Genomic DNA, 57,671 nt, shown 5'->3' with positions numbered 1-57,671 from the left:
AACCTATTGACAAGCGATTTGCCACTTCGGGAAGCTGTCGAGCCAGCCAGACATGCACTTCTGCGGCCCGTCTCCAGCGGGCCGCAGAAGCAGTTTCGCTTGTGTCACCGGCGTCGGTGTCGACGCTGTCGCGGTTCGCGTTTCTCCCTCGTTCTCACAACGGAGGTCTCGTGCGCACTCGATCACGCCTGCTCGCTCTGGCAGGTGCAGTCCTGCTCGGTACAGCAGCAACCCTGACCGTTCCCGGCACGGCATCCGCGGCGAACCTGGTCAACAACTCCGGCTTCGAATCCGCAACGCTGTCGGGCTGGTCCTGCAGCGGCGGCCTCGGCTCCGTGGTCTCCAGTCCGGTGCACAGCGGCAGCAAGGCGCTGGCCGGGGCCGCCGGCGACAGCGACAACGCCAAGTGCACCCAGACCGTCGCCGTCCAGCCCAACACCACCTACACACTGTCCGGTTGGGTACGGGGCAGCTACGTCTACCTCGGTGTCACAGGCGGCAGCTCCACCTGGACCACGTCGACGTCCGGCTACGCCCAGCTCTCGCTCTCCTTCACCACCGGTGCGTCGCAGACCAGCGCCGAGATCTACCTCAACGGCTGGTACGGACAGGGCACTTACTACGCCGACGACATCAGCCTGGACGGACCGGGAGGCAGCACCGACACCCAGGCCCCCACCGCTCCCAGCGGCCTACAGTCCACCGGCAAGACCTCCTCCAGTGCCACCCTTTCCTGGGCCGCCTCCACCGACAACGTCGGTGTCACCGGGTACGACATCTACCAGGGCAGCACCAAGGTCAGCACAGCCACCGGAACCAGCGCAACCGTGAGCGGTCTGGCCGCGAGCACGACGTACTCGTTCACCGTCAAGTCGCGCGACGCGGCCGGCAACGTCTCGGCCGCGTCCAACGCGGTGAGCGTCACCACCAGTTCCGGAGGCAGCGGCGGGACGGGCTTCAAGCAGGCCGCCCCCTACCTCTACCTCGGCTGGGGCAACCCGCCGGCTCCGGGTACGGTGATGAACGCCACCGGCGTCAAGTGGTTCACCATGGCCTTCATCCTGTCCTCCGGTGGCTGCAATCCGGCCTGGGACGGCCAGCGCGCGCTGACCGGCGGTGTCGACCAGTCGGCCATCGCCGCCATCCGGGCGGCCGGCGGTGACATCGTCCCGTCCTTCGGCGGCTGGCAGGGCAACAAGCTCGGCCCGAGCTGCTCCACCCCGGCGGCGCTGGCCGGCGCCTACCAGCAGGTGATCGACGCGTACGGGCTGAAGGCGATCGACATCGACATCGAGAACACCGACGAGTTCGAGAACGCCGTTGTGCAGGACCGCATTCTCGGCGCTCTGAAGATCGTCAAGCAGAACAACCCCGGCCTGAAGACCATCGTCACCTTCGGCACCACGACCACCGGACCGAACAGCTACGGCAACCGTCTCATCGATCAGTCCAAGGTGCTGGGCGCGGACATCGACGTCTTCACCATCATGCCCTTCGACTTCGGCAACGCATCAACCGACATGTACGCCGGCACTGTCAGCGCGACCGAGGGCCTCAAGGCCAAGCTGAAGTCCACCTTCGGCTGGGACGACGCCACCGCTTACGCCCACATCGGCATCTCCGGCATGAACGGTGTCAGCGACAACCAGGAGACCACCACCGTCCAGAACTGGACCGACATCCGCAACTGGGCCAACTCGCACCATATAGCGCGCCTCGCCTTCTGGTCCGTCAACCGCGACCACGGCTGCCCGGGCGGCGGCCTGCAGGAGACCTGCTCGGGCATCGCCCAGAGCGACTGGCAGTTCACCTCCATCACCGCCGGCTTCACCGGCTGACCGGAGATCCAACAGCCGGTGGGATACCCGGACTTCGGGTGCCCCACCGGCATGTCGGTCGGCAGGTCGGTTGTGGGTCCGCGCACCTGCGGCCGGACTCCGCCACCTCGCCGCGCAGCGTGGACCGGCGCTTCACCGCTCCGCACCCGGGCTGGTGTCGGCGGCTACGTGCTGCTCCGCGGGTCCGTTCGCGCCAGAACGTCGTGTACGGCATCCGTGGGCACGCCGGAGCCGGCCCGGCCGGCCGCTCGTACCCTCGTGCCGCCGTCGACGAGCAGGTCCGTGCCGGTGACCCAGTCCGCCTCGTCGGAGACCAGCCACAGCACTGCGCGTGCCACGTCCTCCGGCTCGCCGATCCGGGCCAGCGGCAGACTCTGGGCGATCCTCTCCTCGGCCCGTTCCCACACGAATCGCGCCATCTCGGTGCGCACCAGCCCCGGCGAGACAGCGTTCACCCGCACGCCCGGCGCCAGCTCACCGGCGAGCTGGCGGGTCAGGTGCAGCAGGGCCGCCTTGCTCGTGCCGTACGCGCCGACGTGCGGCCCCACGCCGTATGTGCCCTCGGTGCAGATGTTGACGACTGCGCCGCCGTGCTCGCGCATCCATGCCCGCCAGGCGAGCTGGATCAGGCGCAGCGGCGCCTCCACGTTCACGGCAAAGGCGTCGCGCCAGACCTCGGGCTCGGCCTCCATCAGCGGGCCGAACGGGGCATTGGTCCCGGCGTTGTTGACGAGGATGTCGAGCCGGCCGAACTCCCGCACCGCAAGATCCGTGCACGCCGCCAGGTGTGCGGGATCCGCGACCGAGCCGGCGCAGCCCACCGCCCTGACGCCGGTGGCGGCGAGCCGGTCCACGGCCGCGTCCACTCCCGCGGGATCGCGAGCGGTGATGCAGACCATCGCTCCCGCCTCGCCCAGGGCCTGCGCCGCGGCGAGGCCGATCCCCCGGGAGGCGCCGGTGACCAGAGCCGCCCTGCCGTCGAGTACCGGTGATGACGTCATCTCCGTACCGTCTCATGACGGATCGTCAAAAAGGCGTGTACGCAGGCGCGGACTGTTCAATCTCAGGACCACCGTGCACAGCCGACGACACGTCGATTCGGCCCTACTGGGGGCGCAGGCCGTCGAACGTGATGTTCAGATGGCGGGGGCCACGCAGGACCGCGTTCTGCCGGTAAGGGGGCGGGTCCTCCACCAGGCGAGGGTTGTCGAGCCTGCGGGCCAGCTCGGTCAGGGCGAACTGCGCCTCCAGCCGCGCGAGCGGTGCGCCGAAGCAACTGTGGATGCCGCTGCCGAAGCCGAGGTGCTGGATGTCCTTGCGGTCCGGGTCGAACCGCTCGGGGTCCTCGAAGCGCTCCGGGTCCCGGTTTCCGGCGGCCAGGACGAGCCAGATCGACGAACCCTTCGGAATGGTGACCCCGCGGACCTCGATGTCCGCGATGCACGTGCGATGCGGCACGAACTGCACCGGCGGCTCGTAACGCAGCAGTTCCTCGACAATGTTGACGGCGAGGCGCGGGTCGTCCCGCAGCCGCTGCAGTGCCTCCGGGTGGCGCAGCAGGGTGAGCATCCCGTTGGTGATCAGGTTGACCGTCGTCTCATGGCCGGCGATCAGCAGCAGGACAGCGGTGCTGAGCACCTCCATCGTCGTCATCGGACCGTCCGGTCCATGGCTGGTCACCAGCTCGGACAGCATGTCGTCACCGGGTGCCTTGCGGCGCTCCTCGACCAGCCCGGCCAGATACATGCCCAGTTGCATCCTGGCCTCGTGCGTGACGCGGTTCCGCTCGGTGAGGTCGTCGCCGGGAACCGGGTCCAGGCCGGCGGCGATGGTGTCGGCCCACGAGTGGAAGCGCGCCTCGTCCTCCCGCGGCACCCCGAGCAACCGGCAGATCACGGTCACGGGAAAGGGATACGAGAACTGGTCGACCACATCGATCCGGTCCGTGTCCCCGAAGCCGGCGACCAGGTCCGAGACGATCCCGGCGAGCTCGCCGCGCATGTCGTGGACACGTCTGGGGCTGTGCGGCGGGCCGAACGGACGGTTGGCCATCCGACGCAGCCGGTCGTGCTCCGGAGGGTCGAGCCGCAGGAAGCTGGGCGGCAGAGCCGTCTCCTCCTCCTGCCCGGTCACCTCGTCGCCGCCGTGGGTGGTGAGGTTGGAGGCGTCGGAGCTGATCCGCGGGTCGTGGAGCAGACTCTGGATGTCCCAGTACGTGCTGACGACGAACGGGCCGCCGTCCTCTTCCTGGAACACCGGGGACCTGCGGAGTTCCGCGTACAGCGGATACGGGTCGGCACGGTTGGCGTAATCGGTGATCTGGCGCAGGAGCGGGGCTTGCGTCATGGCGGGTCCTTGGGGCGTGGGAGCAGAAGGGGCCGTTTCGGCGTCGGGCAGCGGGATGTCGGGCCCCGCCGGTGGTCAGGAGCGGGCCGGCTTGAAGACCAGCCGTCGGTCGGCCGGCGAGTAGCCGCTGAGGGTGACGGTCGGCCCGTGGGTGGGCAGCGAGGGGTCCGGGAAGTCGGCCGGGACGGGCTGCCTGCCCTCGGGCCGGCGGTCCACGGTCAGGAACGCCGGGGGGAACGGTGCGGCCGTCTCGATCAGCCCCTGGTAGAACTGCAGCCACCGTGAATTGTCGAAGGTGACCGCACCGATGACGCGGCCCTGATAGCCGTACGCACCGGTGAAACGGCGCTCGGCGAGCGCCCCCTGCGCAATGAGGATCTCCTCGCCCATGGACGGGACGCCGACCGACTTGATGTTCACCCCGAACTGGGACGACCAGAAGGCCGGTACCCACATGTGCGGGCGGCGGTCCGTGCTGGAGCTGATCATGTTGTGCGCCGCCACCTCGGCCTGTGTGACGGCGTTGCCCCAGTGTTCGAGGGAGAGGAACTGATAGCCGAAGAGCGGATGTGGGGATCGCGCCACATCACCGGCGACGAAGATGTCGTCGGTCACGATGCCCCGGTAGTCGAAGGCCCGGCACCCCGCGTCGCAGGCGATCCCGCGGGGTCCCGCGCCGAGTCCGGATCCGGCCAGCCATTCGGTGTTGCGGGTCGCGCCGAGCGAGACGACGACCACGTCCGTCCCGACGGTGCTGCCGTCGGACAGATGAGCGGCGCGCACCCGACCCACCGAGTCGCCCTCGAGGCCGGTGACCATGACGCCGGTGCGCAGGTCCACCCCGTTCTCGCGGTGCAGCTCCGCGGCGACCGCGCCGACCACCCCTCCCAGCGCACCCACCAGGGGCGCGTCGGCGCGCTCCGCCACCGTGACCGGGAGATCACGCGCGCGGCAGGCGGACGCGATCTCCGAGCCGGTGAAACCGGCGCCGATCACGAACACCCTGCGGGGCGAGGCCATCAGCCGGCGCTGCAGCCCGGCCGCGTCGTCGCGAGTCCGCAGGACGAAGACGCCGTCCAGCTCGGCCTCCGCCTGGCGCGGCCACGGCCTGGCCCGTACACCGGTCGCGATGAGCAGCCGGTCGTACTCCACCTCGTCGCCGTCGGCCAGCAGCACCCGCTTCGCCGCCATGTCCAGCCCGGTCGCCGCGACACCGAGCCGCCACTTCGCTTCCACCGATCGGCGCCGGGGCAGCTCGGTATGGGCCGGCGACGCCTTGCCCAGCAGCACGGACTTGGAGAGCGGCGGCCGGTCGTACGGCTCGTACGGCTCGTCACCGATCATCGTGAGCGACCCCTCGAAGCCCTCGTCGCGGAGCGTCTCGGCCGCCCGCAGGCCGGCCAGCGAGGCGCCCACGATCACGATCCGGCCCTCGCGCCTGAGCCACGCCAGGAATGCGTCAGCGGCCATGGGACTCCTCCTCGCCCGGCGCGGCCGTCATCTCTCCCGGTGTGTCCAGTGCGTCGGCCAGAATGGCCTGGACGGGGCATGCCGCGACGGCGCGCGCCACGTTCTCGCGCTGCTCCTCGTCTGCCCGTGGGTTGTACGTGAGCGCCTCTTCGCCGTGCATCGCGAAGACATCGGGCGCGAGGAACGCGCATTGCGCGTATCCCTGACACTTGTTGAGATCGACGACAATCCTCATCGACGCTCCGCCCCTTCCGGCAGCCTGGTCCGGCGCCGTCCGCTGTTTCTCGGCGGCGGGACGGCGGGTCTTCTCCCCCACGCCAGCATCGAAGGACCGGTGGGTTCGGTGCTCGCCCAGGAGAGCCGAAGGAGTGAGAGTGCCCGGAACTGCGGGGCCGCAGCGGCGGTCAGGCCGCCTTCGCCCCATCGGGCCCGGGGACGCGGCTGACCACGAGAATGTAGATACTGACGATCAGTGACCAGAACGGGAAGACGAGCTCGGACCAGGCGACGGCGGCCGCCACGAAAAGCAGCGTCAGGGCGACGAGGAGACCCAGCAGGGTGAGCCACCGGGAGAAGATCCCGAGGCGGTACCCCAAGGTCGACGTCGTGAGCGTGAACACCGCGGCCATCCGCATCGCGTAGTCCGTCAGCAGCGTGTACGCGAAGTGGCGGCCGAAGTCCCAGGACGGCAGCCCCGGGTCGTTCCCGGACGGAGCCCCGACGGACAGCACGCCCCCTGCGGCCGCGGCCGCCGCGAACATCGAAGCCACGAAGATCAGACCGCTGCCCAGGAAGACGGTGGCGATGAACTTGTCCTCCGCGTCCCCGACGTGCGCGCGCAGCACGCCCACGAACCACAGAAAGAAAATGCCCGCGAAGGGGACGAGCGCGAGCGCCGTCTTCACGGCGTTCCGGCGCGAGGAGTCGTCGAACCCCCGGGCTGTGACCGCGTCGGCCCCTTCGGGGATCGCCAGCCGGATCAGGATGATGGCGGCCGCGAGCAGCACCGCGAAGACGACCCCGGCCAGTCCCGCCGCCCGCGGAGTCTGCAGCGCGTGCCCCTTGGTCCTCCGTGTCGCCATGAGCGCTCGCTTCCTCTCACAGGGGGCCCTGGGACCAGCAAGCAGCCGGCTGTGCGGTGGCGCCACCGGGAGACGGCCGAACGGCAGTCCGTCGTACCCGTCGAGACAGCGAGGAGCGGTGCGGGAGATGTGTACGGGCCGGTCGTCCGGGACACTTCCCCGGCCGGCGCCGGCCATGACCAGGCACTCGTGCGGGCCCACGGAACGTCCCCGGCCTCGCTCGTCGCCGTGCGCGTGCTTGCCGGGTGCGTGGGCCCGGCTCGGGCCCGGCACCGCGGCACTCACCGCCTTCGCTGTTCCCCGCGACCCGGACGTGGGCATCGAGCGCCCCTGCCTCAGCCGGCGGCCGGCCACGGTGTGACCACCGGGCGGAGAGACTGAGGCGTGGCCGCCCCGTCTGCTGTTGCCCGGGGGCCCGGGGCATTTCTGGCTGCTCGCTCGCCCGGCTCGCCTGACGCCCGCATCCTGCTCAGCAACTGGGTGACCGTGAGCGGTGTGCCCAGTATCGCGCGGGCCGGACGGCGCCGACGGAGCTGCTGACGTGAGGTGTGGCAGCTCTCGGCGGGGGCGGGCACGTACCTCTGCTGCCGGCGCCCGATGTCGCGGGCCAGAGCATCGCGGAGCAGGGGCAGGTGTGCGGACACCGCTGCGAGGCAGTCGTGTTCGTCCCGGCAGGCGGGGCAGGTGGTCAGGTGGGCGCAGACCCGAGCGGCTTCCTCGGGCGCGAGGGCGTTGAGTGCGTATCCGGCGAGCAGCTCACGGATGGTGCGGCATTCCTGGGGCGAGGTGAACATGATGGTTCCTCTCCGTGCTGGGAGGGTCCGCGCGGTCGGCGCGGCCACGGGGGTTCAGGCGCGGGCGTCATCCTGGTATCGCTCGGTGACGTCCACGGCGGTGCCTGTTCTGCGGTGCTGTCCTTGGGGGCGCCTTCGATGTGCGCACGAGCCCGATGGGGTTCGGCTACCGGCTCGTGCCCTGGCGAGGAACAGCGATGGTGATCCGGAAGGTTCAGCCATGGACCGGGGATTACGGTGGGCGGGCTCCGTCCGCAGCGGGTCGATCAGGTCGCTGGTCCCGCAACGGCCCTTGTCCGGGCCGGTGGCGCTGTTCGGTCAGGCGTCGCGTCGCTTGAGGAGCCAGGCGGCGATGCCCAGGAGGGCTGCTGCGTAGCCCGCGAACAGTGACAGACCTGTCCAGGGGGCCATCGCGGGATCGGGGACGACCGAGAGCACGGCTTGTCCGGCGTTGCTGGGCAGGTACGGGTCGATGTGCTGAGCCCAGTCGGCCGGAAGCAGGGCTCCCAGTCCGGGCAGGACGAGCAGGATGCCCACCAGCGTGGCAATGGCACCCGCAGAGCTGCGGATGATGGCGCCCAGGGCGACGCCGAGCAGTCCGACGACGGTGAGGTAGAGGGCGGTACCGAAGACCACACGGGTGACCCCGGGGTCGGAGAGATCCATGGACAGGTGAGGGTGAGCGGAGGACAGGACCGCCTGGCCGCCGAAGAAGGCGGCGAAAGAGGCCGCGGTCATCAGGACGAGAACGACGCCGGTGAAGACGGCTGCCTTGGCCGCCAGCATGGGCAGCCGCCTGGGGACGGCCGTGAGGGTGGCTCGGATCATTCCGGTGGAGTACTCGCCCGTGAACATCAGGACGCCGAGGACACCGACGGCCAACTGTGCGGGCCGGTACATGCTCAGGCTGACCTCGGCCCCGTTGAAGTGCGCCAGGTCCCGCGCGTTGAGGTCGCCTGCCCGAAGGTGAGTGACCAGCAAGCCCAACCCGACCATCGCGGCCACGGCGGTCAGCAAGGTGATCGACGTGGAGCGCACGGTGCGCAACTTGATCCATTCGGACCTGAGCACCCGGAGCAGGGTCACCTTGCCAGGGCGCACGGTCGAGCCGAGCGGGCGCGTGAGGATCGTGGTCATGACGCGCTCCTTGCTGCGACCGTTTCACCGGCGGTGGTGGAGCGGTACTCGACCGCGTCCCGGGTCAGTTCCATGAATGCCTCCTCCAGGGAGATCCGCTGGGGAGAGAGTTCGAGCAGGGTGAGCCCGTGGTCGGCGGCCGTACAGCCGATCTGGTCACTCGTCAGGCCCACTACATCCAAGGTGTACGGCGCGCAGGTGGTGAGGGTGACGTCCGGACCCGCCAGCAGATCTTTCAAGCGGTCGATGTCCGGGCAGCGCACGCGCACCACGGTGCGGGCCGCGCTACGGGTGAATCCCTCGACCGAGGTGTCGGCGATGAGCCGGCCGCGGCCGATGACGACAAGATGTTCGGCGGTGAGTGCCATCTCACTCATCAGATGCGATGAGACGAACACCGTTCGCCCCTCCCCCGCCAGGCTCTTGAGAAGATTCCGGATCCACCGGATGCCCTCCGGATCGAGGCCGTTGACCGGCTCGTCGAGGATGACGGTGGCGGGGTCGCCGAGAAGCGCGCTGGCGATGCCGAGGCGCTGGCCCATGCCCAGGGAGAAGCCGCCGGCCCTTTTCCCGGCGACCTCGCGCAGGCCGACGAGGTCGATGACCTCGTTCACGCGCCGGCGGGGGATGCCAGTAGTGGCGGCCAGGGCCAGCAGGTGGTGGTAGGCGGTGCGGCCGGTGTGGGTGGCGCGGGCCTCCAGCATCGCCCCGACCTCGTGCAGGGGCGCTTCGTGGTGTGCGTAAGGGCGGCCGTTGACGGTGACATGCCCGGCGGTGGGGGCGTCCAGGCCGAGGATCAGCCGCATGGTGGTGGATTTGCCGGCCCCGTTGGGACCGAGGAACCCCGTCACGATGCCGGGGCGGACCGTGAAGGACAAATCCTCGACGGCAGTCTTGCTGCCGTACCTCTTGGTAAGGCAGTGGGCTTCGATCATTGCGAAACCTCCGTTCACCACCTCACTCTCGCCCGTGACCGGCCCCTCGCACATCGTCCCCGTGCAGCGATTCCCGGCTACCACGTCCGCGGTACTGGGCACATCGGCCTACGGCTGGGACAGAACGCCGCACGTACCCGCGCCGGCGACTACACGGGTGTCGACGGACCGCTCGGCTCCATCGCCGGGCTCACCAGGCCGCACTGGTAGGCGATGACCACGAGCTGGGCCCGGTCACGAGCGTCCAGCTTGGTCATGGCCCGGTTGACGTGGGTCTTGGCGGTCAGCGGGCTGATGAACAGGCGATCGGCGATCTCGTCGTTCGACAACCCCAGTGCGACAAGTGCCAGGACATCGCGTTCCCGTGGCGTCAGGCCCGCCAGCCGCTCGTGCATGACTGCCGGGCACGCTTCCGGCTGCGTCAGAAACCGTGTGATCAGCGCTCGGGCGGCCGACGGGCACAGCAGGGCCTCCCCGCCGGCGACCGTACGCACGGCGTCGAGAAGCTCCTCGGGCCGCGCGCCCTTGCCGAGAAAGCCACTCGCACCCGCACGCAGCGCCTCGGCGACGTACTCGTCGTCCTCGAAGGTGGTCAGGATGAGGACCTTGACCCCCGCGAGGTCCTCCGACTCGCTGATCAGCCGCGTCGCGGCGAGGCCGTCCATCTCGGGCATGCGGATGTCCATCAGGAGCACATCGGGGTGCTGCGCATGCGCCAGCTCCACCGCCTCGCATCCGTTGGACGCCTCGCCCACGGTCTCCATGTCGTCCGCAGAATCGAACAGCATCCTGAAGGTGCCCCGTAGCAGGGCCTGGTCATCGGCTAGCAGTACGCGGGTCGTCATACCCATCTCTCCTCGGCAGTCCGTCCGCTGCCGGACCGCCCGCCGCCGTGCCGGCTCGCAGGGGCAGATCGGCAGTCACAGCGAAGCCGCCCTGCGGGCGGGCTCCCGCGTACAGCGTGCCCCCGACGATGGCGGCACGCTCGCGCATCCCGATCAGCCCGTGGCCGGTCCCCTGGCGGGGTCGGTGGTGGTGCGGGCCGACGCATCCGTCGTCCTCGACAGTGATCGTCAGCCATTCGGGGCGGTAATGCAGGAACAATCGGGCGTGGTCCGCGCCGGCGTGCTTGTGCACATTGGTCAGGGCCTCCTGCACGATGCGGTACGCGGCCAGGTCCACCGCCGGCGCCAGCGGTTCGCTGATACCGCGCTGGCTGTGCCTGACAGCCAGTCCGGCACCTTCGAACGACGCGAGCAGGTCCGGCAGCTGGGTCAGGCCCGGCATCGGATCGCGTGGCGCCGCCGGATCACCGGTCTGACGCAACAGGCCTACGGTCGCACGCAGTTCATCCAGTGCCGACCGGCTGGTGTCCCGGATGGTCTCCAGGGCGGCGAGTGTCTGCTCCGGCTGCCGCTCCGCGAGATGGACGGCGACACCGGCCTGCGCGTTGATCAGGGCGATGTGGTGCGCGACGACGTCGTGCAGTTCGCGCGCGATCCGGACCCGCTCGGCCGCCACCCGCTGCTGCGCCTCCTGCTCACGGGTCCGCTCCGCGTGCTCCGCCCGTTCCTCCACGGCCGCCACATAGGCGTGGCGTGACCGCACTGCGTCGCCGATGGCGGCCGCCAGAGCCGTCCATGCCAGCATCACCGCCTTCTCCGGCTCCAGCCATGATCCCGGGGTGAACAGCAGGGCCGTGCCCACCAGGACGGCAGCCGTGGCCGCCGCCGTGGTCCAGGTGGTGCGCCGGTCGGTCCGCACGGCAACCGTGTAGAGGGACACCACGACCGGGCTGGACACCAGCGGGCTCTCCCGGAACCCGAGCACCTGAAAAGCCACCCCGCAGCCGACCGCGACAGCCAGTACGCCGAACGGGTGGCGACGTCGCCACATCAATGCCGCGCAGCCGACCGCCGCCAGCACCACGCCCGGCCACCGGAACGAGATCCGGTGCTCGTCCGGCACCACAGCAGAAGCCACAACCGACAGCCCGAACAGCACGGCCGACACCAGCGCGTCCACCGCGCCGGGCCGGGCTCGCGCCTCCCGCCTCCAACCGTTGATCACTGCCATCTCACCACCGTAAACGCGGTGGCCGGGCCGGGCAGTGCGGCAGCGCCGCCCCTGAGCACACTGCCCGATCCGCGGTGGACGATGTGTGGGCGAGCCATGGAACGGCCCGGCCTTCGGCTGGGGGGCCGCGAGGATCGGCGCAGGCGTGTTCCGCAGGGTCGCCGACGCCGCTTCGGACGCCTGTCGCGAGAAGAGCGCCGCCGGCCGCTGACCGAAGCACCGGATGACAGCGGGACGCCCGCCGGCGAACCGGCGGCAGAGCACTCGCCCTCTGCCGCCGTTCCCATCGGAGGTCAGCAGGAGTGCGTCAGCCGTGGTAGGTGATGTAGCCGTTACGGTCGCGGTCGTTGCCGGTCCTGGTGTAGGAGTGGACGTCCGCCCGGCTTCCTGACGGCTTGTACAGGTAGATGGTGTCCTTGTCGTTGTTCCAGATGAAGTTGCAGTTCTGGCGGTAGACGACGTTCTTGGCGTCGGAGTCGGTGCCGTGGCCGCCCCGCAGCTTCACGTAGTCGCCGGGCTGGAGGTAGTGGCTGGCCGAGAAGATGAAGCGATTGCCGGTGGCGTCCTTGACGACGTAGCCCTTGAGATTGATGGTCGCCGTCGACGAGTAGTTCTTGATCGTCAGGTACTCGTCCTTGCTGTTCCCGGTGGAGCACTTGTTGGAGTCCGTGCCGGGCGCGTCGTACTGGACACCCTTGACCTTCAGCGCCGACGAGTACTCGGCCGCCTGTGCCGGAGCTGCGGCAACGACCGCGACGGTCGCGACAGCGACAACAGTGGATATGACATGGCGTATGCGCATGAGGAATCCCCCCTGTGGTGCGGATAGAGCGCCTGGAGCATACACAATCCGTGATGATGAGGTGTCTAAAAGGTGATGAATGTGTGAAGGCAGTCATGCAGTACATGTCCGGGGTCACTCAAATGCACGGCACAGCTGGCGAGTTGGCAGACCTGGCGGACCACGTCGGACGAGTGAACCCGCCGAGCAGGACCTCTCCCGACTCCGCGTCCGTCGCCCGGGATTCTCGCCATGCCGCCCGGCATGGCCGCAGTGGGTGCCCGGCGGAAGACCCGCATCCGCGGCATCCTGCTGAGCGGCGCCACCACTTCGTCAGACGCACAACTCGCGCGCGACCAGCCTGAGCTGCGCACCGAACTGCGGCGAGGCGGCCGCCGACGCGAACCGGCCGGCCGGTCGAGGCGAGCAATGCGGATTCAGGGCTGCCCCGTGGGACGTACACTCCACCCATGGGCGACACACATGCAGTGAGGGAGTGCCTGCGACAGGCCCCTCACGTGCTGGGCCCAGTCGCGCCCAAGGCGCTCTGCCGTGCGCTGCACGGTCACGGCTAGCCAGGCGCTCACGGTCTTCACGGTTTCAGTGCCGATCGTCTGATCCGCGCCTTCTCCCATCGCTTCCGCTCCGCCCATGGAGCGCTTCTCCACCCCCTTCTCCACCTCCTTCGCTGTGCGTTCCGCAGCACCCCACACTCGCGCAGCTCCTCGGCGTGCCGTCGGCATCCCCTTCGGCGACGGCCGAAGAGGCGTGTCGCATTTTCGAGAGGACCCTGTATGAAGTTGAGGGAGTTGCTGGCCGGTCACGATCACGAGGTCCTCCTCGGCGATCCGGACACGAGGATCAGCGCAGGAGCCTGTTTCGACGCCCATCGCGTTTCACCGGGTTCGCTGTTCATCGCCGTGCCCGGCCATCGGGAAGGGGGTCCCGAGGCCGTCGGCTCGGCACTGGCACGTGGCGCTGTGGCGGTGCTCGTCGACAGGGCAGCGCCCGATATCCCAGCGGCAGTACGGGCATCGGCAGGCGATGCATGCGTCGTCCGAGTGCCGGACACCCGGGTGGCAGCGGCGGTCGTCACCTCGCGCTACTACGGCGAACCCGGTCAGGACATGGACATGGTGGCCGTGACCGGTACCAACGGGAAGACCTCGGTGTCCTACATGGTCGAGTCCGTCCTGAGGATCGCCGAAGGCGCGAAGGTGGGCGTGATCGGGACATCGGGCAGCCGCATCGGCGACGAACTGATCCCGATGCCGCGCTCGGTGTTGACCACACCGGAATCGCCGGACTTCCAGTACCTGTTGGGACACATGCGCGACCACGAGGTGGGCACCGTCGTCCTGGAGGCCACCTCGATGGGCCTGCTGAACCACCGGGTGGACCGTGCATTCATCGACGTGGGGATCTTCACCAACCTCACGCAGGACCACCTGGACGACCACGGCACCATGGAGAACTACCGCGACGCCAAACTCCGCCTCTTCCAGGGGCTTTGCCGGCTCGCAGTGGTCAACGCCGACGACTCCGTGGGGGCCGGGATCGGGCGGATCATGCCGGGATCGGTCACCACGTACGGCATCGACGCGGCGGCCGACTACCGGGCGACGGACCTGAGCATGACCGCCTTCGGTACGCGCTTCACCCTCCACCACGCGGGGAACAAGTACCCCGCGGCGATCCCGGTGCCCGGCCGGTTCTCGGTGGCCAATGCGCTGGCCGCCGTGGCGGCCTGCCACCTCCTGGGGCACGACCTGGCGGGTCTGGTTGCCGCACTCGACCGGATGCCCCCGGTCCCCGGGCGGCTCGAACGCTTCGAGACCCCCCACGGTTCGTCCGTGATCGTGGACTACGCCCACTCTCCCGACTCGCTGGACAAGGTGCTCTCCGCCATCCGGGACTTCGCGCCGGGCCGGGTCATCACCGTGTTCGGCTGCGGGGGCGACCGGGACGCCACCAAGCGCGCGCAGATGGGCGAGATCGCCGGGACCCACTCCGATCTGTGTGTCCTCACCTCGGACAACCCACGGAACGAGGACCCCGAGGCGATCATGGACCAGATCACTCCGGGGCTCACGGCCACCGGCACCCGGTTCGAGAGGTTCGCAGACCGCCGTCGGGCGATCGCCTTCGCCCTGTCCGCCGCCGGTCCGGATGACATCGTCCTGGTTGCGGGGAAGGGCAGTGAGCCGTACCAGATCGTCGGCGAACAGCTGATTCCGTTCAGCGACATGTCCACGGTGCGCGAACTCGCAGCCGCGCAGGGGTAACGGGCGGCCGTCTCCGGTCGCCCTCGCTCACACGATGCGGCTGCTGAGGTGGTGCCGAGAGACGGGGCGGAGGGGTTGTGCGCCGGGACGCTCCCGGATTCCGGCGCTCTCAGCCGGCGCCGCCGGAGGCGAAGGTGACAGGCAGACGCTCGGGACCGCGCAGCCCGCCCGGCCGCCAGCGCAGTTCGCCCGGCGGCACGGCCAGCGCGAGGTCCGGGAGGCGGCGCAGGGCGGTTCCGATGGCGATCTGACCCTCCAGTCTGGCCAGCGGTGCCCCCAGGCAGTAGTGGATGCCGTGGCCGAACGCAAGGTGGGCCGTGTCCCGCCGGGTGATGTCCAGCCGGTCCGGATCGGAGAACCGTGCCGGGTCGCGGTCCGCGATGGCGGAGGCGATCAGCACGGTCGCACCGCACGGGATGTTCACGCCCGCGATCTCGACGTCCTCGCGCGCGAACCGGGCGATGCCGGGGTTGACCGGCCCGTCGTAGCGCAGGAACTCCTCGACCGCGCCCGGCAGCAACGCCGGATCGTCCCGCAGCATCTCGAGCTGACGGGGGTTGGCGAGCAGCGCCGCGATGCCGCCGCCGATCAGGTTGACGGTGGTGATGTATCCCGCCACCAGCAGCAGGAACGACATGGCGATCAGCTCGTCCTCGTTCAGCTGCTGCTCCTCGTCCGTGGCGGTGATCAGCGCGCTGAGCAGATCGTCCCCGGGCCGGGCCCGTTTGGTTTCCAGGAGCTTGGTCAGGTACGAGTGCATCCGCTGCCACGACTCGTCCACGAGTGCCGGGTCCGGAAGTTCCGCCCCTCTCAGGAGCATGTCGTCCGTCCACCGCTGGAAGTCGTACCGGTCCTCCACCGGCACGCCGAGCAGTTCGCTGATCACGGTGACCGGCAGCGGAAGCGCGAAGTCCGCGACGAGTTCGGCCCGGCCGGCCGGCGCGACCGCGTCGAGCAGCCGGTCGCTGATCTCCTGGATACGGGGCCGCAGCTCGGCCACCCGGCGCGCCGTGAACGCCCTGGAGACCAGACGGCGCAGGCGGGTGTGGTCGGGCGGGTCGGAGCGGAGCATGTTGCTGATCATCGACTCGCGTTCCGTCACGGGCAGCTGCCGCAGCAGCCGGGGATCCGAGGCGTCGCGGACGTCGCTGCTCAACCGGGGGTCCGCCAGGGCCGCGAGACCGTCGTCGTACCGCGTGACCAGCCACGCCTCCAGACCGCCGGCGATCACGGCACGGCGTACCGGGCCCTCCTCGCGCAGCTGCCGGAAGAGCGGGAAGGGATCCGCGACGAAGGACGGGTCGGCATAGGGCAGAAGGACCGGCTGCTGGCTCATGATGCCTCCAGGGATGCGTTGCGACCCATTGGTGCGGACTTGTCGGAACTGAGGGTATATCTTCCGATATGACTGACCCGGGGATTTCACCGAAGGAAGCGGTTGCGATGGAGCGGACCACGTGCTGCGTCGTGGGCGGTGGCCCCGCCGGTATGGTCCTCGGGCTGTTGCTGGCCCGGGCGGGGGTGGCGGTCACGGTCCTGGAGAAGCACGGCGACTTCCTGCGCGACTTCCGCGGTGACACCGTGCATCCGTCCACCCTGGCGCTGCTGGAGGACCTGGGGCTGGCCGAGCGATTCGGCCGGCTGCCGCAGCGGCGGGTGACGACAGTCCAGCTGCCGCTCGGCCCGGACCGTTCACTGGTCACCGTCGGAAACATCGGCGCGCTGCGGGGCAAGTACAACTACATCGCGATGGTGCCCCAGTGGGATCTGCTCAACCTTCTCGTGGACGAGGCCGGGCGGGAGCCGTCCTTCTCCGTGCGGATGAACACCGAGGCGACCGCCTTCCTCATGGAACGCACGGAGGTCCCCGCCGGTCGAGCGAAGCCGAGAGCTCGCGGCAGGGTCACGGGGGTCCGGTACCGCACATCCGACGGCCGTACCGGTGAGCTGCAGGCCACCCTCACCGTGGCCTGCGACGGCCGGTCCTCACTGGCCAGGGCGTTGCCCGAACTGGGACTGCGGGAGTTCACCTGCCCGATGGACGCCTGGTGGTTCCGGCTGCCGCGGCGGGACGACGACCCGCACGGGCTCGTGGGAGGCGTCGGCGACCGGTTCTTCAGCGCCATGATCGACCGCGGGGACTACTGGCAGTGCGCCGCACTGATCCCCAAGGGAACCGACACCCGGCGCCGCGCCGCCGGTCTCGGCCGGTTCATGGGCGAATTCACGACTGCCGTCCCCTGGCTCGCGGACCGGGTGCACGCGCTCGGGTCGTGGGACGACGTGAAGCTGCTCGACGTACGGCTCGACCGCCTACGGCGCTGGCACCGCCCGGGGCTGCTGTGCATCGGCGACGCGGCACACGCGATGTCACCGGTCTTCGGCGTCGGCATCAACCTCGCCGTCGAGGACGCGGTGGCCGCCGCCCGGTATCTCGTCGAACCGCTGCGCGCGGGCACGGTCGGCCTGCGGACCGTACGCCGCATCCAGCGCCGCCGCCGGCCGACCACCGCCGCGACACAGGCCCTGCAGCGTTTCGCCCACGCGAATGTCATCGAACCGGTCCTGTCGGGCCGCCCGGCGTTCGGCAGCCGGAAGCGAGCCCAGCGGCTGAGCCAGCTCATCACGACCTCACGGTGGCTGAACCGCCTGCCGGCGTACTTCCTCGCCTACGGCGCCCTGCGCGAGCGCCCACCGGCCGCGTCGGTGCGCTGAGCGGGACACCTTGCGTCGGCGGGGCCGACACCACGCCCACCCCGGTTCCCGCCTTGCGGTCGCTGTCGAGGACGGCGCGCAGTCCGCCGTCGGTGACGTCCACGGTGAGGGCCGCCGCGGTGGGCAGGTGGGGCCGGATGAGGTGGGCGGCGTAAGCGGCAGCGGCGGCCAGGGCTGCCCGCTCAATCGACCCACCTCAGCCGGCGCCCGGCCGGCCCCTCCGAGTATTCGATCGGCATCTGCGGCCATTGACGATCATCCTGGGGAGCGCCTCCCGGACCACCGGGCCGCCCGCGGTTCGGGTGGTGACGGACACCCGGGCGATATACGTTCGGAGCGGGTCGCGCTGCGCCGTCGCGCACGTCGCGACGGCCGGTCTTCGGCCCTGCAACCCATCGCCGGGGAGGTTCTCCCATGAAGGTTCAAGGCTCTGTCGCTTTCGTCACCGGAGCGAACCGCGGACTCGGTGAGCAATTCGTGCGGGCGCTCTTCGATGCCGGAGCGGCCAAGGTCTACGCGGGAGCCCGCGACCCCGGAAAGGTCACCGTGCCCGGGGCGATCCCGGTCGCAGTCGACATCACCGACCACGAATCCGTGCGCGCGGCAGCCGCCCAGGCCCAGGACGTGACGCTCCTCATCAACAACGCCGGTTCGACGACCCGGGCGGACGTGCTCGAGTCCGACCTGGACGCGTTCCGGAAAGAATTCGAGACGCACGTTGTCGGCACCCTCGCCATGAGCAGGGCCTTCGCCCCCGTTCTCGGAGGCAACGGCGGCGGCGCGCTGGTCAATGTTCTCTCCGTGCTGTCCTGGATTTCGATCCCGGCCAGCGCCGGATATGCCGCGGCCAAGGCCGCCGAATGGTCGGTGACCAACGCCTTGCGGGTGGCTCTTGCGGAGCAGGGCACGCAGGTCACCGCCCTGCACGTCAGCTACATGGCGACGGACATGGTCGCGCATCTGACCGGTCCGAAGGCCGATCCCGTCATGGTGGCCCGCGCGACCCTCGACGGTGTCGAGGCCGGACTGTACGAGGTGCTCGCGGACGACGTCAGCAAGCAGGTCCAGACAGTGCTGCCCAGGGGCCCGGAGGCGCTGTATCCACAACTCGTCGGCCGCCCGGCGCTGATCTGATCTCCTTGCCGTCCCCGGAGACGCTCCTCCCTGGTGGTCAGTGGGAGATGAGCTGCTGGCCGCCGTCGACGTCGTACGTTCCGCCGGTGAGCGCGTCGTTGCACATGATGTGTACGGCCAGAGCGGCCACGTCGGCCGGGACGACGACCCGTCGGACGGGAAGCGTGGCGCGCAGCTCCTCGCGCCGGGCATCGAGCTGATCACCCAGGAGCGAGGCCGACAGGGGCGTGTCGACGAATCCGGCAGCGATGAGATTGACCCGGATCGGCGCCAGTTCGAGCGCCAGGTTCGCGGTGAGGGCGGGCAGAGCCGCCGTGACAGCGGACATGACGGCCATGCCGATACCGGGGCGCCGACCTCCGGTGCTGCCGATGAACAGCAGCGTGCCTCCGGCTCGGACCTTGTCACGGCTGTAGAGGGCGACCGCGAGTGCCATGGCGAGGCGCTCGTCGAAGGCGCGGCGGGCGGCAGCGAGGTCCATGTTTTCCAAGGGCATGTAGAAGGGGCCGCCGGCTGTGACCATCACATGGTCGACCGGGCCGGGCAGATCCTGGAAGAACTGCTCGAGACGGTCGGTGTCGGTGGCGTCGAACGCTGCAGTGCCAAGAGGGTGGAGCTCGAGCGCAGCCTGCTGCAGGTGTTCGGGGTTGCGGCCGACCAGGACGACCTGGCCGCCGCGTGCGCGTACCTGGCGGGCGGTTTCCAGTCCGATACCCGCGCTGGCGCCGATCACCACGACGGTCTGGTCGGCGAGGTCGGGCCGGCGCCGGGTGCCGGGATCGCCGGGTGCGGCAGTCATGACGATCGGGCGCCGAGAGCGGTCATGCCACAGCCATGGGGTCTGCTGCCAGTCATCCGTACCTCCAGGTATCGGTCTCTGGTCCTGTGGTCGCGCTTCAGGCCGCAGATCGCTGCCTGTCGACCCAGCTGCCTGCACTCCATGCCCGTCGCACCCTGGGTCACTGATGTGGTGTCAGCGGCCAGGGGCGGTGAATCCCGCACCCCGTGCGTCGCTGGTTCGACGTGCGGAGATCCTCACATGAGGCAGCGCCGGCGGCCGTCCCGACCCGCCGATCCGACCACCACGCCCACCGACGTGCGGTACTGGTCACCGCTGCGCCCAGCCCGGTGACGGACTGCACCCCTGATCATTGAGCCGGGCGCCGTCCCGCACGTCATCTGCACACGGGTTCGCTCATCTCGCCCGCAATCGACTACTGACCGTGGCGCCTGCTGCCCTTGTGTGTTCGCCGGAAGATCCCGTTGCGCACCGGTCCCTTCCGTGAGGCCACGGATGAGTAGGCAACGAGCGAATGGATTCGTTTCGGCGAGTCCGACCTGGAGGCACTTCCATGGTTGACCTGCCTGCCCCTCCCCCTCCCCGTCTCGAGTCGGCTGCCCAGGAACTGGCCGACGCGACCAGCCCCCACCCGCGCATCTACGAGGTCCCGCCCGAGCAGGGACGTGACATCCTTGTCGGCCTCCAGACCGGAGAAGGCATCGAGAAACCCGACATCGACGAAGAATGGGTGACCATCGACGCCGGCCGGTACGGGCAGGTGCGTACGCGCATCATCAAGCCGGCCGGGGCGACCGAACCGCTGCCTGTCATGCTCTACATCCACGGCGCAGGCTGGGTGCTCGGAGACGAGAACACGCACGACCGCTTGGTCCGTGAGCTGGCGACAGGCGCAGACATGGCCTGCGTGTTCCCGGTCTACGACCGGGCACCGGAAGCGAGGTACCCGACCCAGATCGAGCAGAACTACGCGGTCGGCTCCTGGATCGTCCAGCACGGCGCCGAGCACGGCCTGGATGCCTCACGCCTGACTGTGAGCGGCGACTCGGTCGGCGGCGACATGGCTGCCGTGTTCGCCCTGATGGCCAAGGACCGCGGAGACATAGACGTCAAGGGCCAGGTGCTTCTGTACCCCGTCACGGACGCCGACTTCAACACGGCGTCCTATCTGCAGTTCGCCGACGGCTTCTACCTCACGCGCGACGGCATGATGTGGTTCTGGGACCAGTACGCGGACCCCAGCCGGCGAAAGGAGCCCTACGCCGCACCCCTGCGGGCAAGTCTGGATCAGTTGAAGGGCCTGCCGCCCACCCTGGTCATCACCGACGAGGCGGACCCCTTGCGCGATGAGGGTAAGGCCTACGCCGCGAAGCTGCGAGAAGCCGGCGTGGACGTCACCGCTGTGCGCGTCGAGGGCATGCTGCACGACTTCCTCATGCTCGACAGTCTCCGCGACTGCAACGCCACCAACGTCGCGCGCCACCTCGCCATCGACGCCCTGCGCACGAGCGTCGCCGCCTGACCCCGGCAGAGATGCGTGATGAGGGCTCGGAGAAGAGCCGGGCCCTCATCACCTGCACGTCACCGTCCTCTCACGCCACGTCGGACCCGGTCCCACCACTCGACGGCAGCACACGGTCCACCAGGTGTTGCAGCCGCTCGTCCAGGAGCTTGCGCGCGTCAGGCGTGCACGTCGCGAGCGCGACCATGCCCGTCACGATGACGTCGCACAGCTCCTTGTTGACGTCGTCCCACGTATGGGACGCCCCTTTACGAGGGTTGGCGCCCATCACGCCGTGCAACGCCTCGGCGACCTCACCGAACTCCTCGCCGATCTTGAGTACGCGCAGCAGCCGCACATCGCTGTCCGACACCTGGACGGCGTTCTCGTCCAGCCAGGTCCGCAGCCGCTCCACACGGTTCCATGCTTCGTCCTGCATCGGGTTCCCCTCGGATCGTCCGTACATGTTCGCCCTGTTACCGCCTGGGGTGTCAGCTCGTGCCGAGGGATGCGCCTTCCTCGGTGTCGAGCTGGTGGTCCGCCCAGATGTAGCTTTCGGGAAGCAGGTCCGTGATGGAGACGGTTCTGAGGCTGTTGCTTGTACCGACGATGACCTTGAGGGCCGGGAAGTAGTCGACAAGGACCTGACGACAGCGGCCGCACGGCGGCACCACGCCCCGGTCGCGGTCGCCCACGGCGACGATGGTGTCCAGGTCGTAGACGCCCTGGGTGGCAGCCGTGCCGATGAGGACCAGCTCCGCGCAGGGGCCTCCGGTGAAGTGGTAGGCGTTCACTGCGGTGACGATCCGGCCGTCTCCGGCGCGGGCCGCAGCCGCCATCGTGTGGTTGTCGCCGCGGCAGCGTGTGCCGGCGACGTGAGCCGCAGCCCGGATCAGTTCATGGTCGACGCAGTCTGTCCGTGTGGTCATCTTCTCTGCCTTCAGGTGGTGTCAGGCGACGTCGGCCCGGATGTCGATGGTACGGAGGCGCATCGGCACGCTGATGTCCTCCGACGTGAAGTCGACGGGCACCGCGGCGTACCGCTGCACCGGCGGTCACCCGTACCCGTCGGCATATCAGTGAGGCGCCCCTCCGCGCTACGCCCGTCATCCCGGCACCGGGGAGCCGCGAACCGACGCCGCCACCGCCTTCACGCCGGTGTACCTCACGCGGACTCGGCACCGAGGCTCCGGATATGAGGTGACCGGACCCGGGCGCTCGGCCAGGGTCCCGCCTCATGTCCGAAGCCCCCGTCTTCACGACGCGATCATCGCGTCCATACTCGGCAGCGCACGCCGCTCCACGCTCCCGTACCAACAGGCCCACCGTGGGCAGGACTTCGGTACGGCGTTCTGGTTCGGCCCGCACGCTCCGCGAGCGGGCGGCACCGGCCCTCGCCGCGTGCGCCGGGTTCGCGATCGTTCGCGATCCGGCTTTTCGCACGGTTGAGGGCCGGACGGGCCCGTCGGGCGGCGGCGTCAGGCCTTCACGACCTTCAGGCCGCTCTCACCCACGACCGTCACCTCGTACGGCCGGTCCGTGTCCGCCGTGACACGGACCGTGTTGCCGTCGCGGACCACCTGGTACGTCGCGGCGGGCGCGCCCGTGAGGTCGGGGACTGTCACCGTACGGGTGAAGTCGCCGATCCCCTCGGGGGCGTGGACCCGCAGCTCCAGGTTGTTCGGCCAGTCGCCGTCGGGCCGGGAGGTGTCCGCGCCCAGGGCCAGGACCGCGCCCGGGCGGACCAGCAGCGGGAGGCTGTCGAAGCCGTGGATCTCATGGCGCCAGGCCGGACCGGTGACGGTCTCACCGGAGAGCAGGTGGGTCCAGGTGCCTTCCGGGACGTAGTAATCGACCTGGCCGTCCTCGCTGAAGACCGGGGCCACCAGGAGGTCCGGGCCGAGCAGATACTGGCGGTCCACGGTGCGGGTGGCCGGGTCGTCGGGGAATTCCAGGAGCATGGGGCGCATCGTCGGGACACCGGTGCGATGGGCCTCGACGGCTGCGCCGTACAGATACGGCATGAGGCGGTGCTTCAGCTCGGTGAACTGCTTGGCAACCTCGACAGCCTCGTCGCCGAACGCCCACGGCACCCGGTAGGACGAGGATCCGTGCAGTCGGCTGTGCGAGGACAGCAGGCCGAAGGCGAGCCAGCGCTTGAAGACGGCCGGGTCGGGGGTGCCCTCGAAGCCGCCGATGTCGTGGCTCCAGAAGCCGAAGCCGGACAGGGAAAGCGAGAGTCCGCCGCGCAGGGACTCGGCCATCGCGCCGAAGGACGACCAGCAGTCGCCGCCCCAGTGGACGGGGAACTGCTGGCCGCCGGCGGTGGCCGAACGGGCGAAGAGGACCGCGTCGCCCTGGCCGCGTTCCTTCTCCAGGAGTTCGAAGACGGCCTTGTTGTAGAGGTGTGTGTAGTAGTTGTGCATCCGCTCCGGGTCGGCGTTGTCGTGCCAGACGACGTCGGTGGGGATGCGCTCGCCGAAGTCGGTCTTGAAGCCGTCGACACCCTGATCGAGCAGGACCTTCAGCTTGCTCTGGAACCAGGCGGTCGCCTCGGGGTTGGTGAAGTCCACCAGGGCCATGCCGGCCTGCCAGCGGTCCCACTGCCAGATGTCACCCCCGGGCGTGTGCACGAAATAGCCCTTCGCCGCGCCCTCCGCGTACAGGGGGCTCTTCTGCGCGATGTAGGGGTTGATCCACACGCAGATCTTCAGGCCCTTCTCCTTGAGCCGGGCGAGCATGCCGACCGGGTCGGGGAAGGTCTTCGGATCCCATTCGAAGTCGCACCACTGGTACTCGCGCATCCAGAAGCAGTCGAAGTGGAACACCGACAGCGGGATGCCGCGCTCGGCCATGCCGTCCACGAAGGAGGTGACGGTCGCCTCGTCGTAGGAGGTGGTGAACGAGGTGGTCAGCCAGAGGCCGAACGACCAGGCCGGGGGCAGGGCCGGACGGCCGGTGAGTGCGGTGTAGCGGGTGAGGACGTCCTTGGGGCTGGGACCTGCGACGACGAAGTACTCCAGCGTCTGGTCCTCGACGCTGAACTGCACCTGGCCGACGGCCTCGGAGCCGACCTCGAAGGAGACCTTGCCGGGGTGGTTGACGAAGACGCCGTAGCCGCGCGAGGAGAGATAGAACGGAATGTTCTTGTACGCCTGCTCGCTGCTGGTCCCTCCGTCCGCCTGCCACATGTCGACGACCTGGCCGTTCTTGACGTACGGAGTGAAGCGCTCGCCCAGGCCGTGGATGGTTTCGCCGACCCCGAGGGCGAGCTGGGCGAACATGTGGTGACCGCCGTCCTGGACGGTGGCAAAGGCGGTGCCCTTGTGTCCGGCGGAGGTCAGCAGGTGGCCGTCCGCATCCAGGAACTCCAGGCCGAAGGTGCCCTCTGTGGGCAGCCGCAGGGTGAGGGGGCCGCTGGTCAGTTCGGCGGCCCGGCCCACCGTACGAGTGGTGGCGGCAGCCGTCTCGGTCACGCCCGGCAGGGCGAAGTCGGGCCCGGGGTGCCGGTTGCCCGCGAGGTGGGTGACGCGCACACCGATGACGCCTTCGGCGGCCGCGTACGCCTCCACTGTGATCAGGGGCGCGTTGAGGGTGTCACCGCGCCGTTCGACGCGCTTGACGGCGGCGTAGGCGGTGAGACGGTCGGCGCCGACCTGGAGGTCGCGGATTTCGGTGGCGTACGAGGCGTGCACACCGTCTCGCATCTGCCAGAAGCCGTCGGTGAACTTCATGGGGGTCTTCCTTAGCCGGTCAGGAGTGCGTGCTCAGAAGTGACGGGGTGGCGCGGGCAACCGGGTCACGGGATCGCTCTCGCGGGCGCCGTAGCGGCCGGTCCTCGCGTCGACGATCGCGGCCTTGGTGGACTGGGCGGAGCTGTCCACTCCGAGGACGGCCGATACCGGTGCGGTGGCCGCTTTCGTGGCTGGTCGCAGCGGCATGACGTACCTCGTTCCTATGCATCCCGATTTTGATCGTACACAAAACAAAAATTTTGTCGAAGCGCTTCGACAACGCGCAACCACCCTTCGAACCCGCCCCGATCGAGCGCAGACTCCGCGTGGAGAGCGGTCAGGTTGTCTGCATGTGACGTGTGTGTCACATGGATGCTCTAGAAACAAACGTCAAGATGCCGTATTAGTACTGCCAGCCAACAAATCGGTCGGACGGACGGCGATGCAGCCGTCCGGGCCCTTGTCGACAAGAGGCAGATTCATGTCGAAGCGCTTCACCCCCACCTCCGCGGACAAGTTCACCTTCGGTCTCTGGACCGTCGGCTGGCGCGGCAACGACCCCTTCGGTGACGCCACCCGTCCCGCGCTCGACCCGGTCGAGTCCGTCGAGCGACTGGCGGAGCTCGGCGCGTACGGTGTGACCTTCCATGACGACGACCTGATCCCGTTCGGCTCCTCGGACAGCGAGCGGGCCGCGATCATCACCCGGTTCAAGGACGCCCTGGACCGCACCGGTCTCAAGGTCCCGATGGCGACCACGAACCTGTTCACCCACCCGGTGTTCAAGGACGGCGGCTTCACCTCCAACGACCGCGACGTGCGCCGCTACGCGCTGCGCAAGGTCATCCGCAACATCGACCTCGCCGTCGAACTCGGCGCCGAGACCTACGTGGCCTGGGGTGGCCGCGAGGGCGCGGAGTCCGGTGGCGCCAAGGACGTGCGGGTGGCGCTGGACCGGATGAAGGAGGCCTTCGACCTGCTCGGCGAGTACGTCGTCGAGCAGGGCTACGACCTGCGGTTCGCGATCGAGCCGAAGCCGAACGAGCCGCGCGGCGACATCCTGCTGCCCACCGTCGGCCACGCCCTCGCGTTCATCGAGCGCCTCGAGCGCCCCGAGATGTACGGCGTGAACCCCGAAGTCGGCCACGAGCAGATGGCCGGGCTGAACTTCCCGCACGGCATCGCACAGGCCCTGTGGGCCGGCAAGCTCTACCACATCGACCTCAACGGCCAGTCCGGCATCAAGTACGACCAGGACCTCCGCTTCGGCGCCGGCGACCTGCGCCAGGCCTTCTGGCTCGTCGACCTCCTGGAGACCTCCGACTACGAGGGCCCGCGCCACTTCGACTTCAAGCCGGTACGCACCGACGGCATCGACGGGGTCTGGGAGTCCGCCAAGAACTGCATGCGCAACTACCTCATCCTCAAGGAGCGCGCCCTCGCGTTCCGCGCCGACCCGGCCGTCCAGGAGGCACTGACCGCCTCCCGCCTCCACGAGCTCGCCCAGCCCACCGCCGAGGACGGCCTCAAGAGCCTGCTCGCCGACACCACCGCGTTCGAGGACTTCGACGTCACGGCCGCCGCCGAACGCTCCATGGCCTTCGAAGCCCTCGACCAGCTCGCCATGGAACACCTGCTCGGCGTCCGCTGAGCCCGCAGGGGTGTGCGACGACGTACTGCCGCCGGACACCCCTCCCACCCGCTACGGACCTGCCGACCCGTACCGAGGCGTATGCATCTCCTGGCCGGGACAGAGAGGTCCCGCCGGGCCGGCACCCCTCTCATGCAAGGGCACGCACGTGACAGCATCTTCCCCGGACGGCCTGCGCCATCGGCGCCGTCGTCGCAACAGGCGGGTCATCGTCCCGCTCACCGTTGTCTCCGCGATCGTCGCCGGCACAGCTCTCTCGGGTTGTGGCCAGCAGCGGGACGACAACGTGTACACCGTCCTGAACTCCTCGACTGACGACTCGTACCACAGCTGGGACGCCGCCACCCTGTCGCGGTGCAGCAAGAAGCTCGGCGTCACCATCGAGCAGCAGAGTGTTCCGGCCGCTCAGGTCATGACGAAGTCGCTGCGCATGGCCTCCTCGAAGTCGCTCCCGGACATCATCCAGTTCGACGGATCCGAGATGCCGACGTTCGCCGAGACCGGCGGACTGAAGGACCTCAAGAAGCTGGGCGTCTCCACCGACGACATACCCCGGGGCATCTTCGACTACGGCTCGTACAAGGGCACTTACTACGGCGCGGCGCGCACGGTGAACACTCTCGCGCTGTTCTACAACAAGGACATCCTGAACAAGGCCGGCCTGGAAGTGCCCACCACCTGGGCCGAGATGCAGGAGAGCGCCAAGAAGCTCACCCGGGGCAGCCGGTACGGCATCGCTCTCAGCGCGGGCGGCGCGGAGGACGGCGTCTACCAGTTCACGCCGTTCATGTGGTCCAACGGCGGAAGTGAGACCGATCTCGGCAGCAAGCAGGTCGTCGAGGCGCTGGACTACTGGAAGGCGCTGCTGAAGGACGGCTCGCTGTCCAAGTCCACGGTCAACTGGACCCAGGCGGACGTCAACGACCAGTTCATGGCCGGCAACGCCGCCATGATGATCAACGGTCCCTGGCAGGTCGAGACCCTCAACACCAAGAAGGGGCTCAACTGGGGCATCGCGCAGATCCCCGTCCCCGAGGCCGGCGACGACTCGGTCGGTCCGCTGGGCGGCGGCATGCTCACCGTCCCCGACATCGGTGACACCGCCCGGGAGAAGACCTCCGCCCGCATCATCAACTGCATGACCAGCGAGCAGGAAGAGATCACCTACGCGCTGAACAGCTGGATGATCCCGGCCAACCAGAAGGCCGCCGGCACCTGGCGCAAGAAGGTTCCCGAGCTGAGCTCGCTGGCGGACCAGGTGGCCACCGCCCGGTCGCGCACCGCCAAGCTCGGCGCGGGCTGGTCCTCGGTGTCGCTCGCTCTGCAGAGCGCCTTCCAGGCCGCTCTCACCGGCCAGTCCAGCGAGAGCGTCCTCAAGCACGCACAGCAGCGTGTCGAGAGCGGGAACTGAGGTATCTGAACATGTCGACCACCACTGCTCCCGCGTCCGTCGCGCCGATCGCCACGAGCACGAGGACTCCTGACCCGCTGAGGGCCAAGCGCCGCAGGAAGCTCGCCCAGTGGGGCTTCCTCGCCCCCGCGATCGTGTTCATGCTGCTGTTCTTCGGCTACCCGCTCGTCCGCAACGTCGTGATGAGCTTCCAGGACTACTCGCCGTCCACCTTCTTCACCGGTAAGGCCCCGTTCAACGGGTTCGACAACTGGAAGAACGTCTTCCAGAACGACCTGTTCGGCAAGGCTCTCCGGCAGACCATCCTCTTCACCATCGGTTCGCTGATCGGCCAGTTCTGCATCGGCCTGGCGCTGGCGGTGTTCTTCACCAAGCGGTTCCCGCTCAACGGCGTACTCCGCTCGCTGATCCTGTTGCCGTGGCTGGTTCCGATGGTCGTCTCCGGCATCGTCTGGCGGCGCATCCTCGACCAGGACACCGGTGTCCTCAACTCCTTCCTCGGTATCTTCGGCCTCGGTGACACCCCGTGGCTGACCAGCACGAGCATGGCCCTGGTCTCCGTCGTCCTGGTCAACATCTGGATCGGCATCCCGTTCAACATGGTGATCCTCTACGGCGGACTCCAAGAGGTCCCCAAGGAGCTGTACGAGGCCGCCGCGCTCGACGGTGCCTCCGCCTGGCGGACCTTCCGGTCCATCACCCTGCCGCTGCTCAAGCCCGTCATCACTGTGGTCCTGGTGCTCGGCTTCATGTCGACCGTCAAGATCCTCGACCTGATCCTGGCCCTCACCGACGGCGGACCCGCCGACTCCACGCAGACCCTGGGCACCCTGACGTACCAGAACTCCTTCGTCTCGCTGGACTTCGGAGCCGGTGCCGTGGTCGGCAACATCCTGATCCTGATATCCGCCGTCTTCGCGGTGTTCTACCTGCGGGCCAACCGCAACGAGGGGAAGTGACCGGCATGGCGACCATCACCCACACCCCCGCTGTCCCGTCGCAGTCCGACCGGAACAGGCCGAAGCGCCGCTGGGGCTCCATGATCGCGGGCCTCGTCATCCTCTGCGTGATGCTCTTCCCGCTCTACTGGATGATCAACACCGCGCTGCAGCCCGAGTCCGGGCTGCTGGAAGTGGACGCGATCCCGCACAGTCTGGACCTGTCCGGCTTCAGCTCGGCCATCGGCGAGCAGGGCACCAACCTGCTGACCTCGCTGGCCGTCGCACTCGGCGCCGTCGTCATCTGTCTGGCCATCTCCGCGCCCGCCGCCTACGCGCTTGCCCAGTTCAAGCTGCCGGGCACCAAGGTGATCGTCTTCGGCACGCTCATCACCCAGATGGTCCCGGGCATCGTCATCGCCAACGCCCTCTACAGCGCGTACGTGGACCTCGGGCTGGTCAACTCGTACTTCGGTCTCATGCTGGCGGACTCCTCACTGGGCATCCCGTTCGCGATCGTGCTGATGCGCTCGTTCATGGTGGCCATCCCGCGCGAGGTCATCGAGGCCGCCGAGGTCGACGGTGCGGGACGCTTCCGCACCTTCGTCCAGGTCGTGCTGCCGATGAGCCGCAACTCGCTGATCACCGCCGGTCTGTTCTCGTTCCTGTACGCGTGGAGCGACTTCATGTTCGCCCTCACGCTGAACACCACCGACGACGTCAAGCCGATCACTCTGGGCATCTACCAGTACATAGGCGCGCACGTCGGTGACTGGGGTTCGGTCATGGCCGCGGCCGTGCTGTCCGCGATCCCCGCGGCGGTCCTGCTCGTCCTCGCCCAGAAGTACATCGCTGCCGGTATCTCCGGTGGCTCCGTCAAGTAAGGTCCGTGATGAGTGAGTTCCCCGCCTTCCCGCCCGGATTCGTCTTCGGCGCGGCAACGGCCTCGTACCAGATCGAGGGTGCCGCGCAGGAGGACGGCCGCGGCCCCTCCATCTGGGACACCTACAGTCACACGCCCGGTAGGACGGACGGCGGCGACACAGGTGACGTGGCCTGCGACCACTACCACCGCTACCCCGAGGACATCGCGCTCCTTCGCGATCTGGGAGTGGAGTCGTACCGCTTCTCCATAGCCTGGCCGCGGATCCGGCCCCACGGCAGCGGGCCGGCCAACCAGAAGGGCCTGGACTTCTACTCCCGGCTCGTCGACTCGCTGCTCGAAGCGGGCATCGAGCCGGCCGCCACCCTCTACCACTGGGACCTGCCGCAGGCGCTGGAGGACCGAGGTGGCTGGCGGGTACGGGAGACCGCGGAGCGCTTCGGCGAGTACGCGTCGATCGTCGCCGAGCACCTCGGCGACCGGGTGCCGCGCTGGATCACGCTCAACGAGCCGTGGTGCAGCGCCTTCCTCGGCTACTCCGTGGGCCGGCACGCGCCGGGTGCCAAGGAGGGCACCGGGGCGCTGGCCGCCGCGCATCACCTGCTCGTCGGGCACGGCCTGGCGATGAAGGCGCTGCGCGCCGCGGGTGTCCGCGAAGCGGGGATCACGCTCAACCTGGACCGCAACGTCCCGGCCACCGAATCGGACGCGGACCTCGCCGCCGTCGTCCGCGCCGACACCCAGCACAACCTGGTGTGGACCGAGCCGATCCTCGCGGGCCGCTACCCGGCGACCGATGAGGAGACGTGGGGCGAGCTGATCACCGCGCAGGACTTCCGCCTTGAGGGCGACCTGGAGCTGATCTCCCAGCCGCTGGACTTCCTGGGCATCAACTACTACCGGCCCATCGTGGTCGCCGCCGCCCCCTACCGCGAGGCCGACCCGGCGTTGCGGATCGCGACGGACAACCGGTACACCGAGACGGAGTACCCGGGCGTCCGGCGCACAGCGATGGGCTGGCCGGTCGTCCCCAAGTCCTTCACCGATCTGCTGACCGCGCTGAAGCGGACGTACGGTGACGCCCTGCCGCCGGTGCACATCACCGAGAACGGCTCCGCCGAGTTCGACACCGTCGGCACGGACGGCGCCGTCCACGACGCCGACCGGGTGAGCTACCTGCAGAGTCACCTGACGGCTCTGAAGGCGGCGATGGACGCCGGTGTCGACGTACGCGGCTACTACGTCTGGTCGCTGCTGGACAACTTCGAGTGGGCACTGGGCTATGCGAAGCGGTTCGGGATCATCCGGGTCGACTACGACACCCAGGAGCGGACCCCGAAGGACAGCTACCGCTGGTATCAGCAGCTGATCGCCGCGCACCGGTCCTAGACGCTGTCCTCAACCGCCGGGCGGGCCTGATGCAGGCCTGTCCGGCGATTGAGTCCTCGTGCACCACCCGGGCGGTGAGCCGGGCGTCCGCAGGTGCACCGCGCCACGGCATCGGCCCTCGGAACATCCCGCCCAGGACGACCGCCTCCGGGTCGAACAGGTTCACCGCGCCGGAGAGCACGGCGCCCACCTCGTCGCCCGACGGCTGACCCCGTGATCGCTGGGTGAGCCACCTGCTGTCAGCCACTCCTCCACCGCACGCCCGGCACGGCGTGTGCTCCACATGGCCGATCAACGTTGGCCGGTTGCGCCAGGCACTCGCAGAGTTGCGCACAGAGCCCGGCCCGCTGTCCGTTGCCGTGGAGGACTGATCCATGCCCGTCCGACTTGCCGTCGCTCCGCGAGTGGCACCGATGCGGCTCTCCAACGCCGACAACGCGTACGGCCGTCCGTTTCGCTGGCTGGCGTCCGTCGCCGCCGCTTTCGTCTTCGTCCAGTTGGTGCTGGTGGTGCCCGGCTCGGGGCTCGGCTGGGACGAGACCGTCTACGTCAGCCAGGTCAGCCGGGATGTTCCGGCCGCGTTCTTCAGTGCGCCCCGGGCTCGGGGGATTTCGTATCTGGTCGCGCCCGTGGCCGCGCTGACCTCCTCCACGGCTGCGCTGCACGTATATCTGGCGCTGTGCTCCGGATTCGGGCTTTTCGTCGCACTGTGGGTCTGGCGGCGCCTTCTGCCACCCGCGGTTCTCGCCGGGGCGGGCGCGATGTTCGCCGGGCTATGGATCACCCTGTACTACGGCCCGATGGCGATGCCCAACCTGTGGTGCGCCCTGGGGTCGCTGGCCGCCGTGGGCTGCTTCCTACGAGCCGTCAGGGAAACGGCCGACGGCAAGGCGCTCGCCGGCCTCGGCGCCGGTGTGGTTCTGGTCGCCGTCATGCGACCCTCGGACGCCTGCTGGCTGGTCCTGCCTCTGGCCGTGGCGGCCCTGGCGGTCCCGGGCTGGCGACGCCTGGCCGTGCCGACCGTGCTCGTGGCCGCCCTTCTCCTCGGCTCGGCACCGTGGATCATCGAAGCCCAGCTGCACTACGGCGGCGTGGCCGCCCGGTTGCACCGCGCCAGCGAGATTCAGGGCGGCCTGGGCCGACATCTCGCCGTCGACGATCAGGTTCGGGCCTTGGACGGGTGGACTCTGTGCCGCCCGTGCGAGGTGCCCTGGAAGCACCCGGTCACCGCGGCGTGGTGGTTCGCGCTGCCGCTGCTCACGGCGGGCGGCATCATCGCCGCCGGCCCGCGCCGCTCTGCCGCCGTCCTCGCGACCGTGGTCGCGGCGTCCATGGCGACGCCCTACCTGTTCATGATCGACTACGCTGCCCCCCGATTCCTGCTTCCCGCCTACGCTCTGCTGGCGCTTCCCGTCGCCGAGTGCCTGCGCGGTCTGTTCACCTCCGCCCGCCCCGGGTGGCGGCCGTCGGTCGCCGTGTTGCTCGCGTACGGCCTGGCCGGTCACCTCGCCGTCCAGTACTGGGTACTCGGCCATGTCGTCGCCCGCAGCCGGGTGGCGCAGCAGGAGTACACGGCGATCGCCGACCGGCTGCATCTTCTGGGGGTACGCCCACCCTGCGTGGTCACCGGTTTCGACGCGGTGCCGATCGGCTACTACGCCGGCTGCGCGTCGCGACAGATCGGCGGCCACGACGGGAGCATCACCACCGACGGTCTGCGCGCGGCAGCCCGTCGCACGCCTGTCGCGGTGATCGTGGCTCCCGGGCACAAGCCACCCGCCTACGCCCGCGCCTGGCGGCCCGAAACCGTGCCACCGCTGCGCGGGGGCACTGACCTCGCCGTCTACGTGGCGTCCCCCGAACGATGAGTCCCTGCGGTGCCGGCTGAGCGGAATGAGGCCGCCGCCGATCGGTTCCGTGTGCCACATCGGTCCCCGCCCGGTCCACGAGATCCGCTGAGGGCATCCGGCGTGACCCCGGGGCACCGGCTCGGAGCACCGGTGATCCGGTGAAATTCGAGGGCGACACCGCCAGTCGTACGGCCGTCCTTGCCGGCAGGCTCCACCATCGAGTCAACCGGGAGGGACGGAGAACCGATGGCGCAGGACCTGCAGGAAGCCGCGCCGGCCGGGCCGGTGGCCGACAAGCGTATCGCTGCCGGTGTGAGACTCATGGGGTGGCTGACGACCACGGACCACAAGGTCATCGGCAATCTCTACATGGTCACCGCGTTCGGGTTCTTCCTGCTGGGCGGAGTTCTGGCCATGCTCATGCGAGCGGAGCTGGCCCGCCCAGGACTTCAGATTGTCAGCGCGGAACAGTACAACCAGCTGTTCACGATCCACGGCACCATCATGATGCTGCTGTTCGCCACGCCGATGTTCGGCGGCTTCGCGAACGCCATCATGCCGCTGCAGATCGGCGCACCCGACGTCGCCTTCCCTCGCCTGAACGCGCTCACCTACTGGCTCTTCCTCTTCGGCGGAACCATCGTGGTGTCCGGATTCGTGGTGCCCGGCGGCGCGGCACACTTCGGCTGGTTCGCCTACGCCCCGCTGAACAGTGCCGTCTTCTCGCCCGGCGCCGGCGGAGACCTCTGGACCATGGGCCTGGTGCTGTCGGGGATCAGCACGACCCTGGCATCGGTCAATTTCATCACCACGATCGTCTGCCTGCGCGCCCCCGGTATGACCATGTTCCGGATGCCGATCTTCACCTGGAACGTTCTGTTCACCTCGATCCTCGCGCTGCTCGCCTTTCCGGTGCTCGCTGCCACGCTGCTCGTCCTCGAAGCCGACCGGAAGTTCGGGGCGCACGTCTTCGACTCCGCCAACGGCGGGGCACTGCTGTGGCAGCACCTGTTCTGGTTCTTCGGCCATCCCGAGGTCTACATTGTCGCGTTGCCCTTCTTCGGAGTGGTGAGCGAGATCATTCCCGCGTTCAGCCGGAAGCCGATGTTCGGGTATTTCGGAATGGTCATGGCAACGATCAGCATCACCATGCTCTCGGCGGTTGTCTGGGCCCATCACATGTTCGCCACGGGAGCCGTTCTCCTGCCGTTCTTCTCCGCCATGTCGTTCATCATCGCCGTACCCACCGGTGTCAAGTTCTTCAACTGGATCGGCACCATGTGGCACGGCAGCATCTCGTTCGAGACACCCATGCTCTGGGCGATCGGCTTCCTCGTGACATTTCTCCTCGGCGGCCTCAGCGGGGTGCTGATCGCCTCTCCCCCGCTGGACTTCCACCTCACGGATTCGTACTTCATCGTCGCCCACCTCCATTACGTGCTCTTCGGCACGGTGGTCTTCGCGATGTTCGGCGGCTTCTACTTCTGGTGGCCCAAGTTCACCGGCCGGATGCTGGATGAGCGCATCGGGCGTATCCATTTCTGGACCTTGTTCGTCGGCTTTCAGCTGACCTTCCTGGTCCAGCACTGGCTGGGGGAGGCCGGAATGCCCCGCCGTTACGCCGACTATCTCGCAGCGGACGGCTTCACCTTGCTCAATACGATCTCGTCCATCGGCTCCTTTGTGCTGGGCGTGTCGACACTGCCGTTCCTGTACAACGTGTGGCGCACCAGCCGATACGCACCCAAGGTCGAAGTGGACGACCCGTGGGGGTTCGGCCGTTCCCTGGAGTGGGCGACCTCCTGTCCACCCCCGCGGCACAATTTCCGGGCTTTGCCCCGCGTACGTTCCGACTCGCCGGCCTTCGACCTGCACCACCCCCTGATGGAGAAGCCTGACCTCGGCCGAGGCGGGTCCCACTCCATCTCGGGCGCCGAGGAGGAGTCAGGCGAATGAAGACCGAGGCCATTCTCTTCGCCGGAGTCGCGGGGTTCTTTCTCGTGACCGATGTTCTCTACGCCGCGTGGTCCCGGGATCCGACAGGCACGGCGGCGCTCACCATCTCGTTCCTCATGGCGCTGCTGGTCGCGTTCTTCTTCGCCACCAACTACCGGAGGAAGGGGCTGCGCCCCGAGGACCGCGGAGACGGGAAGATCCATGAGCGGTCCGGTCCGGTGGACTTCTTCTCTCCGCACAGCATCTGGCCGCCGCTGACAGCCGCGGGGATGGCCCTGCTCGCTCTCGGTGTGGTGTTCGGTCTGTGGCTCTTCCTGATCGGGCTGGGCCTGGCCCTGGCGGGGGTGTTCGGAATGGTCTTCCAGTACGCGCGCGTGCAGGGCTGAGGACGGCTCTCAGTCCTCGGGCTCGCGAACCGGCTCCGGCGGCGCGGTCCGCTCGGCGATCAGGGACCGTTGCTCGTCCGTGGCGGGCAGCTCCACGAGGTCCCTGTAGTACCACCCGCTCAGTACGGTCCGAAGTCGTCGCCGACGCGAGACCGGGCCCTCCGCGGGGACCTCCAGGGGCGTCGGGACGTCACGCATCAGGATGCGGTAGCGGGCTGTCGGGCTCAGGCCGCGGTGGCTCTCCGAGAGGTCGCCGTTCACCGACTGGGTCACCTGGCCGGTCTCCTCGCCCTCGGTCAGCCGACGGCGGTCCCGCATCTGAAGTGCGAGACAGAGGCGTTTGGTCAGCGCGAACGCCAGGAGCGGGGCGACGACCAGCGCGATCCTGAGGATCCAGGTCATGACCTCGATCGAGACCCTGAACGAGAAGGCGACGACGTCGTTGCCGCCGGCGACCAGGAGAACGGCGTAGAAGACGATGGCCGCCACGCCGAGCCCGGTGCGGGTCGGCCGGTTGCGCGGCCGGTCGCACAGATGGTGTTCCCTGCGGTCGCCCGTCACCCACTGCTCGAAGAAGGGATAGAGGAACAGCAGTGTGAACACCACGCCCGGCAGCACGAGCGTCGGAATGAACACATTCCACATGACGGTGTGACCCGCGATGTCGGTCTCCCATGGCGGCATCAGCCGGAGCGCGCCCTCCAGGAACCCGACATACCAGTCCGGCTGTGCGTTACCGGAAACCTGGTCGGCACGGTAGGGACCGTAGTTCCATACGGGGTTGATCTGGGCGAGCCCGCCCAGCAGGGCCAGTACGCCGAACACCATGAGGAGGAAACCTGTGGTCTTCGCGGTGAAGTGCGGGAACGCCGGTGAGCCGACGGCGTTCTTGTTGGTCTTCCCCTGCCCCGCCCAGTGGGTGTGTTTGAGGTGGACCACCAGAATGAGATGAGCGGTGATCAGCGCCACGATCAGGCCGGGCACCAGCAGGATGTGCACGGCGTACAGACGAGGGATCACGTCATTGCCCGGGAACTGCCCTCCGAAGACGAACATTTCCACGTACGTTCCGACGACAGGGATCGACCCCACAATGGTGGCCGCCGTCCTCAGGCCCGTACCGGACAGCAGATCGTCGGGCAGCGAGTAGCCCGCGAATCCTTCGAGGAGCGCGAGTACGAACAGTGTCACGCCCACGACCCAGTTGGCCTCCCGCGGCTTACGGAAGGCGCCCGTGAAGAAGATCCGCAGCATATGGACGGCGATCGCGGCGACGAACACCAGTGCCGCCCAGTGGTGGATCTGACGGATCAGCAGGCCTCCTCGCACGTCGAAGCTGATGGCGAGGGTGGTGGTGTAGGCCTGCGTCATCCTCACGCCCTGCAGGGGCGCATAGGAACCGGTGTAGACGCTCTCCATCATGCTCGGGTCGAAGAACAGGGTGAGGTACACGCCGGTGAGGAGCAGGACCACGAACGAGTAGAGGGCGATCTCGCCGAGGAGAAAGGACCAGTGGTCGGGAAAGGCCTTGCGCAGCAACTGCCTGGCCAGCTCGCTGACGGGCAGGCGCGCATCCATCGCGCCGTATCCACCGACCGCCGCCTTCCCGGCCCGGGTCTTCAGCTGCGCCTTACGTTTCCGCAGGGGCATGCACCACTCTCCCGTCGGTCTCCCTTCCGCCACCCGTCCCTTATTGTTCCGGTTCGCCCTTTACGAGTAACGCATTACTCGAAGGGATTACGCAGAATCGCGGTATCGGCACCTGATCGGCCGACCTGGCCCTGACGTGCCGGTTGGGGCCGTGCTGGTACGTCGCGATCGGCAGCGGCTTCTTCGTGGCGGCCGAGTCCGCGTTGATCGCCGCCGACCGGCACCGCAGGGAGAAGGCCACCTCCGACGGCCACCGGGGCGCCAAGACCTGGCGGGCTCTCGCTCTCCAGCATGGCCCTGGCGAGCGCATGACAGAGACTGACCAAAGCTGCCGTCCCATGCCATGTCGGGACACGGCGGCGCCCCCGTGCGTGGCTCGCACAGGGGCGCCGTGAAGAGTGCCGGAATCAATGCGACCTGTGCGCAAGCCCCTTCGTCACGAGGAACTTGACGGGCAGTCGGTGGCCCCTCAGGTGCATCGTGCGGTGCTGACGGCCGCCGTGGCGGAACTTGGTGGCGTTCCCGTGCTGGGTGAACTTCTCGTGCTTGCAGTGATGCTTCGAGCCGCCGTGCGGGGAGGCGGCGCTCGCAACGGTCGCCGATCCCGCGAGTACCGAGATCGCGGCGACGGCGGTGACGACAGCGCGCTTGATGGTGAGATTCATTGTTCGTTCGTCCCTTCCACGCCGGGCGTTCCGGCGCGGAATCACCATGTCCCGGGCCCTCGTACAGACCGGTCCTGCCAGGAATCGCGGCGCGCCGCCGCGTCGGTACTGCATCCGGGCACCCAGGATGAGGATCCTCTGAGAAGAGTTCGTCCGAAGGGGACCACACGTCGGCATGGCGGGTGAATTTCTCTCATCTCCCTTTCATCCAGGGAGTTCTGGCGTGACCGGGAGTGCCGGTCAGTTTCACTCCGATGGGTCAAACGCGGACAAGTCCTGGAGACGCGCGCGGCGTCCTCGGAGGCCGGGCGGTTGCTTCCCCGCTACAAGCAGGCCGTGCGTCAGGCATGCATCGAGCAGCTCGCCATGGCGGTGGTTGCCGGGGAGCGTGTCTCGTCCTCAACGAGATGATCAGCCGGCGCGGTGAGCCCTTCGGAGGCCCCTCTCGGCCAGGTGCCCCCTCGGTGGACAACCAGACCTCCAGCTCATGCGGCGCCGGCGCCCACCAGCAGTTCGGCGACGCGGGCCGGGCCCGCGCACCCGGATCCGGTGGAAGGTAAATACGTCGACAGCGCCCTGTCGCGCCCGGCAAAGTGGCCGCTCGTGACGAGCAGTGAGCTGTGGACCCGTGCGACCGCCGACCGCTACGACGCCGAGGAACACGAGATGTCCTCGGGCTCTGTTCTCGGTCCGACTCTCGACTTCCTCGCCGGACTCGCCGGAGACGGCCGGGCACTGGAATTCGCCATCGGAACCGGACGAGTGGGCGTCCCGCTCCGGCAACGCGGCGTGCCGGTGGCGGGCATCGAACTGTCCGAACACATGGCAGCGGTTCTGCGGCGCAAGATCGACGAGGACACGCTCCCGGTCACCATCGGGGACATGGCCACGACCACCGTCCCCGGCAAGTTCACCCTGGTGTATCTCGTCTACAACACCATCACGAACCTGCTCACACAGGACGAGCAGGTCGAGTGTTTCCGAAACGCCGCACGTCACCTGACGCCTGGCGGCCGGTTCGTCATCGAGTTGGGCGTGCCGCCGCTGCGGTTTCTGCCGCCTGGACAGGTCGCGGTGCCGTTCGACGTCTCCGAGCGTCATCTCGGCTTCGACACCTTCGACCTGGTCGAGCAGATCCTCGTCTCGCACCACCTCACCCGCGACGGCGACGACGGCCGCTACCGCCGCAGCAGCTCCCGGCACCGGTACGCATGGCCGGCGGAGCTCGACCTCATGGCACGGATCGCGGGGCTGGAGCTGGAAGTGCGCGTCGCGGACTGGGACAGGGAGCCGTTCACCCAGGACTCCGCGAAGCACATCTCCGTGTGGCGCAAGCCGGCCTGAGGCAAGCCCCTGCTCGCCCCGCCCATCGGCCGGGCCGGGAACGACGGGGCCGGGCACACCGGGCAGCACCTGATCATTCCGAACGCTGCACCGGCGCCTCGGCTGTCGTACCAGAGCGGTACGGTCACCTCCCGTGACATCAGGTGCAAGGGCAGGGGGCCGTGTGGTGGATCTGCGGGTGGGCGACGTCCTGAGCATCTCCTGTCCGTTCACTGAGGCCCTGGTCACCGGGAAGCACCAGCCAGGCGGGGAGGTCGTTCTCAAGTGGCCGTGGTGGTCGGTCGACCCCGACTGCGATTGGATCCACTGGAACGGTGAGGTGGTCGTCACCGGCGATGCAGGGCAGGACGAGCAGCGCCGCGGGCTGTTCCGCACCGATCCGGCGCCTCACCGGCTCACCACCGGCGACATGTGCCGCGTCGGCATTCCGCCGACCCTCGTGCACGTGATCGACGTCGCCCACTACGCCCCGCCCCAGGAGACCGGCCGGCTGCCGCGTCCCAGCCGGCTGGTGGTCGTCCTGCCCGCAGGCCGCTCGTTCGACTCCCGTCTGGAGGAACAAGGCGAGAGTTTCGACCCCGACGACGACATTCCGCTCGCCTTCGGCCTGGTCTTCCGCCCCTACGCCTTTCTGGAGCCCGGCGACGAGGTCGCCGATGAGGCCGGCCGCGCCTGGCGCTTCGACGGCCCATGGGACTGGCATCCCTTCGACGGCGCCGAGCCTCACGAGCCCGCCTGGCCCCTCAGCCTCCTCACCCGCGTCAACGCGACGACCGCAGCAGTGGAAATCGCCGTCGCGGGTGCGACGAATACCGGCTCCCACCAGGAGGAATGCGCCCGCTGGAGCGCCGCCGCCCGGGCGAACCCTCCCTCATGCGTTCGCCACCCACTTCTACCGCCGTCGTGACCTCCGGCGGGCGGAAAGCCGACGGGAGTACGGCCTGCAGCAGCCCTGTCTCCCGCACCCACACCCACCGTCACCGGATGCCCGTCACGGAGCCGGAACTGCCCCTGCCAACGAGGCCGTACAGCCCCTCTCGCATCTGTTTCCTTTCCCGGTCCCATCGCTGACCGACAAGGTGTCGGGCATTCAGGCGGTGCGCTCCACTCGCGCCGAGGCCGTCGTGAGCAGCGGGCTCGTGTCGCAACCGTCGCTCGCCGGAGAGCCGCGCAACCAGCTGTGTCTTGATCTGCCGCTTCCGGTGAGGAGGTTGAGCGACGGCGCGTGGGCGGTCACGGTGTCTCCTGACGGGCCCTCGACGGACCCTGCGACGGGACGCGAGGGCCCCGTGATGCAATGGGAGCCACAGGGCGGATCACGGGGTGGAGTGGCGCGTGTTGAGCAACGGTGGGCCGGACACGGGGAATTTCCAGTCGCTGGAGGACGGCGATCCGCGGGTCATGGGCAGCTACCGGCTGGTGGCGCGGCTCGGGTCCGGCGGCATGGGGCGGGTCTATCTCTCGCACACGCCGGGCGGGCGGGCCGTTGCGGTCAAGGTCATCCGTCCGGAGCTGGCCGAGAGCGCCGAGTTCCGGAAGCGGTTCCGGGCCGAGGTGGCGGCGGCGAGCCGGGTGCACGGGCTCTATACGGCTCCGGTCGTGGACAGCGACACCGAGGGGTCCATGCCTTGGTGTGCGACCGCCTATGTGCCGGGGCCGTCCCTCGCCGACGCGGTGCGCGACCACGGGCCGCTGCCCGTCGACACCGTGCTGCGGCTGATCGCCGGTGTCGCGGAGGCACTGCAGGCGGTGCACCGCGAGGGCATCGTGCACCGGGACCTCAAACCGTCGAACGTGCTGCTCGCTTCGGACGGGCCGCGCGTCATCGACTTCGGTGTCGCGAGGGCCGCCGATACCACGTCGGTGACGCAGAGCGGTACGGCCCTTGGCACGGTCGCCTATATGGCGCCGGAGCAGGTGCTCGGCGGGGAGGCCGCCGCCTCGGCCGATGTGTTCGCGCTGGGGCAGACCGCCGTGTTCGCGGCGACGGGCGGTGCCGCCTTCGGGGACGGGGAACCGCACGCGGTGCTCTACCGGGTGGTGCACGAGGAGCCCGACCTCAGCCACGTGCCGGGAGAGATACGGGAATTGGTGGCGCGGTGTCTGCGCAAGCCCGCCGCCGAGAGGCCTTCCGTCGAGGAGGTCATACGCTCGGTTCAGACGATCCGGGCGACTCGCGGTGACGATGTGCGGTTCACGTCCGGAGCGTGGCTGCCGGGTGAGTTGGCGGCGGGGATCACGGCTCGGACCGAAGGGGCCGATCAAGCCCGGACGGGGGCGGATCCGGGCACTCACAGCCCCGGCGGTTTCGGGCCCGCGCGGGGCTACACCCCCACCGAGCCGTCCCATGCCGTCTTGCCGGGACCGTTCGTGATGGGGTCTCAGGCCATGCCGGGTGCGTACGCTCCGTTCCCCGGGCCGCAGCCTCAGAATCCGGCCGGTGCCGCGACCTCCTCGGTGGCCGCGAACCGCAAGGGCCGCAGGGCGCGCGTCTGGATGCTGTCGGCGGCCGCCGTCGTACTGGTCGCCTGCGGGGCGACCGCTGCGCTGCTGCTCGTCCCGGGCGACGGCGACAAGAGTGACGACCGGGCGCAGGAGGCGGCCGTGTCGCAGTCGGCTGCCGCCGCCGAGGCGCCGCCGTCGACGTCCGGCTCCCCTTCCGCCAAAGCCTCGAAGGAGCCCGAGCCCACCAAGTCCGCGCTGCAGCGCAGCCCTTCGGGGCCCGCAACGCCCACGCGGGCTGCGGGCCCGGCTCCCGCGACCGCCGCGCCCAGCAAGTCCGCGGCCCCGAAAGCCCCTGCCTCGGTGATGTACACCGGGATCCGGATGACGGCGAGCCACGACCTGTATCTGACGGATATCCCAGTGCGGTCCAAGGCGGACGCCGGGAGCGCTGACGAGGATCTCACGTACGCCGTCTACTCCTCGGGCGCGGTCCTCGCCCCCGGTACCACCTCCGGCAGCTCCCTTGCCCTGCTGCCCGTGGGGCGGCAGGGGAGCCTGGAGGCATGCAAGGCGGCGACCGGCTACAAGAGCTACATCTGGGTCAAGGACCTGACCCTGGGCCAGCAGATGTGCGTCATCAGCGGGACGGGGCACGTGGGGCTCGTGACGTATCGGGGCTCGTCGGGGACGACGTACGCCTCCTTGGACGTGACGGTGTGGCGTAACGCGGCCTGAGGGCTGTCCCGTAATCGCTGGCGGGCGATCAAGTGATGACGGTCCGCCAGCAGACCTGGATGACGCTCCGCATGCCGACGGCCGCCCATCTGGCCCGCTCAGCGAGGGAGAAAGGCGGCCACCGCGCGGAGGCCGGACGTCCCGGCGGTCAGGGCCGGGCCATGCGGCGCACTACTCGCAGGCCACATTGACGCCGGCGCGGTGACCCCGGTACGGGGCGCCGAAGATCTCTGTCACGAACGGCTCACCGATGAGCTCACAACTGAACAGCCCGTCGCCACTCGCCGAGTTCTGTGCGTCATCGATCGCACTCCGGACCGCTGTCCCGGCCGTCGGACCGTACCCACCGCCGCAGTACAGCAGAGCACTGCTTGTGGGCGCCGGCGTCACGGCGGCCGGCAGCCCCGCGGCTGTCACCACGATCAGTGCTGAGCGCGACACCGGCCGAGATGGTCTCCACGTCATCGTGGGGTTCCCCCTCGTCACCGCTGCCCCGCCGCACGGCGGGGCAGCGGTTGCATCCTCAACCACTTGGGCGGCCAGCGCAGTACCGCAGTCGGGATGCGATGCCTCGATGCCCGATCGGGTGCCGCTGCGTCAGGCCGACGGGTTCCCGGACGTGCCGGCGGCGAACGGCGTGACGCTGAATCGGTCGTCGCAATTGGTGATCTCTCCCGGGATCACCAGCGAGGCGGTGTTGCCCGGGGGATAGATCCGCAACTGCGCCGACGCGGGCAGGCATGTCCCCTGCCGGTTGACGGTGTGGATCGTGACGCTCGCGGAGCCGCCGGGCTCCAGGACCACCGGTGCGTACGTCCTGCGGTCGCGGGTCGCCGGCGCGCCGATCTGCTTTCCGCCCGCGTCCAGAAGGGACAGCCCCGGGTAGCCGGAGACCTGGCACGCACCGGACGTGCGGTTCGTGATCACGAGGTACCGGTAGAGATTGCCCGCACCCGCGTCGCCGCCGCCGAGCGAGACGGTGAGCTGCGAAGCGGTGCACATCGATGAGGTGCCAGGCGTGCGACCGGACGGGCCGACTGTGTGGCCGGACGCACCGGTTGTGCCGGCGGACGGGTCGCCCGGCGGGCGGTGGGTGGGGGTCGGGACGGTCGGGGGCGGAGTAGTGGACGGTGGGGTGGAGGGGCTGGGCGCGTGCGAGTGCGGGCCGGTCCGCGTACCGGTGGCGGCGGGTACGACCAGCTCGTCGCCTCCGTTCGTGGAGATCGCCCCGACCAGGTACGGGGCGCCGCCGAGCACCGCGGCGGCGGCCGCAGCAACCATCACCGCCCGGGCCCGCCTGCGGCGCGCGGCCCGGCGGCGGATGCGGTGGAAGGCTCCGGGCGGAGTGGCCAGGTGGCTGGCCGGCGGGCGCAGCAGCGGCTCCAGTGGGTCGGGCCGGCCGGCATCCGGCCGCCTGGTCAGGTCGCCGTCCTCACGGTCGTCAGGCGATCCGGTCATGGTGTCCCCCGAGCTCGGCGCGAAGCATTTCGCGGGCCGCGTGCAGATCGGCCTTGATGGTTCCCTCCCTGCGGCCCAGCAGCCTCGCCACCTCGCATACCGGCAGATCGGCGTAGTAGTACAGCAGAGCCGGGTTGCGCAGCCGCGCGGGCAGCGACTGCACCAGCATGCGTACGGAAGGATCGGTCTCGTGGTGCTGCTTCCGCCGTTCCTGGACGGTGACACGGCGCATGGCCCCGCGTTCACGCTCCAGTTTGCGCCAGTGGTCGCGGACCAGGTTCGCCGCAGTCACGTAGAGGAAGCCGCTGGGCTCCTCGACCCTGGCCCAGCGCGCCCACAGCCGGGTGAACGCCTCCGCGGCGATCTCGTGCGCGGTCTCGTCGTCCTCCACCAGCCGGCGCACCCAGCCGGCCAGCCGCGGGTAGACGGCCGCGAACAGTTCGGAGGCCGCGCGCTCTTGAGACCGGATGGCCGCTCGCCTCCTTCCTGTCGTGGCACCCGTCGTGCCGGCCGGCAAAGCGGCTGCCCGCTCCCCGCTCACGACGCGGCGACCAGCGAGGCGTAGACAATGACGTTGTCCGAGTAGCCGCCGGCTGCGCCGACCCGGGTGCCGCCGCAGGTGATGAGACGCAGCGCCGGGTGGTCGACGTTCCCGTACACACGCTGCGTCGGGAATCTTGTTTTGGCCACCGTCTGCACCGAGTCCACGGCAAACGTCGCCACCGAGCCGTCCGTGCGGGTGACCGACACCCGGTCGCCCGCACGTAACCGGGGCAGTTGCTTGAAGACCCCGTCCCCGTACCTGCCGACGGTGACGTGGCCGAGGATCACCGACGGCCCCGTCTCGCCGGGCGTCGGCGAGCCGTCGTACCAGCCCGCGGGTGCGTGCGCGGCGATCGGCGGCACGGCCACCTCACCGTCGGCCAGCAGGCCCAGGGACATCACGGCGGTGTCGACGCCGATCAGCGGGATGCGCAGCCGCTCGGGGCGTGAGCGCGCCATGGCGCGGACCGCGGCCGGGGGCGACGCTGCGGTAGTGGTGCCGGGCGGTGCGGAGGACGCGGCACCGCTGGAGGACGGCTCGGGGGCGGGCGCAGTCGGCGTGCAGCCGCAGATGAGTGTGAGAGCGGCCGCAGTGAGCGCGGTCGCCGTAAGGTGACGGAGCCGATGCCCGGGCCGGGCGAAGGCGCTCAACGCTCAGCCCCGGACCCACGCCCGGCGCCGCACCGCGACGGCGAAACCGGCACCGCCGAGTGCCAGCACTCCGCCCGCTGCCGCCCCGAGGGCCCGGCCCGGATGGGTCCCGTCGGAGGAGGTGGCGGCCGTCCCGGTGTCCGGTGCGCCGCTGGGCACGGCGGTGACCTGCCCGTCGGACCCTGATCCGCCGGTGCCGCCACTGCTCGGCAAGGAACCCGCCGGGTTACCGCCGGTGCCCGCGGCGAGCGGCGTGATGCTCAGCACGCTGTGGCAGTTGGCGATCTCGCCGGCAAGGACCAACGACGCCGTGTTGCCGGGTGGGTAGACCCGCACCTGGGTGGAGGTGGGCAGGCAGGTGCCCTGGCGGTTGACGGTGTGGATGGTGTCGCTGGCCGAGCCGCCCGGCTTCAGGACCACCGGCGCGTACGACGTGTGCTCGCGGGTCGCGGCCGGACCGATCTGCCGGCCGGAGGCGTCCAGCAGCGACACACCGGGGAAGCCGGTGAGGTGGCAGGTTGTCGAACTGTGGTTGGTCAGCACCAGGTAGCGGTAGAGGTTCCCCGCGCCGGCGTCGCCGGCGCCGAGCGAGCCCGTCAACTGCGAGGTCGCGCACATCGGGGTGCTGGATGCCTCTTGTGCGGGCATGGCCGCCGTCGCGGGGACGACGGTGAACACGGCGACGGCTGCGGCCGCCGCACCGGCGGCGAGTGGTCCCTTGCGCATGTCCTACTCCCTCTCCTCACGGCGGCCGCCGGCCTCATGGGCGGACACCGGGCCGGCCGATCCGGGATTCGCGAACAGAGACGACGTGGCACCGCACCGGGTTGTAAAGAAACGTCAAAGCCTGAGCGCCGCAACGGCACCTGGTCCGGTTGCGAGGGTGCGGCTCGCAGCAGGGCAGCACTACGGACGTACCACCGCACAGGCACGTCGGCCGCGCGCTCACCGAGCCCGGGGCCTGCGCTCGCACGTGGGGCACTCCGTGGCGGGGTGCGCTGTGCACCGTCCGCTCAATGGACCGGCGAGTGGTCTCGGTGACCGACGACGCGCCGGTCCCACGCCCGGTCAACCCCCGAAGACCTCTGGGAGCGACTACAGCCGCCAGTGATCATTCGGCGCTCGACCGATGCGCCGAGCGCTGTCGATGCGCAGCCGCGCGCGCCCCGGCTGTGCACTGTGGGCACAGCCCGTACGGAGCGCTTCCACCGGATCGGGAATACGCTGCCGACGAGGGCTGCGGCCATGATCGGAAGTGGTGGGACGGCGCGGATGGCACGGGACACCGGTGGCGGCCTGGGGAGTGATGCGGTCGTCGGCGCCGAGGTGGCGGCGACCGCTGTGCTGGATTCCCGAGGTGTCATTGTCCGATGGAGCCCGGCTGCCGAACAGCTGCTGGGCCATCCGGCGGCCCAGGTCCTGGGCCGGCCCGCCACCGAACTGCTCGCCCGGCCCCAGCCGGCCGCAGCCGCCGCGGCACGGCGCGCACTGCGAGGGACACCGGAGGTGCGGTCCGCGGTCCTGACCGTGCGCTGCGAGGACGGCCGACAGCTGGAGCTGGTCCTGTGGGCGTACCCCTCGACCGGCCCCGAAGGCCCCGGGGCCGCGCCGCACTGGGTGGTCCTGGCCGTCGAGGCAGCCCAGATGCGCCGCTGGGAAGGCGACCGGGCGGTCATGGAGGGACTCTTCACCCAGTCACCCGTCGGCCTGCTGGTCACCGATACCGAACTGCGCTGCGTACGGCGCAATGTGGCCCTGGAACGCATGACCGGCACACCGACGGAGGAACGGCTGGGCGAGCGGATCGGGGCGGCGCTGCCGGGGCTGAGCGCGGAGGCCATCGAGGCGCAGATGCAGCAGGTCCTGGACACCGGCGTCCCGACCACGGACTTCGTGCACCGCGGGCGCACCGTGGCCGACCCGGAACACGAGCATGTGTGGTCCACCAGTACCTTCCGGCTCCAGGACCCGGCCGGAGCCGTCCTCGGGCTGTGCCACGCGGTCATCGACGTCACCGCCAGCTACCGGGCCCAGGATCGGACAGCCCTGCTCAACGAGGCCAGTCTGCGCATCGGCACCACCCTGGACGTCATGCGGACCGCGCAGGAACTGGCCGAGGTGGCTGTCCCCCGGTTGGCCGACACCGTCACGGTCGATCTGCTGGACGCCGTCGTGCGGGGCGAGGCGCCCCGGCCGGGTCCGGTGGAAGAAAGCGTCACGCTGCGCCGTGCGGCATTTCGGTCCTCCTGGCGCGGGCATTCCCGGGCGGCGTACGCGGTCGGCGAGCTGAGCCGGTTCACCTCTTCTTCGCCGCAGGCCCGTTGCATGACCGACCTCGAAGCCCGCCTCGTCGCCAGACTCGACTTCACCGCCGACTGGTTGCGGGACGATGCCCGGCGAGTCGCGGGAATCCGAGCCGCCGGCGCGCACTCCCTGATGGTGGTACCGCTGGCCGCCCGGAATGTCCTGATGGGCGTGGCCAGCTTCTACCGGTGGCAGCAACCGGACCCGTTCGACGACGAGGACCTCACCCTCTCCGCGGAACTGGCCTCCCGTGCCGCCGTATGCATCGACAACGCCCGCCGCTACACCCGCGAAAGCGCCGCCTCCCTGGCCCTGCAACGCAGACTGCTCCCCAGCGGGCTGCCCGAACTCCACGCCGTCGAGGTCGCCGCACACTACCGCCCCGCCGGCGCGGAGAGCGACGTAGGAGGCGACTGGTTCGATGTCATCCCGCTCTCCGGCGCCCGAGTCGCCCTGGTCGTCGGCGACGTCCCCGGACACGGCATGCACGCCTCCGCCACCATGGGGCGGCTGCGTACCGCTGTGAACACCCTCGCCGACCTCGACGTACCCCCGGACGAGCTGCTCACGCACCTCGACGACCTGGTGGTCCGGCTCGCCGAGGAGGACGGTTCCTCCGGCTCCCCGCCGACCGGCGGCACCATCACCGGGACCACCTGCCTGTACGCGGTCTACGACCCCGTCGAGCGACGCTGCACTCTGGCCTCCGCCGGCCACTACCCGCCCGCGGTGGTGCACCCCGACGGCACCGTCGAGTTCCCACGCCTGCCCGCGGGCCCGCCGCTGGGCCTGGGCGGCCTGCCCTTCGAGACCGCCGAGCTGGATCTCGCGGACGGAACTGTGCTCGCCCTCTATACCAACGGACTCCTCCTGGGACGGGACCCCGACATCGACGTCGGACTTCAGGCACTGCGGCGCAGCCTGTCCCACCCCGACCGCCCGCTCGAGCAGATCTGCGACCAGGTGGCCACCACCTTGCTCCCCCTCAGGCCACCGGACGACGTCGCGTTCCTGGTCGCCCGCACCCATGCCCTGGGTGCAGACCGCGTCGCCTCCTGGGACCTGGCCGCCGACCCGGCGGTCGTCGTCGATGCCCGGTCCCTGGCCGCGCGGAAGGTGACCGAGTGGGGTCTGGAAGAGATCTCGTTCATCGCCGAACTGGTGGTCAGCGAACTGGTCACCAACGCCATCCGTTATGGCCTCCCGCCGATCCGGCTTCGGCTGATCCGCGACACCAACCTCATCTGCGAGGTCTCCGACAGCAGCAGTACTTCTCCTCGTCTGCGCCGCGCCGGAGCGGACGACGAGGGCGGCCGCGGCCTGTTCCTCGTCGCCCAGCTCACCCAGCGCTGGGGCACCCGTTACACCGCGAACGGCAAGACCATCTGGACCGAACTCGCCCCGCCCCACGCGATGTGATCCGCCACCAGGATCCGGACCACCCACGGACCAGATCCGTCACGTCATTCAACCCGAAGCTCCGGCACGGCGGTTGGGCCGCACAGCTGGGGGTGCCAGGAAGGCCTCGGGATCGGCCGCCCCTGACGGGTCCGCCCCGCAACGGCCCCGGACGATCCTCTACCGCCGGGCGCGCAGTGCCTCCCACCGCGCTGCGGCGCCGTCCAGGAGCATCTCGAGGGCGGTGGGATAGGCGCTGTCGACCATGCGGGTCGCCAGGAGGGGCGCCGCCTCGGCGATCCGAGGGTGTGTGGTGCGCGGCAGGCGGGCGTACGTCGAACGCCACATGTCCTCGTCGGCTCTGAGACTTTCGCGTGGCAGAGTCAGCGAGGCGGCGTCGAGCGCGGCGAAGGCCAGTGTCTGGTCGATGAAGGCCTGGTAGATCCGTACCGTGTCCGGCAAGGGGAACCCCGCCGTGCGAAGTACGTCAAGGATGGCCTCGTCGGCCGCCAGCTCGTGGGCCCGGCCGGTGACCCGGTTCGCTGTCAGCAGTGCCGCCTGAGGATGCCCGACGTACACGGCGTGGATGCGCAACCCGAGGCCGCGCAGATCCGACCGCCACTCCCCGGTGGGCCGCCAGCCCTGCAGGGCCTGCCCGATGAGGGCGTCGCCGATGGCAAGGGTCAGATCGTCCATGCCTCGGAAGTACCGGTAGAGGGTGCTGGGGTCGGCGTCCAGGGCCAGGCCGAGACGGCGGGCGGTGAGTCCCGCGCTGCCGTGCTCACGCAGCATCCGCAGGGCGGTCTCGAGAATCAGTTGCTCGGACAGCACCGTGCCGCTCCTGGTGGGACGGCGACGCCGCCGCTTCTCCTCGGGCACCACAGCCTTCGCCACCGCCGCCTCCTCGCCCTCGGTCCTTATGCCAACACCATTGACCTTATCCGAGCACGCGGCGTTGGATCTCCCGGCAGGGGCGCCCCCACCTCCGGTCCGCGCGGTCACGCCCCTCTCCAGAGAGGAAGTCCGTGTCATGCGTGTTCTGCTTGTGGGAGCCGGCGGTGTGGGCTCCGCGATCACCCGGATCGCGGCCCGGCGCACGTTCTTCGACGAGATGGTCGTGGCCGACTACGACCTGAGCCGGGCCGAGGCGGCGGTCGCTGCCCTCGCGGGTGCCGCGGGCCGCTTCCGTGCCGAGCACGTCGACGCGTCCGATCAGGCGGCGGTGACGGCGCTGCTGACGCGGCACGAGTGCGACGTCCTGCTCAATGCCACCGACCCGCGGTTCGTGATGCCCCTCTTCCAGGCGGCGCTCGCGGCCGGCGCAACCTACCTCGACATGGCGATGTCTCTGTCGCGCCCGCACTCCGATCGGCCGTACGAGGAGTGCGGGGTCATGCTCGGCGACACGCAGTTCGCGCAGGCCGCCGACTGGGAGAAGGCGGGCGCGCTGGCCCTCGTCGGCATGGGTGTGGAGCCGGGGCTGTCCGATGTCTTCGCACGGTACGCAGCCGACGAACTCTTCGACGAGATCGACGAGATCGGCATCCGCGACGGCGCGAACCTCACCGTCGACGGTTACGAGTTCGCGCCTTCCTTCAGCATCTGGACCACCATCGAGGAGTGCCTCAATCCGCCGGTCGTCTACGAGGCGGACCGCGGCTGGTTCACCACCGCGCCCTTCAGCGAGCCGGAGGTGTTCGACTTCCCCGAGGGCATCGGCCCGGTCGAGTGCGTGAACGTGGAGCACGAGGAGGTGCTGCTCGTCCCCCGTTGGATCGACGCACGGCGCGTGACCTTCAAGTACGGCCTGGGCGAGGAGTTCATCCAGACCCTCAGGACGCTGCACCTCCTGGGTCTGGACCGCACCGACCCGGTGACCGTGCCGAGCGCTGCGGGCCCGGTGGGTGTGTCGCCCCGCGATGTCGTGGCCGCCTGCCTGCCGGACCCGGCGACGCTGGGCGAGCGCATGCACGGCAAGACCTGCGCGGGCACCTGGGTGCGCGGCACCAAGGACGGTGCGCCGCGCGAGGTCTACCTCTACCACGTGGTCGACAACCAGTGGTCGATGGCCGAGTACGGCTCCCAGGCGGTGGTGTGGCAGACGGCCGTCAACCCGGTCGTCGCCCTCGAACTCCTGGCCACGGGCGCGTGGACCGGCTCGGGAGTCCTCGGCCCGGAAGCCTTCCCCGCCCGCCCCTTCCTGGACCTGCTCAGCGCGTATGGCTCTCCGTGGGGCATGCGGGAGCAGTGACCGTCCTGGGCTCACCGGGAATCCGGTCTCCTTCCCGGTGAGAGCGAGCGTAGGGCCGCCTATCCCCTCGCCGCTCTCGGGGTGCTCCCAGTTGCCGGCGTCGGCCAGGAGCACCAAAAGTTCCTCACCTGCAAGGGTGCGCTTCGACGGCTCGTGGGACTGGCATCCCTTCGACGATGCCGAGCCCCACGAGCCTGCCTGGCCGCTGCCGGAACTTCCCCTGCCCCACGACGACGTTCACCGCGGCCCGGCCGCCACACCTCACCCATGCCAACTCGACGCACGTACGCCCTCGTGCTTCCCAGCCGGCACTGACAGCGCGGCCAACAGGCCGTGAGCAACGGTGGATTGACGGAACACCGCGGAAGGGCAAAGATCGTCAAGCTCAAATTTGACAACGTTGTCGTACGAGAGGATCGCGATGAGAGCGTTGAAACGCGTGTTCACCGCCTTGTTGATAGCCACCACCGTGGCCACGGCTTCCGCCACCTCCGGCGTCGCAAACGCCGGGGAGCAGGGGCCGAAGTTCGCCGATGACCCCACCACGCTGGTCGACACGTCGATCGGCAACAACGGTGACGGGACCACCTTCCCGGGTGCCGCCGCCCCGTTCGGCATGGTGCAGCTGAGCCCTGACACGCAGCTGAACAAGTACGCTTCCTACGACTACGAGCAGGACACCATCCTCGGCTTCAGCCACACGCACCTCTCGGGCGTCGGCTGCCAGACGATGGGCAACTTCCGGTTCATGCCGACCACCGGTGCGGTCACATCGTCCGACCCGGCGCAGTCCGGTGCGAAGTTCAGCCATGACAACGAAACCCGCGCGCCGGGCTACTACGGCGTGAAGTTCGACAACGGCATCCGGGCCGAGCTCACCGCAACGCAGCGGACCGGCCAACACCGCTACACCTACCCCGCCGGATCGGGCTCCCAGAACGTCCTCATCGAGGCCGGCGAGAGCAACGGCAGCACCTACGCCGGCGACGTCGAGGTGGTCGGCAACGACACCGTGGAAGGCTGGGTCCAGGGGGGCAACTTCTGCGGTGAGACCGGCAAGGAGCGCTACCGAATATTCTTCAGCGCCAAGTTCGACCGGAAGTTCTCGAACTTCGGGACCTGGACCGACGGCACCCTCACCCCGGACCAGCGTGAAGCATCGCGCGGCACCAAGCGCGCCGGCGCCTGGGTGACGTTCGACCCGGCCGAGGGCGACCAGGTCGGTACTTCGGTGGGCCTCTCCTACACCTCGGTCGACGGCGCGCGGCTCAACCGCAAGGCCGAGCAGCCGAAGTCGTTCGACAAGGCCCGCACCGGCGCGCACGACGCCTGGCAGGACGAGCTGAACCGCATGCGCGTGGCCGGCGGCAGCACCGCCGACCAGCGCACGTACTACAGCGCGCTCTACCACTCGCTGCTGCACCCGTCGATCGGGTCCGATGTCGACAACCGCTATCGCGGCTTCGACGACCAGGTACACCGCGCGGATTCCACGTATTACCAGATGTTCTCGCTGTGGGACACCTACCGCTCGCAGAACCAGCTGGTGGCCCTGCTGCACCCGGACAAGGCCGCGGACATGGCCAAGTCCGTGCTGCACATCTACCAGGACGGTGGCTGGCTGCCGCGCTGGGGGCTCGGCAACGGCGAGACCAACGTGATGAGCGGAGATCCCGTCACCCCGTGGATCGTGGACATCTACAACCGCGGCCTGCTCGACAACCACACCTCGCGCCAGCTCTTCGACGCGCTCTGGAAGAACGTCAACGAGGTCCCCACGGACCAGTCGATCTTCCGCGGGCGTGACGGCAACCCCACGTACGTCGAGAACGGCTGGGTCGGCTACCAGAACCTGCCCGGCTACAAGTACGGCGACAGTCGCCAGGCAGGCTCGGCCACGCTCGAGTACTCGCTCGCCGACTGCGCGCTGTCCACGATGGCCGGCGGCCTCGGCTACAAGGACAAGGCCGCGACGCTTGCCTCGCGCTGCGACAACTTCACCAAGCTCTGGGACCCCAACGTCACGTCGCAGGGCTTCTCAGGGTTCCCGGTCGCGAAGAACGCGGACGGCACCGTCGCGGGCGACCCGGACCCGGCCCAGGCCGGCGCGTTCCACGAGGGCACTGCATGGCAGTACGAATGGCTCGCCCAGCAGGACCCGCAGACCCTCTTCGGGCTCATGGGCGGCCAGGCGAAGGCCGAGCAGCGGCTCGACAAGTTCTTCGACATGCCGACCGTGCTCACCGACCCGGCGAAGGCCGCTTCGGAGTCATGGGTGACCGGCGCGTACGACTACCACAACAACTTCGCCTTCAATCCCAACAACGAGCCCGACTTCCACACGCCATGGATGTACACGTGGACCGGTGCACCGTGGAAGACCTCAGCCGTGCTGCGCGCGATGCGGACGCTCTTCACCGACAACGTGTACGGCATGCCCGGCAACGACGACCTCGGCGCCACCTCGTCGCTGCTCGTCTTCGCCATGGCCGGCATCTTCGAGGCCCAGCCGGGCTCCGCCAACTACGTAGTCACCGCGCCTATGTTCGAGAAGGTCGAGATCCGGCCTGAGCACGGACGCAAGATCAGCATCGAGGCCCCGGGCGCCGACGCGTCGAAGCTCCAGTACGTGTCCTCCGCGGACACGAACAAGGGCAAGCTGCGCCGGAGCTGGCTCTCTCACAAGGACCTGCTCCGCTCCGGCACGATCAAGATCAAGCTCTCCGACAAGCCGACGAGCTGGGGCGTCAACGCCGCCCCGCCCGCCATGGCCGCGCAGGGCTGAGGTTTTGGGGTGCGGTCCCTCCCCCGAGGAGGGCCGCACCCGGGCGGAATCCCTGGATGGCGAATTCCCCCTTCACCGACATCGCATCCGGCCAGGACAACGTGTTCCATAGCGCCACCCCCTGACGGCGTCGCACGGCCCACGATGCGCTCTCCGGACGGCACCACGCCGACTCACGGCGAGACGAGCGGGGCGGGCTCCAAGCAGACCAACGACCTGCGCCGCCGACAGTGGAGACGCTGTCAAAAGGTCATGACGTATACGCTCATGTACATGGTTGAGCATCGGATGATTGACACAAACGGGGTTCGACTTCACATCGCCGAGGAAGGCGAAGGCCCCTTGGTGGTGCTCCTGCACGGCTTCCCCGAATCATGGCACTCCTGGCACCACCAGTTCGGTCCCCTGGCCGACGCGGGCTTCCGAGCAGTCGCCCCTGACCAGCGTGGATACGGGCGTAGTGACCGTCCCGAGGCCGTCGATGCGTACAGCATCCTCCACCTGGTCGGCGACGTCGTCGGTCTGATCCAGGCACTGGGCGAGGAGAAGGCGTACGTCGTCGGGCACGACTGGGGCGCGCCGGTCGCCTGGCACACCGCCCTGCTGCGACCGGACATGGTCCTCGGGGTGGCCGGCCTGAGCGTGCCACCCCCCTTCCGGGGTACGGAACCTCCGCTGGTCACCATGGACAAGAAGTTCGGCGGCCGCTTCTACTGGAACTACTTCAACCGTCCCGGTGTCGCCGACGCCGAGTTCGCGAAGGACACGCGGACCGCGTTGCGAAAGTTCTTCTATTCGGCTTCCGGTGACGCTCCCGGCGCCGACGCGGGCAAGCAGCCGCTGGTCGACCCCGAGCGGGGCTGGCTCGCGGACATGCCGGACCCCGAGGCACTGCCGGAGTGGTTCACCGAGGACGATCTCGACGTGCTCACCGAGAGCTTCTCCAAGGGCTTCACCGGGGCTCTCAACTGGTACCGCAACCTCGACCGCAACTGGGAACTGACCGCTCCATGGCAAGGCTCGGTCGTCAACCGTCCCGCCCTGTACATCTACGGCGACCGCGACCCTGTTCCCGCCTTCCCAGGCACGCCCGAACTCATCGAGCGTCTCCCCGACCTGATGCCCAACCTGCGGCGCAGGCCACTCAAGCTGGCGGGCTGCGGACACTGGACACAGCAGGAACGCCCGGCCGAGGTGAACGCGGCGCTCATCGAATTCCTCACGGCCTGTTCCTGAGCCCGGCCACTTCTTCTGATCTTCCACTCCCCTGGCCCCGGACCACAAACGATGTCGTGCGGTTACGAACCTGCTGTCTATTCACTGGGCCGACCGACCAGGACGGGGATGGTCACGGCGCTTTCAAAAACTGGATGTGTCGTTCTCCTGTCAACCGGGGGCGCCGGCGCCCCGGTCGGTGTGGTGCCGTCCGTAGCGCGGCTCTCTCGGCCGTCGAGAAAGGTGTTCGTCGATGAACAGCGCGGAAGCGGCGCGTGCACGGGTGCTGACGGAGCTGATCGCTGCGAGTCATCTGATGACTTTGGAGCAGCTGCCTGGCACGGTGGCGTCGTACGCTGCCGGGGTGGGCTGGCCTCAGGTGCTGATCTATCTGGCCGATCTGCAACAGGATCGGCTGTACCTGCTGGCCGGCAACGTTGACGTCGGACCCGGTGGCGCCGACGCGTCGGCTGAGTTGTCCGTTGAAGGGACCGTGGCGGGGCGGGCCTTCCAACTTGGGAAGGTCTTTCCGGCCTCGGCCTCTGCGAAGGGCCAGTGGTGGGTCCCCCTGCTCGACGGCACCGAGCGTCTGGGGGTGCTCCGGGTCGGCGTGCCAGGCGCACAGGTCGAGGCGGACGAGGATCTGAACAAGCTCGCCGGATTGGTCGCCCTCCTTCTGGAGAGTAAGCGTGACGCGAGCGACTCGTACTCCCGGTTGATCCGCCGCCGGAAGATGGAAGTAGCCGCCGAGATGGAATGGCATCTGATGCCGCCGCGAACCTTCGCCACCGACCGTGTCCTGATCAGCGCGATCATGGAACCGGCCTACCAAGTCAGCGGAGATGCCTTCGACTACGCCCTGACCGGGGAGACCGTGCATCTGTCTGTCTTCGACGCCATGGGACACGACATTGCCGCCGGATTGACCGCGAACCTCGCGGTGGCGGCCGCTCGCAATCATCGCCGCCAGGGCGCTGACCTTCTGCAGACAGCGGAAGGCGTCGGTGAGACCCTGACCGAGCAATTTGCGGGCTGCCGCTACGCCACGGGCATCTTGGCCGACCTTCACCTGGCCACCGGCGTGCTGACCTGGACGAACTACGGTCACCACCTCCCGGTCGTCATCCGCGGCAACCGTACCGTCGTGCACCTGTCCTGCCCGCCCGCTCCCCCCATGGGAACCGGGCTGGACCAGCCCGGCACCCTGAGCCGCGACCAGCTCGAACCCGGGGACCGCCTGCTGCTCTACACCGACGGCATCACCGAAGCGCGCAACCGGGAAGGACGGGAATTCGGCCTCAATGGCCTGACCGACTTCCTCATTCGTCACCACGCCGACGACCTCCCCGTCCCAGAGACCCTGCGCCGGCTGATCGGGCGCCACCTGGATTACCACAACGGCCGCCTCAACGACGACGCGACCGTGATGCTCGTGGAGTGGCACGGCCCAACCCCCTACCGACCCAGCCAGCTGCAGGCACTCGCGGGCCTGCCCCCGTCCACCGCCCCGGAGACGATTGCCTCCGTGTGGGCCCAACAGCCCGCTGATGCCGACGGCGCCTGACTGACGGCGGCGCGGTCGCGGTCGATGCCTTCGGCAAGGGTGTGAAGGCTGGGCAGGTCGTCAGCGCCTTCGACGTGCCGCGGCGACGGCCTGCCGTCGGCATCCTTGTGCGTCCAGGGAACGAGGCCACCGCCTCAAGGCGGACGTGCTCGTCGCCGAAGTACCGCTGTCGCACCAGGTCGATGGCACACCATGCCTGCAACGACCAGTTCAAGCGAGACAGCCTTCGCGCTCGAATCTCCCTCGAGCTGGTCCTGCGACGTCGAACGACGCTCGGCGCTTGAGGCCCTGACCAGGGCATCTCACATGGCCTGGCCATCATCGCGGCCCCACCCAGCCCCCATCCGTCAGGTCACACAGTCGGCTCGGTATCGGCCGAATGGAGAGGATGCGGCGGTGCCGACGGCGCTGCAGCGGTGTGACGGTGGCCCGGCCTCGGAGGTCGGAACGGTGCAAGGCGTGCGGATGTCCGGTGGACCGCAGGTGGGTCCGTGATTCCGGCGGCTGTCCCGTAGTGGGCCCTGGAGCGGGCGTGCGCCTCCGGTCCCGCACCCAATGCGTCGAGCCCCAGCAGCACCGATCCCAGCACGGGCCGTTCGGCGACCACCCGCACCTCGGCCTGCGGAGCCTTCTGCGCCAGCAAGGTGCGGATGCGGCCATCCAACTGCGCGTGGCGGGCGGTCAGGACGCTGCCGCCCAGGAGCACCGGCACCTTCTCCGCGAGCAGGCCGAGGCGGGTAAGGGCGACGGTGGACATCGCCACGACCTCGTCCGCCATCCGGTCCACCACGGCACGCGCGACCCGGTCCCCTTCCGCGGCCGTCGCGAAGAGCACCGGCGTCAGCTCGTGCCTGCGGTGCGGTGCGAGGTGCGCCAGGTGCAGGGCTTCGATCAGCGCATACATGGAAGGGAGCCCGAAGTGCGCGGGCAGCGTCCGCATCAACGCGGTGGGCTCGCCGCGGCCGTCCTCGGCGCGTGCGGCGAACCACAGCGCCTCCTCGGCCAGGCCTCCGCCGCCGCCCCAGTCCCCGGAGAGCCGGCCGATGGCGGGGAAGCGCGCGGTCCGGCCGTCGGGCAGCATGCCCGCGCAGTTGATCCCTGCGCCGCACACCACGGCCACACCTCGCGGCTCGGCATCCTCCGTCAGGCCGGCCCGCAGCACCGCGAAGGTGTCGTTGCGTACATCAACGCTCCGGGCCCAGCCCCGGCGTCGGATCGCCTCCGCCAACTGCTTCTCCTCGACGGGAAGATCGGCGTTGGCGAGGCACGCGGAGACATGCCCGACGCCCACGGTGCCCGCCGCCGCGAGCGCCTGCTCGGCCGCTTCGGCGAGAACGTCCACCGCCGGCTCGACGCCCACCCGGGACGGCTGGAAGCCGCCGCCCCGGGCCGCACCGAGGACTGTGCCGTCAACGTCGACGACGGCGACGTCCGTCTTGCTGTTCCCCGCGTCGATGGCGAGGAGGGAAGCGGTCAGGCCCACGCGAGGTGCTCCCGGTTGTGCGCGATCAGCTTGTCGGTGAGCGCCTCGGCGTACTCGAACTGGCCGATCAGCGGGTGGGCGAGCAGTGC

The 57,671-nt window shown here is 69.3% G+C and carries 48 protein-coding genes and 1 pseudogene; 22 read left to right on the top strand and 27 right to left on the bottom strand.

What is annotated here, in order from left to right; all coding sequences use genetic code 11:
• Positions 1–170 precede the first annotated feature (170 nt).
• A complete protein-coding gene (locus ACIA8E_RS23970; RefSeq protein ID WP_399301361.1) occupies positions 171–1,838 on the top strand; it encodes a carbohydrate binding domain-containing protein in 1,668 nt (555 codons plus the stop codon).
• Positions 1,839–2,002: 164 nt separating this feature from the next.
• On the opposite strand, the gene ACIA8E_RS23965 is transcribed toward ACIA8E_RS23970, so the two are convergent.
• From ACIA8E_RS23965 to ACIA8E_RS23915, 11 genes are all read right to left on the bottom strand, one after another.
• On the bottom strand, positions 2,003–2,839 hold the full coding sequence (locus ACIA8E_RS23965; RefSeq protein ID WP_399301360.1) for an SDR family oxidoreductase: 837 nt from the start codon (positions 2,837–2,839) through the stop codon (positions 2,003–2,005).
• Positions 2,840–2,942: 103 nt separating this feature from the next.
• On the bottom strand, positions 2,943–4,184 hold the full coding sequence (locus ACIA8E_RS23960) for a cytochrome P450 (protein ID WP_399301359.1): 1,242 nt from the start codon (positions 4,182–4,184) through the stop codon (positions 2,943–2,945).
• 75 nt (positions 4,185–4,259) lie between these two features.
• Positions 4,260–5,654: an NAD(P)/FAD-dependent oxidoreductase gene (locus ACIA8E_RS23955; protein ID WP_399301358.1), complete on the bottom strand. Its 1,395-nt coding sequence runs from the start codon at positions 5,652–5,654 to the stop codon at positions 4,260–4,262.
• Positions 5,644–5,889 (bottom strand): ferredoxin, encoded by a 246-nt coding sequence (locus ACIA8E_RS23950; protein ID WP_399301484.1) that lies wholly within the window; start codon positions 5,887–5,889, stop codon positions 5,644–5,646. The genes ACIA8E_RS23955 and ACIA8E_RS23950 overlap by 11 nt, the downstream gene beginning before the upstream one ends.
• A 169-nt stretch (positions 5,890–6,058) precedes the next feature.
• Complete coding sequence (locus tag ACIA8E_RS23945; RefSeq protein WP_399301357.1) at positions 6,059–6,736, bottom strand: hypothetical protein; 678 nt, start codon at positions 6,734–6,736, stop codon at positions 6,059–6,061.
• A 335-nt stretch (positions 6,737–7,071) separates the two neighbouring features.
• Positions 7,072–7,530: a zf-HC2 domain-containing protein gene (locus tag ACIA8E_RS23940; RefSeq protein ID WP_399301356.1), complete on the bottom strand. Its 459-nt coding sequence runs from the start codon at positions 7,528–7,530 to the stop codon at positions 7,072–7,074.
• A 318-nt stretch (positions 7,531–7,848) separates the two neighbouring features.
• Positions 7,849–8,667 (bottom strand): ABC transporter permease, encoded by an 819-nt coding sequence (locus ACIA8E_RS23935; protein WP_399301355.1) that lies wholly within the window; start codon positions 8,665–8,667, stop codon positions 7,849–7,851.
• A complete protein-coding gene (locus tag ACIA8E_RS23930) occupies positions 8,664–9,602 on the bottom strand; it encodes an ATP-binding cassette domain-containing protein (RefSeq protein WP_399301354.1) in 939 nt (312 codons plus the stop codon). Before ACIA8E_RS23930 ends, ACIA8E_RS23935 begins: the two co-directional genes overlap by 4 nt.
• Before the next feature lie 149 nt (positions 9,603–9,751).
• On the bottom strand, positions 9,752–10,447 hold the full coding sequence (locus ACIA8E_RS23925) for a response regulator (RefSeq protein ID WP_399301353.1): 696 nt from the start codon (positions 10,445–10,447) through the stop codon (positions 9,752–9,754).
• Positions 10,419–11,678: a sensor histidine kinase gene (locus ACIA8E_RS23920; protein WP_399301352.1), complete on the bottom strand. Its 1,260-nt coding sequence runs from the start codon at positions 11,676–11,678 to the stop codon at positions 10,419–10,421. Before ACIA8E_RS23920 ends, ACIA8E_RS23925 begins: the two co-directional genes overlap by 29 nt.
• 307 nt (positions 11,679–11,985) lie before the next feature.
• Positions 11,986–12,480 (bottom strand): lamin tail domain-containing protein, encoded by a 495-nt coding sequence (locus tag ACIA8E_RS23915; RefSeq protein ID WP_399301351.1) that lies wholly within the window; start codon positions 12,478–12,480, stop codon positions 11,986–11,988.
• A gap of 773 nt (positions 12,481–13,253) precedes the next feature.
• Between ACIA8E_RS23915 and ACIA8E_RS23910 the strand changes: the two genes are divergently transcribed.
• Positions 13,254–14,744: a UDP-N-acetylmuramoyl-L-alanyl-D-glutamate--2,6-diaminopimelate ligase gene (locus ACIA8E_RS23910; RefSeq protein ID WP_399301350.1), complete on the top strand. Its 1,491-nt coding sequence runs from the start codon at positions 13,254–13,256 to the stop codon at positions 14,742–14,744.
• A 109-nt stretch (positions 14,745–14,853) separates the two neighbouring features.
• On the opposite strand, the gene ACIA8E_RS23905 is transcribed toward ACIA8E_RS23910, so the two are convergent.
• Positions 14,854–16,080: a cytochrome P450 gene (locus ACIA8E_RS23905; protein ID WP_399301349.1), complete on the bottom strand. Its 1,227-nt coding sequence runs from the start codon at positions 16,078–16,080 to the stop codon at positions 14,854–14,856.
• Positions 16,081–16,187: 107 nt separating this feature from the next.
• Here ACIA8E_RS23905 and ACIA8E_RS23900 point away from each other — a divergent pair, with 107 nt between their 5' ends.
• The gene (locus tag ACIA8E_RS23900) at positions 16,188–17,459 is read left to right on the top strand and encodes an FAD-dependent oxidoreductase (RefSeq protein WP_399301348.1); all 1,272 of its coding nucleotides are present in this window, start codon (positions 16,188–16,190) and stop codon (positions 17,457–17,459) included.
• Between the two features lie 414 nt (positions 17,460–17,873).
• A complete protein-coding gene (locus tag ACIA8E_RS23895) occupies positions 17,874–18,593 on the top strand; it encodes an SDR family oxidoreductase (protein ID WP_399301347.1) in 720 nt (239 codons plus the stop codon).
• A 37-nt stretch (positions 18,594–18,630) separates the two neighbouring features.
• Here the strand turns inward: ACIA8E_RS23895 and ACIA8E_RS23890 are convergent, their stop codons facing one another.
• A complete protein-coding gene (locus ACIA8E_RS23890; protein WP_399301346.1) occupies positions 18,631–19,392 on the bottom strand; it encodes an SDR family oxidoreductase in 762 nt (253 codons plus the stop codon).
• Positions 19,393–19,945: 553 nt separating this feature from the next.
• Here ACIA8E_RS23890 and ACIA8E_RS23885 point away from each other — a divergent pair.
• A complete protein-coding gene (locus ACIA8E_RS23885) occupies positions 19,946–20,914 on the top strand; it encodes an alpha/beta hydrolase (RefSeq protein ID WP_399301345.1) in 969 nt (322 codons plus the stop codon).
• A 70-nt stretch (positions 20,915–20,984) separates the two neighbouring features.
• On the opposite strand, the gene ACIA8E_RS23880 is transcribed toward ACIA8E_RS23885, so the two are convergent.
• From ACIA8E_RS23880 to ACIA8E_RS23865, 4 genes are all read right to left on the bottom strand, one after another.
• Entirely contained in the window at positions 20,985–21,332 is a 348-nt protein-coding gene (locus ACIA8E_RS23880) for a MazG-like family protein (RefSeq protein WP_399301344.1), read from the bottom strand.
• A 52-nt stretch (positions 21,333–21,384) separates the two neighbouring features.
• Positions 21,385–21,822: a cytidine deaminase gene (locus ACIA8E_RS23875; protein WP_399301343.1), complete on the bottom strand. Its 438-nt coding sequence runs from the start codon at positions 21,820–21,822 to the stop codon at positions 21,385–21,387.
• Positions 21,823–22,371: 549 nt separating this feature from the next.
• A complete protein-coding gene (gene yicI, locus ACIA8E_RS23870) occupies positions 22,372–24,627 on the bottom strand; it encodes an alpha-xylosidase (protein WP_399301342.1) in 2,256 nt (751 codons plus the stop codon).
• A 33-nt stretch (positions 24,628–24,660) separates the two neighbouring features.
• Positions 24,661–24,834, bottom strand: a complete 174-nt coding sequence (locus ACIA8E_RS23865; RefSeq protein ID WP_399301490.1) for a hypothetical protein — start codon at positions 24,832–24,834, stop codon at positions 24,661–24,663.
• A gap of 274 nt (positions 24,835–25,108) precedes the next feature.
• On the opposite strand from ACIA8E_RS23865, the gene xylA reads away from it, so the two are divergent.
• The 8 genes from xylA (at position 25,109) to ACIA8E_RS23825 (ending at position 35,091) form a co-directional block, all read left to right on the top strand.
• Entirely contained in the window at positions 25,109–26,278 is a 1,170-nt protein-coding gene (gene xylA, locus ACIA8E_RS23860) for a xylose isomerase (protein WP_399301341.1), read from the top strand.
• A gap of 148 nt (positions 26,279–26,426) precedes the next feature.
• Positions 26,427–27,689 (top strand): extracellular solute-binding protein, encoded by a 1,263-nt coding sequence (locus ACIA8E_RS23855; RefSeq protein WP_399301340.1) that lies wholly within the window; start codon positions 26,427–26,429, stop codon positions 27,687–27,689.
• A gap of 11 nt (positions 27,690–27,700) precedes the next feature.
• A complete protein-coding gene (locus tag ACIA8E_RS23850) occupies positions 27,701–28,648 on the top strand; it encodes a carbohydrate ABC transporter permease (RefSeq protein ID WP_399301339.1) in 948 nt (315 codons plus the stop codon).
• 5 nt (positions 28,649–28,653) lie between these two features.
• Positions 28,654–29,511, top strand: a complete 858-nt coding sequence (locus ACIA8E_RS23845; RefSeq protein WP_399301338.1) for a carbohydrate ABC transporter permease — start codon at positions 28,654–28,656, stop codon at positions 29,509–29,511.
• Positions 29,512–29,519: 8 nt separating this feature from the next.
• Positions 29,520–30,899, top strand: a complete 1,380-nt coding sequence (locus ACIA8E_RS23840) for a GH1 family beta-glucosidase (protein ID WP_399301337.1) — start codon at positions 29,520–29,522, stop codon at positions 30,897–30,899.
• Between the two features lie 374 nt (positions 30,900–31,273).
• Positions 31,274–32,767, top strand: coding sequence for a hypothetical protein (locus ACIA8E_RS23835; RefSeq protein ID WP_399301336.1), 1,494 nt, complete (start codon positions 31,274–31,276; stop codon positions 32,765–32,767).
• Between the two features lie 303 nt (positions 32,768–33,070).
• On the top strand, positions 33,071–34,705 hold the full coding sequence (ctaD, locus tag ACIA8E_RS23830; RefSeq protein ID WP_399301483.1) for a cytochrome c oxidase subunit I: 1,635 nt from the start codon (positions 33,071–33,073) through the stop codon (positions 34,703–34,705).
• A complete protein-coding gene (locus ACIA8E_RS23825; RefSeq protein ID WP_399301335.1) occupies positions 34,702–35,091 on the top strand; it encodes a cytochrome c oxidase subunit 4 in 390 nt (129 codons plus the stop codon). The genes ctaD and ACIA8E_RS23825 overlap by 4 nt, the downstream gene beginning before the upstream one ends.
• Before the next feature lie 9 nt (positions 35,092–35,100).
• Here the strand turns inward: ACIA8E_RS23825 and ACIA8E_RS23820 are convergent, their stop codons facing one another.
• Both ACIA8E_RS23820 and ACIA8E_RS23815 read right to left on the bottom strand, forming a co-directional pair.
• A complete protein-coding gene (locus tag ACIA8E_RS23820) occupies positions 35,101–36,741 on the bottom strand; it encodes a cytochrome bc complex cytochrome b subunit (RefSeq protein WP_399301334.1) in 1,641 nt (546 codons plus the stop codon).
• Positions 36,742–37,148: 407 nt separating this feature from the next.
• Positions 37,149–37,406 carry a hypothetical protein gene (locus ACIA8E_RS23815; protein ID WP_399301333.1) on the bottom strand — a complete coding sequence of 86 codons (258 nt, stop codon included), beginning with the start codon at positions 37,404–37,406 and terminating at the stop codon, positions 37,149–37,151.
• A gap of 603 nt (positions 37,407–38,009) precedes the next feature.
• Between ACIA8E_RS23815 and ACIA8E_RS23810 the strand changes: the two genes are divergently transcribed.
• The 3 genes from ACIA8E_RS23810 to ACIA8E_RS23800 all read left to right on the top strand — a co-directional run bounded on the left by ACIA8E_RS23810 (position 38,010) and on the right by ACIA8E_RS23800 (position 41,930).
• Entirely contained in the window at positions 38,010–38,750 is a 741-nt protein-coding gene (locus ACIA8E_RS23810) for a class I SAM-dependent DNA methyltransferase (RefSeq protein WP_399301332.1), read from the top strand.
• Positions 38,751–38,883: 133 nt separating this feature from the next.
• Positions 38,884–39,657, top strand: a complete 774-nt coding sequence (locus tag ACIA8E_RS23805; protein WP_399301331.1) for a hypothetical protein — start codon at positions 38,884–38,886, stop codon at positions 39,655–39,657.
• Positions 39,658–40,085: 428 nt separating this feature from the next.
• Positions 40,086–41,930 (top strand): serine/threonine protein kinase, encoded by a 1,845-nt coding sequence (locus ACIA8E_RS23800; RefSeq protein WP_399301330.1) that lies wholly within the window; start codon positions 40,086–40,088, stop codon positions 41,928–41,930.
• A gap of 171 nt (positions 41,931–42,101) precedes the next feature.
• Here ACIA8E_RS23800 and ACIA8E_RS23795 read toward each other — a convergent pair whose 3' ends face one another.
• The 4 genes from ACIA8E_RS23795 to ACIA8E_RS23780 all read right to left on the bottom strand — a co-directional run bounded on the left by ACIA8E_RS23795 (position 42,102) and on the right by ACIA8E_RS23780 (position 44,390).
• On the bottom strand, positions 42,102–42,371 hold the full coding sequence (locus tag ACIA8E_RS23795; RefSeq protein ID WP_399301329.1) for a hypothetical protein: 270 nt from the start codon (positions 42,369–42,371) through the stop codon (positions 42,102–42,104).
• A 156-nt stretch (positions 42,372–42,527) separates the two neighbouring features.
• A complete protein-coding gene (locus ACIA8E_RS23790) occupies positions 42,528–43,388 on the bottom strand; it encodes a DUF4232 domain-containing protein (protein WP_399301328.1) in 861 nt (286 codons plus the stop codon).
• Positions 43,372–43,857, bottom strand: a complete 486-nt coding sequence (locus ACIA8E_RS23785; protein ID WP_399301482.1) for an RNA polymerase sigma factor — start codon at positions 43,855–43,857, stop codon at positions 43,372–43,374. The genes ACIA8E_RS23790 and ACIA8E_RS23785 overlap by 17 nt, the downstream gene beginning before the upstream one ends.
• Positions 43,858–43,925: 68 nt before the next feature.
• Complete coding sequence (locus ACIA8E_RS23780) at positions 43,926–44,390, bottom strand: class F sortase (RefSeq protein ID WP_399301327.1); 465 nt, start codon at positions 44,388–44,390, stop codon at positions 43,926–43,928.
• On the opposite strand from ACIA8E_RS23780, the gene ACIA8E_RS23775 reads away from it, so the two are divergent.
• On the top strand, positions 44,389–44,547 hold the full coding sequence (locus tag ACIA8E_RS23775) for a hypothetical protein (protein ID WP_399301326.1): 159 nt from the start codon (positions 44,389–44,391) through the stop codon (positions 44,545–44,547). The genes ACIA8E_RS23780 and ACIA8E_RS23775 overlap by 2 nt on opposite strands.
• 38 nt (positions 44,548–44,585) lie before the next feature.
• Here ACIA8E_RS23775 and ACIA8E_RS23770 read toward each other — a convergent pair whose 3' ends face one another.
• Positions 44,586–45,308, bottom strand: a complete 723-nt coding sequence (locus tag ACIA8E_RS23770) for a DUF4232 domain-containing protein (protein ID WP_399301325.1) — start codon at positions 45,306–45,308, stop codon at positions 44,586–44,588.
• Positions 45,309–45,854: 546 nt separating this feature from the next.
• Between ACIA8E_RS23770 and ACIA8E_RS23765 the strand changes: the two genes are divergently transcribed.
• On the top strand, positions 45,855–48,305 hold the full coding sequence (locus ACIA8E_RS23765; RefSeq protein ID WP_399301324.1) for a SpoIIE family protein phosphatase: 2,451 nt from the start codon (positions 45,855–45,857) through the stop codon (positions 48,303–48,305).
• 159 nt (positions 48,306–48,464) lie between these two features.
• On the opposite strand, the gene ACIA8E_RS23760 is transcribed toward ACIA8E_RS23765, so the two are convergent.
• A complete protein-coding gene (locus ACIA8E_RS23760; protein WP_399301323.1) occupies positions 48,465–49,178 on the bottom strand; it encodes a helix-turn-helix domain-containing protein in 714 nt (237 codons plus the stop codon).
• 136 nt (positions 49,179–49,314) lie between these two features.
• Here ACIA8E_RS23760 and ACIA8E_RS23755 point away from each other — a divergent pair, with 136 nt between their 5' ends.
• Positions 49,315–50,535, top strand: coding sequence for a saccharopine dehydrogenase family protein (locus tag ACIA8E_RS23755; protein WP_399301322.1), 1,221 nt, complete (start codon positions 49,315–49,317; stop codon positions 50,533–50,535).
• A gap of 261 nt (positions 50,536–50,796) precedes the next feature.
• On the opposite strand, the gene ACIA8E_RS23750 is transcribed toward ACIA8E_RS23755, so the two are convergent.
• Positions 50,797–51,012, bottom strand: coding sequence for a hypothetical protein (locus tag ACIA8E_RS23750; RefSeq protein ID WP_399301321.1), 216 nt, complete (start codon positions 51,010–51,012; stop codon positions 50,797–50,799).
• On the opposite strand from ACIA8E_RS23750, the gene ACIA8E_RS23745 reads away from it, so the two are divergent.
• From ACIA8E_RS23745 to ACIA8E_RS23735, 3 genes are all read left to right on the top strand, one after another.
• Entirely contained in the window at positions 51,005–53,320 is a 2,316-nt protein-coding gene (locus ACIA8E_RS23745; protein WP_399301320.1) for a GH92 family glycosyl hydrolase, read from the top strand. The genes ACIA8E_RS23750 and ACIA8E_RS23745 overlap by 8 nt on opposite strands.
• Before the next feature lie 288 nt (positions 53,321–53,608).
• The gene (locus ACIA8E_RS23740) at positions 53,609–54,556 is read left to right on the top strand and encodes an alpha/beta fold hydrolase (protein ID WP_399301319.1); all 948 of its coding nucleotides are present in this window, start codon (positions 53,609–53,611) and stop codon (positions 54,554–54,556) included.
• A 232-nt stretch (positions 54,557–54,788) separates the two neighbouring features.
• On the top strand, positions 54,789–56,099 hold the full coding sequence (locus ACIA8E_RS23735; protein ID WP_399301318.1) for a PP2C family protein-serine/threonine phosphatase: 1,311 nt from the start codon (positions 54,789–54,791) through the stop codon (positions 56,097–56,099).
• A gap of 511 nt (positions 56,100–56,610) precedes the next feature.
• Here the strand turns inward: ACIA8E_RS23735 and ACIA8E_RS23730 are convergent.
• Positions 56,611–57,582: pseudogene (locus ACIA8E_RS23730) on the bottom strand (N-acetylglucosamine kinase); the annotation flags it as partial.
• Positions 57,583–57,671: the final 89 nt, after the last annotated feature.

The sequence above is a fragment of the Streptomyces sp. NPDC051664 genome, assembly GCF_044453545.1.
In the GTDB taxonomy this organism is placed as follows: domain Bacteria; phylum Actinomycetota; class Actinomycetes; order Streptomycetales; family Streptomycetaceae; genus Streptomyces.
This window is presented reverse-complemented; position numbering and strand designations above follow the sequence as displayed.

Excerpts from the sequence above, each read along its gene's own strand:
- ACIA8E_RS23965 (WP_399301360.1), bottom strand. The coding sequence starts at position 2,839 with ATGACGTCATCACCGGTACTCGACGGCAGGGCGGCTCTGGTCACCGGC.
- ACIA8E_RS23960 (WP_399301359.1), bottom strand. The coding sequence starts at position 4,184 with ATGACGCAAGCCCCGCTCCTGCGCCAGATCACCGATTACGCCAACCGT.
- ACIA8E_RS23955 (WP_399301358.1), bottom strand. The coding sequence starts at position 5,654 with ATGGCCGCTGACGCATTCCTGGCGTGGCTCAGGCGCGAGGGCCGGATC.
- ACIA8E_RS23950 (WP_399301484.1), bottom strand. The coding sequence starts at position 5,889 with ATGAGGATTGTCGTCGATCTCAACAAGTGTCAGGGATACGCGCAATGC.
- ACIA8E_RS23945 (WP_399301357.1), bottom strand. The coding sequence starts at position 6,736 with ATGGCGACACGGAGGACCAAGGGGCACGCGCTGCAGACTCCGCGGGCG.
- ACIA8E_RS23940 (WP_399301356.1), bottom strand. The coding sequence starts at position 7,530 with ATGTTCACCTCGCCCCAGGAATGCCGCACCATCCGTGAGCTGCTCGCC.
- ACIA8E_RS23935 (WP_399301355.1), bottom strand. The coding sequence starts at position 8,667 with ATGACCACGATCCTCACGCGCCCGCTCGGCTCGACCGTGCGCCCTGGC.
- ACIA8E_RS23930 (WP_399301354.1), bottom strand. The coding sequence starts at position 9,602 with ATGATCGAAGCCCACTGCCTTACCAAGAGGTACGGCAGCAAGACTGCC.
- ACIA8E_RS23925 (WP_399301353.1), bottom strand. The coding sequence starts at position 10,447 with ATGACGACCCGCGTACTGCTAGCCGATGACCAGGCCCTGCTACGGGGC.
- ACIA8E_RS23920 (WP_399301352.1), bottom strand. The coding sequence starts at position 11,678 with ATGGCAGTGATCAACGGTTGGAGGCGGGAGGCGCGAGCCCGGCCCGGC.
- ACIA8E_RS23915 (WP_399301351.1), bottom strand. The coding sequence starts at position 12,480 with ATGCGCATACGCCATGTCATATCCACTGTTGTCGCTGTCGCGACCGTC.
- ACIA8E_RS23910 (WP_399301350.1), top strand. The coding sequence starts at position 13,254 with ATGAAGTTGAGGGAGTTGCTGGCCGGTCACGATCACGAGGTCCTCCTC.
- ACIA8E_RS23905 (WP_399301349.1), bottom strand. The coding sequence starts at position 16,080 with ATGAGCCAGCAGCCGGTCCTTCTGCCCTATGCCGACCCGTCCTTCGTC.
- ACIA8E_RS23900 (WP_399301348.1), top strand. The coding sequence starts at position 16,188 with ATGGAGCGGACCACGTGCTGCGTCGTGGGCGGTGGCCCCGCCGGTATG.
- ACIA8E_RS23895 (WP_399301347.1), top strand. The coding sequence starts at position 17,874 with ATGAAGGTTCAAGGCTCTGTCGCTTTCGTCACCGGAGCGAACCGCGGA.
- ACIA8E_RS23890 (WP_399301346.1), bottom strand. The coding sequence starts at position 19,392 with ATGACTGCCGCACCCGGCGATCCCGGCACCCGGCGCCGGCCCGACCTC.
- ACIA8E_RS23885 (WP_399301345.1), top strand. The coding sequence starts at position 19,946 with ATGGTTGACCTGCCTGCCCCTCCCCCTCCCCGTCTCGAGTCGGCTGCC.
- ACIA8E_RS23880 (WP_399301344.1), bottom strand. The coding sequence starts at position 21,332 with ATGCAGGACGAAGCATGGAACCGTGTGGAGCGGCTGCGGACCTGGCTG.
- ACIA8E_RS23875 (WP_399301343.1), bottom strand. The coding sequence starts at position 21,822 with ATGACCACACGGACAGACTGCGTCGACCATGAACTGATCCGGGCTGCG.
- yicI (WP_399301342.1), bottom strand. The coding sequence starts at position 24,627 with ATGAAGTTCACCGACGGCTTCTGGCAGATGCGAGACGGTGTGCACGCC.
- ACIA8E_RS23865 (WP_399301490.1), bottom strand. The coding sequence starts at position 24,834 with ATGCCGCTGCGACCAGCCACGAAAGCGGCCACCGCACCGGTATCGGCC.
- xylA (WP_399301341.1), top strand. The coding sequence starts at position 25,109 with ATGTCGAAGCGCTTCACCCCCACCTCCGCGGACAAGTTCACCTTCGGT.
- ACIA8E_RS23850 (WP_399301339.1), top strand. The coding sequence starts at position 27,701 with ATGTCGACCACCACTGCTCCCGCGTCCGTCGCGCCGATCGCCACGAGC.
- ACIA8E_RS23845 (WP_399301338.1), top strand. The coding sequence starts at position 28,654 with ATGGCGACCATCACCCACACCCCCGCTGTCCCGTCGCAGTCCGACCGG.
- ACIA8E_RS23840 (WP_399301337.1), top strand. The coding sequence starts at position 29,520 with ATGAGTGAGTTCCCCGCCTTCCCGCCCGGATTCGTCTTCGGCGCGGCA.
- ACIA8E_RS23835 (WP_399301336.1), top strand. The coding sequence starts at position 31,274 with ATGCCCGTCCGACTTGCCGTCGCTCCGCGAGTGGCACCGATGCGGCTC.
- ctaD (WP_399301483.1), top strand. The coding sequence starts at position 33,071 with ATGGGGTGGCTGACGACCACGGACCACAAGGTCATCGGCAATCTCTAC.
- ACIA8E_RS23825 (WP_399301335.1), top strand. The coding sequence starts at position 34,702 with ATGAAGACCGAGGCCATTCTCTTCGCCGGAGTCGCGGGGTTCTTTCTC.
- ACIA8E_RS23820 (WP_399301334.1), bottom strand. The coding sequence starts at position 36,741 with ATGCCCCTGCGGAAACGTAAGGCGCAGCTGAAGACCCGGGCCGGGAAG.
- ACIA8E_RS23815 (WP_399301333.1), bottom strand. The coding sequence starts at position 37,406 with ATGAATCTCACCATCAAGCGCGCTGTCGTCACCGCCGTCGCCGCGATC.
- ACIA8E_RS23790 (WP_399301328.1), bottom strand. The coding sequence starts at position 43,388 with ATGACCGGATCGCCTGACGACCGTGAGGACGGCGACCTGACCAGGCGG.
- ACIA8E_RS23775 (WP_399301326.1), top strand. The coding sequence starts at position 44,389 with ATGGCGCGGACCGCGGCCGGGGGCGACGCTGCGGTAGTGGTGCCGGGC.
- ACIA8E_RS23780 (WP_399301327.1), bottom strand. The coding sequence starts at position 44,390 with ATGGCGCGCTCACGCCCCGAGCGGCTGCGCATCCCGCTGATCGGCGTC.
- ACIA8E_RS23770 (WP_399301325.1), bottom strand. The coding sequence starts at position 45,308 with ATGCGCAAGGGACCACTCGCCGCCGGTGCGGCGGCCGCAGCCGTCGCC.
- ACIA8E_RS23765 (WP_399301324.1), top strand. The coding sequence starts at position 45,855 with ATGGCACGGGACACCGGTGGCGGCCTGGGGAGTGATGCGGTCGTCGGC.
- ACIA8E_RS23755 (WP_399301322.1), top strand. The coding sequence starts at position 49,315 with ATGCGTGTTCTGCTTGTGGGAGCCGGCGGTGTGGGCTCCGCGATCACC.
- ACIA8E_RS23740 (WP_399301319.1), top strand. The coding sequence starts at position 53,609 with ATGATTGACACAAACGGGGTTCGACTTCACATCGCCGAGGAAGGCGAA.
- ACIA8E_RS23735 (WP_399301318.1), top strand. The coding sequence starts at position 54,789 with ATGAACAGCGCGGAAGCGGCGCGTGCACGGGTGCTGACGGAGCTGATC.